Annotated in this window: 53 protein-coding genes and 4 pseudogenes (2 of these 57 only partly in view); 20 read left to right on the top strand and 37 right to left on the bottom strand. The window is 69.8% G+C overall.

The window, feature by feature from the left end; all coding sequences use genetic code 11:
* On the bottom strand, positions 1-342 hold the beginning of the coding sequence (locus ACIBW9_RS40405) for a methylmalonyl-CoA mutase (RefSeq protein ID WP_398963187.1). It extends 1,359 nt beyond the left edge of the window; only the first 342 of its 1,701 coding nucleotides appear in the window; the start codon lies at positions 340-342; its stop codon lies off the left edge, out of view.
* Between the two features lie 173 nt (positions 343-515).
* Between ACIBW9_RS40405 and ACIBW9_RS40400 the strand changes: the two genes are divergently transcribed.
* The gene (locus tag ACIBW9_RS40400; protein WP_398963184.1) at positions 516-650 is read left to right on the top strand and encodes a hypothetical protein; all 135 of its coding nucleotides are present in this window, start codon (positions 516-518) and stop codon (positions 648-650) included.
* 236 nt (positions 651-886) lie between these two features.
* Here ACIBW9_RS40400 and ACIBW9_RS40395 read toward each other — a convergent pair whose 3' ends face one another.
* Positions 887-1,225 carry a DUF3817 domain-containing protein gene (locus ACIBW9_RS40395; RefSeq protein ID WP_398963181.1) on the bottom strand — a complete coding sequence of 113 codons (339 nt, stop codon included), beginning with the start codon at positions 1,223-1,225 and terminating at the stop codon, positions 887-889.
* Between the two features lie 43 nt (positions 1,226-1,268).
* Positions 1,269-1,778 carry a MarR family winged helix-turn-helix transcriptional regulator gene (locus tag ACIBW9_RS40390; RefSeq protein WP_398963178.1) on the bottom strand — a complete coding sequence of 170 codons (510 nt, stop codon included), beginning with the start codon at positions 1,776-1,778 and terminating at the stop codon, positions 1,269-1,271.
* A 273-nt stretch (positions 1,779-2,051) separates the two neighbouring features.
* Between ACIBW9_RS40390 and ACIBW9_RS40385 the strand changes: the two genes are divergently transcribed.
* Complete coding sequence (locus ACIBW9_RS40385; RefSeq protein ID WP_398963175.1) at positions 2,052-3,050, top strand: glycoside hydrolase family 6 protein; 999 nt, start codon at positions 2,052-2,054, stop codon at positions 3,048-3,050.
* Positions 3,051-3,078: 28 nt separating this feature from the next.
* Here the strand turns inward: ACIBW9_RS40385 and ACIBW9_RS40380 are convergent, their stop codons facing one another.
* From ACIBW9_RS40380 to ACIBW9_RS40365, 4 genes are all read right to left on the bottom strand, one after another.
* Positions 3,079-4,986, bottom strand: a complete 1,908-nt coding sequence (locus ACIBW9_RS40380; protein WP_398963264.1) for a galactose oxidase-like domain-containing protein — start codon at positions 4,984-4,986, stop codon at positions 3,079-3,081.
* Between the two features lie 88 nt (positions 4,987-5,074).
* Entirely contained in the window at positions 5,075-6,871 is a 1,797-nt protein-coding gene (locus ACIBW9_RS40375) for a glycosyltransferase family 2 protein (RefSeq protein ID WP_398963173.1), read from the bottom strand.
* 176 nt (positions 6,872-7,047) lie between these two features.
* The gene (locus ACIBW9_RS40370; RefSeq protein ID WP_398963170.1) at positions 7,048-7,341 is read right to left on the bottom strand and encodes an MTH1187 family thiamine-binding protein; all 294 of its coding nucleotides are present in this window, start codon (positions 7,339-7,341) and stop codon (positions 7,048-7,050) included.
* Positions 7,338-7,682 (bottom strand): DUF3817 domain-containing protein, encoded by a 345-nt coding sequence (locus ACIBW9_RS40365; RefSeq protein ID WP_398963167.1) that lies wholly within the window; start codon positions 7,680-7,682, stop codon positions 7,338-7,340. Before ACIBW9_RS40365 ends, ACIBW9_RS40370 begins: the two co-directional genes overlap by 4 nt.
* Positions 7,683-7,840: 158 nt before the next feature.
* Here ACIBW9_RS40365 and ACIBW9_RS40360 point away from each other — a divergent pair, with 158 nt between their 5' ends.
* From ACIBW9_RS40360 to ACIBW9_RS40345, 4 genes are all read left to right on the top strand, one after another.
* Positions 7,841-8,473 (top strand): AIM24 family protein, encoded by a 633-nt coding sequence (locus ACIBW9_RS40360; RefSeq protein WP_344399167.1) that lies wholly within the window; start codon positions 7,841-7,843, stop codon positions 8,471-8,473.
* Position 8,474: 1 nt separating this feature from the next.
* Positions 8,475-9,125 carry an AIM24 family protein gene (locus ACIBW9_RS40355; protein ID WP_398963164.1) on the top strand — a complete coding sequence of 217 codons (651 nt, stop codon included), beginning with the start codon at positions 8,475-8,477 and terminating at the stop codon, positions 9,123-9,125.
* Positions 9,122-9,922 (top strand): AIM24 family protein, encoded by an 801-nt coding sequence (locus ACIBW9_RS40350; protein ID WP_398963162.1) that lies wholly within the window; start codon positions 9,122-9,124, stop codon positions 9,920-9,922. Before ACIBW9_RS40355 ends, ACIBW9_RS40350 begins: the two co-directional genes overlap by 4 nt.
* A 95-nt stretch (positions 9,923-10,017) precedes the next feature.
* The gene (locus ACIBW9_RS40345) at positions 10,018-10,494 is read left to right on the top strand and encodes a MarR family winged helix-turn-helix transcriptional regulator (RefSeq protein ID WP_398963159.1); all 477 of its coding nucleotides are present in this window, start codon (positions 10,018-10,020) and stop codon (positions 10,492-10,494) included.
* 87 nt (positions 10,495-10,581) lie between these two features.
* On the opposite strand, the gene ACIBW9_RS40340 is transcribed toward ACIBW9_RS40345, so the two are convergent.
* The 3 genes from ACIBW9_RS40340 to ACIBW9_RS40330 form a co-directional block, all read right to left on the bottom strand.
* Positions 10,582-12,156, bottom strand: coding sequence for an MFS transporter (locus ACIBW9_RS40340; RefSeq protein WP_398963155.1), 1,575 nt, complete (start codon positions 12,154-12,156; stop codon positions 10,582-10,584).
* 188 nt (positions 12,157-12,344) lie between these two features.
* Positions 12,345-13,301 (bottom strand): methylmalonyl Co-A mutase-associated GTPase MeaB, encoded by a 957-nt coding sequence (gene meaB / locus ACIBW9_RS40335; protein WP_365839539.1) that lies wholly within the window; start codon positions 13,299-13,301, stop codon positions 12,345-12,347.
* 37 nt (positions 13,302-13,338) lie between these two features.
* Positions 13,339-14,541: an acetyl-CoA C-acetyltransferase gene (locus tag ACIBW9_RS40330; protein WP_115905843.1), complete on the bottom strand. Its 1,203-nt coding sequence runs from the start codon at positions 14,539-14,541 to the stop codon at positions 13,339-13,341.
* Positions 14,542-14,688: 147 nt separating this feature from the next.
* Between ACIBW9_RS40330 and mce the strand changes: the two genes are divergently transcribed.
* The 7 genes from mce (at position 14,689) to ACIBW9_RS40295 (ending at position 24,501) form a co-directional block, all read left to right on the top strand.
* Entirely contained in the window at positions 14,689-15,129 is a 441-nt protein-coding gene (gene mce / locus ACIBW9_RS40325) for a methylmalonyl-CoA epimerase (RefSeq protein ID WP_099931336.1), read from the top strand.
* A 211-nt stretch (positions 15,130-15,340) separates the two neighbouring features.
* Positions 15,341-19,219: a polarized growth protein Scy gene (gene scy / locus ACIBW9_RS40320; RefSeq protein WP_398963150.1), complete on the top strand. Its 3,879-nt coding sequence runs from the start codon at positions 15,341-15,343 to the stop codon at positions 19,217-19,219.
* A 183-nt stretch (positions 19,220-19,402) separates the two neighbouring features.
* Positions 19,403-20,338: a cellulose-binding protein gene (locus ACIBW9_RS40315; protein ID WP_398963147.1), complete on the top strand. Its 936-nt coding sequence runs from the start codon at positions 19,403-19,405 to the stop codon at positions 20,336-20,338.
* 196 nt (positions 20,339-20,534) lie between these two features.
* Positions 20,535-21,524: an ABC transporter ATP-binding protein gene (locus ACIBW9_RS40310; protein ID WP_398963144.1), complete on the top strand. Its 990-nt coding sequence runs from the start codon at positions 20,535-20,537 to the stop codon at positions 21,522-21,524.
* A gap of 2 nt (positions 21,525-21,526) precedes the next feature.
* Positions 21,527-22,297 (top strand): ABC transporter permease, encoded by a 771-nt coding sequence (locus ACIBW9_RS40305; protein ID WP_398963142.1) that lies wholly within the window; start codon positions 21,527-21,529, stop codon positions 22,295-22,297.
* Positions 22,298-22,426: 129 nt separating this feature from the next.
* On the top strand, positions 22,427-23,632 hold the full coding sequence (locus ACIBW9_RS40300; protein ID WP_398963139.1) for an ABC transporter ATP-binding protein: 1,206 nt from the start codon (positions 22,427-22,429) through the stop codon (positions 23,630-23,632).
* Positions 23,629-24,501: an ABC transporter permease gene (locus tag ACIBW9_RS40295; protein ID WP_398963136.1), complete on the top strand. Its 873-nt coding sequence runs from the start codon at positions 23,629-23,631 to the stop codon at positions 24,499-24,501. Before ACIBW9_RS40300 ends, ACIBW9_RS40295 begins: the two co-directional genes overlap by 4 nt.
* A gap of 7 nt (positions 24,502-24,508) precedes the next feature.
* Here ACIBW9_RS40295 and ACIBW9_RS40290 read toward each other — a convergent pair whose 3' ends face one another.
* Positions 24,509-24,850 carry an ATP/GTP-binding protein gene (locus ACIBW9_RS40290; RefSeq protein ID WP_115905851.1) on the bottom strand — a complete coding sequence of 114 codons (342 nt, stop codon included), beginning with the start codon at positions 24,848-24,850 and terminating at the stop codon, positions 24,509-24,511.
* 220 nt (positions 24,851-25,070) lie between these two features.
* Here ACIBW9_RS40290 and ACIBW9_RS40285 point away from each other — a divergent pair, with 220 nt between their 5' ends.
* A complete protein-coding gene (locus ACIBW9_RS40285) occupies positions 25,071-26,099 on the top strand; it encodes an LLM class flavin-dependent oxidoreductase (protein ID WP_398963132.1) in 1,029 nt (342 codons plus the stop codon).
* A 77-nt stretch (positions 26,100-26,176) separates the two neighbouring features.
* Here ACIBW9_RS40285 and ACIBW9_RS40280 read toward each other — a convergent pair whose 3' ends face one another.
* A complete protein-coding gene (locus ACIBW9_RS40280) occupies positions 26,177-26,569 on the bottom strand; it encodes an SCO5389 family protein (RefSeq protein WP_030928593.1) in 393 nt (130 codons plus the stop codon).
* 311 nt (positions 26,570-26,880) lie between these two features.
* On the opposite strand from ACIBW9_RS40280, the gene nucS reads away from it, so the two are divergent.
* Positions 26,881-27,552 (top strand): endonuclease NucS, encoded by a 672-nt coding sequence (gene nucS / locus ACIBW9_RS40275; protein WP_398963128.1) that lies wholly within the window; start codon positions 26,881-26,883, stop codon positions 27,550-27,552.
* Between the two features lie 78 nt (positions 27,553-27,630).
* Here nucS and ACIBW9_RS40270 read toward each other — a convergent pair whose 3' ends face one another.
* The 4 genes and pseudogenes from ACIBW9_RS40270 to ACIBW9_RS40255 form a co-directional block, all read right to left on the bottom strand.
* Positions 27,631-30,150 (bottom strand): ATP-binding protein, encoded by a 2,520-nt coding sequence (locus ACIBW9_RS40270; RefSeq protein ID WP_398963126.1) that lies wholly within the window; start codon positions 30,148-30,150, stop codon positions 27,631-27,633.
* Positions 30,151-30,356: 206 nt separating this feature from the next.
* Positions 30,357-30,680 (bottom strand): STAS domain-containing protein, encoded by a 324-nt coding sequence (locus ACIBW9_RS40265; protein ID WP_030928603.1) that lies wholly within the window; start codon positions 30,678-30,680, stop codon positions 30,357-30,359.
* Between the two features lie 169 nt (positions 30,681-30,849).
* Entirely contained in the window at positions 30,850-31,698 is an 849-nt protein-coding gene (locus ACIBW9_RS40260; RefSeq protein ID WP_030928606.1) for a 3-hydroxyacyl-CoA dehydrogenase family protein, read from the bottom strand.
* 138 nt (positions 31,699-31,836) lie between these two features.
* A pseudogene (locus tag ACIBW9_RS40255) lies at positions 31,837-32,124 on the bottom strand (TetR/AcrR family transcriptional regulator); the annotation flags it as partial.
* A gap of 54 nt (positions 32,125-32,178) precedes the next feature.
* On the opposite strand from ACIBW9_RS40255, the pseudogene ACIBW9_RS40250 reads away from it, so the two are divergent.
* Positions 32,179-32,325 (top strand): annotated as a pseudogene (locus tag ACIBW9_RS40250) (ABC transporter permease); the annotation flags it as partial.
* A 13-nt stretch (positions 32,326-32,338) separates the two neighbouring features.
* Positions 32,339-32,911, top strand: coding sequence for a cob(I)yrinic acid a,c-diamide adenosyltransferase (locus ACIBW9_RS40245; RefSeq protein ID WP_242766322.1), 573 nt, complete (start codon positions 32,339-32,341; stop codon positions 32,909-32,911).
* A 106-nt stretch (positions 32,912-33,017) separates the two neighbouring features.
* On the opposite strand, the gene ACIBW9_RS40240 is transcribed toward ACIBW9_RS40245, so the two are convergent.
* Positions 33,018-33,281: a hypothetical protein gene (locus tag ACIBW9_RS40240; protein ID WP_398963269.1), complete on the bottom strand. Its 264-nt coding sequence runs from the start codon at positions 33,279-33,281 to the stop codon at positions 33,018-33,020.
* A 45-nt stretch (positions 33,282-33,326) separates the two neighbouring features.
* Between ACIBW9_RS40240 and ACIBW9_RS40235 the strand changes: the two are divergent.
* The 3 genes and pseudogenes from ACIBW9_RS40235 to ACIBW9_RS40225 all read left to right on the top strand — a co-directional run.
* Positions 33,327-33,713 (top strand): annotated as a pseudogene (locus ACIBW9_RS40235) (sensor histidine kinase); the annotation flags it as partial.
* Positions 33,693-34,150 (top strand): annotated as a pseudogene (locus ACIBW9_RS40230) (DNA-binding response regulator); the annotation flags it as partial. The pseudogenes ACIBW9_RS40235 and ACIBW9_RS40230, both read left to right, overlap by 21 nt.
* Before the next feature lie 122 nt (positions 34,151-34,272).
* Entirely contained in the window at positions 34,273-36,093 is a 1,821-nt protein-coding gene (locus ACIBW9_RS40225; RefSeq protein ID WP_398963120.1) for a glycosyl hydrolase family 18 protein, read from the top strand.
* Between the two features lie 72 nt (positions 36,094-36,165).
* Here ACIBW9_RS40225 and ACIBW9_RS40220 read toward each other — a convergent pair whose 3' ends face one another.
* From ACIBW9_RS40220 to rho, 20 genes are all read right to left on the bottom strand, one after another.
* Positions 36,166-36,612: a DUF2550 domain-containing protein gene (locus tag ACIBW9_RS40220; RefSeq protein WP_115905869.1), complete on the bottom strand. Its 447-nt coding sequence runs from the start codon at positions 36,610-36,612 to the stop codon at positions 36,166-36,168.
* A gap of 142 nt (positions 36,613-36,754) precedes the next feature.
* Positions 36,755-37,129: a F0F1 ATP synthase subunit epsilon gene (locus tag ACIBW9_RS40215; protein ID WP_115905870.1), complete on the bottom strand. Its 375-nt coding sequence runs from the start codon at positions 37,127-37,129 to the stop codon at positions 36,755-36,757.
* A gap of 133 nt (positions 37,130-37,262) precedes the next feature.
* Complete coding sequence (gene atpD / locus ACIBW9_RS40210; protein WP_115905871.1) at positions 37,263-38,699, bottom strand: F0F1 ATP synthase subunit beta; 1,437 nt, start codon at positions 38,697-38,699, stop codon at positions 37,263-37,265.
* A complete protein-coding gene (locus tag ACIBW9_RS40205; protein ID WP_398963115.1) occupies positions 38,699-39,616 on the bottom strand; it encodes a F0F1 ATP synthase subunit gamma in 918 nt (305 codons plus the stop codon). Before ACIBW9_RS40205 ends, atpD begins: the two co-directional genes overlap by 1 nt.
* Positions 39,617-39,637: 21 nt before the next feature.
* The gene (gene atpA / locus ACIBW9_RS40200) at positions 39,638-41,227 is read right to left on the bottom strand and encodes a F0F1 ATP synthase subunit alpha (protein WP_398963113.1); all 1,590 of its coding nucleotides are present in this window, start codon (positions 41,225-41,227) and stop codon (positions 39,638-39,640) included.
* 138 nt (positions 41,228-41,365) lie between these two features.
* Positions 41,366-42,181, bottom strand: coding sequence for a F0F1 ATP synthase subunit delta (locus ACIBW9_RS40195; protein WP_398963110.1), 816 nt, complete (start codon positions 42,179-42,181; stop codon positions 41,366-41,368).
* Complete coding sequence (locus ACIBW9_RS40190; RefSeq protein ID WP_344399118.1) at positions 42,178-42,726, bottom strand: F0F1 ATP synthase subunit B; 549 nt, start codon at positions 42,724-42,726, stop codon at positions 42,178-42,180. The genes ACIBW9_RS40195 and ACIBW9_RS40190 overlap by 4 nt, the downstream gene beginning before the upstream one ends.
* 39 nt (positions 42,727-42,765) lie before the next feature.
* Positions 42,766-43,011, bottom strand: a complete 246-nt coding sequence (locus tag ACIBW9_RS40185) for a F0F1 ATP synthase subunit C (protein WP_115905876.1) — start codon at positions 43,009-43,011, stop codon at positions 42,766-42,768.
* 81 nt (positions 43,012-43,092) lie between these two features.
* A complete protein-coding gene (gene atpB, locus ACIBW9_RS40180; protein WP_398963106.1) occupies positions 43,093-43,863 on the bottom strand; it encodes a F0F1 ATP synthase subunit A in 771 nt (256 codons plus the stop codon).
* 273 nt (positions 43,864-44,136) lie between these two features.
* Positions 44,137-44,574 (bottom strand): hypothetical protein, encoded by a 438-nt coding sequence (locus tag ACIBW9_RS40175; RefSeq protein ID WP_344399119.1) that lies wholly within the window; start codon positions 44,572-44,574, stop codon positions 44,137-44,139.
* Between the two features lie 310 nt (positions 44,575-44,884).
* On the bottom strand, positions 44,885-46,213 hold the full coding sequence (locus ACIBW9_RS40170) for an MraY family glycosyltransferase (RefSeq protein WP_398963103.1): 1,329 nt from the start codon (positions 46,211-46,213) through the stop codon (positions 44,885-44,887).
* Between the two features lie 150 nt (positions 46,214-46,363).
* On the bottom strand, positions 46,364-47,602 hold the full coding sequence (gene glyA, locus ACIBW9_RS40165; RefSeq protein ID WP_398963100.1) for a serine hydroxymethyltransferase: 1,239 nt from the start codon (positions 47,600-47,602) through the stop codon (positions 46,364-46,366).
* 122 nt (positions 47,603-47,724) lie between these two features.
* The gene (locus tag ACIBW9_RS40160) at positions 47,725-48,402 is read right to left on the bottom strand and encodes a protein-tyrosine-phosphatase (protein ID WP_398963097.1); all 678 of its coding nucleotides are present in this window, start codon (positions 48,400-48,402) and stop codon (positions 47,725-47,727) included.
* Entirely contained in the window at positions 48,399-49,046 is a 648-nt protein-coding gene (locus tag ACIBW9_RS40155) for an L-threonylcarbamoyladenylate synthase (RefSeq protein WP_398963094.1), read from the bottom strand. The genes ACIBW9_RS40160 and ACIBW9_RS40155 overlap by 4 nt, the downstream gene beginning before the upstream one ends.
* Before the next feature lie 52 nt (positions 49,047-49,098).
* Complete coding sequence (prmC, locus tag ACIBW9_RS40150) at positions 49,099-49,944, bottom strand: peptide chain release factor N(5)-glutamine methyltransferase (protein ID WP_030928668.1); 846 nt, start codon at positions 49,942-49,944, stop codon at positions 49,099-49,101.
* A 39-nt stretch (positions 49,945-49,983) separates the two neighbouring features.
* Positions 49,984-51,060, bottom strand: a complete 1,077-nt coding sequence (prfA, locus tag ACIBW9_RS40145; RefSeq protein ID WP_344399125.1) for a peptide chain release factor 1 — start codon at positions 51,058-51,060, stop codon at positions 49,984-49,986.
* A gap of 106 nt (positions 51,061-51,166) precedes the next feature.
* Complete coding sequence (rpmE, locus tag ACIBW9_RS40140) at positions 51,167-51,391, bottom strand: 50S ribosomal protein L31 (protein WP_019753312.1); 225 nt, start codon at positions 51,389-51,391, stop codon at positions 51,167-51,169.
* 161 nt (positions 51,392-51,552) lie between these two features.
* Complete coding sequence (locus ACIBW9_RS40135) at positions 51,553-52,692, bottom strand: LCP family protein (protein ID WP_398963090.1); 1,140 nt, start codon at positions 52,690-52,692, stop codon at positions 51,553-51,555.
* Positions 52,693-52,902: 210 nt separating this feature from the next.
* Positions 52,903-54,750: a trypsin-like serine protease gene (locus ACIBW9_RS40130; RefSeq protein ID WP_398963261.1), complete on the bottom strand. Its 1,848-nt coding sequence runs from the start codon at positions 54,748-54,750 to the stop codon at positions 52,903-52,905.
* Between the two features lie 130 nt (positions 54,751-54,880).
* Positions 54,881-56,649, bottom strand: the 3' portion of a protein-coding gene (rho, locus tag ACIBW9_RS40125) for a transcription termination factor Rho (protein WP_398963087.1). Its footprint extends 247 nt past the window's final position; the window shows 1,769 of its 2,016 coding nt (coding positions 248-2,016); its start codon lies beyond the right edge, outside the window; it ends in the stop codon at positions 54,881-54,883.

Here is a 56,649-nt window from a genome sequence, read left to right as displayed (position 1 = left end):
CATGAGGGTCGGCATGTCGAAGGCGACGGACAGACCGCCCCCGCCGTTGGCGAGGATCATCTTGTAGCGCTCGTTGGTCTGCTCGGCGTTCCCGAACCCGGCGAACTGCCGGATGGTCCACGTACGCCCTCGATAGCCGGTCGGATACAGCCCGCGCGTGAAGGGGTACTCGCCCGGCCACCCGATCCGCTCGAAGCCGGCGTAGGTGTCTCCCGGCCGGGGCCCGTACACGGGCTCCACGGGATCCCCGGAGAGCGTGGTGAAGTCGGCCTCACGCTTGCGCGAAGCGTCGTACCGGGCCTGCCAGCGACGGCGGCCCTCCTCGATGGCGTCAGCGTCCATGCTCTCGAATTTACTAGGACGTCCTAGTAAATGTCGAGGGGGAGCCAGAGGGCGGCGACCCACCCGGGGACCTTCTTGACGCCCTGCGCACCTGATCCCTGTCCGGCCCTCCGCACGTCGAGCGGGACCTGGCGGCGGCACAGCGACCGGCCCGGCACCTCGGACCGTCCCGGGTGGTCCGCTACCGGGACGAAGCCCTCGGCACGAAGTGGCTGTGCTGGGGCTGGGATCGCCTCCACTGGGAACGGGACGGCCACGGCACCCCGCTGCACCCGGTCGACATCACGGTCGAGGGCGGCTTCCGGTAGTGGCGGCCCGCTGCGCTCCGAGGGGGTCGCGACTTCCTGCCGGACGACGCCGCCGCCGCGCTGGAGCTGTCCGACGGCCTGGTCGCCGGTCTCTACCCATGGGCGCGGCCCATCGACGCCACAACCAACCTGGACCTGCCGGACCGGGAGGAGGGCGAGTACGACCCCGAGTGGGAGCGGGGAGACCTACAAGGGTCTGGCCCACGGCGGCCCGGCGGTCGGCACGTCGGCGGTCGTCAGACCTTCGCGACCGCGGGCGAGCCCTCGGCGAACCTCGTCTCCAGCTCGTGGCTGATCTTCCGCTCGACGAAGAAGGCGGCCGTCGGGATGGTCCCGGCGAGCAGCACCCACAGCTGCTTGCCGACCGGCCACTTCGCCTTGGAGCCCAGGTCGAAGGCGAAGATCAGGTAGACCACGTAGAGCCAGCCGTGCGCGATGGCGACGACGCGGGTGAAGTCCGCGGCGCCGCTGACGTCCAGGCCGTACTTGGCGATCATGCTCAGGCACAGCAGGACCAGCAGGACGCCGGTGACGTAGGCCATGACGCGGTAGCGGGTCAGCACGCTCTTCTTCATGGCGTCGAGCGTAACCGCCCGTTCCGGGAGATCTTGGGCCGGGTCAGTCCTCGGCGAAGTCGTTCGCCGCCACCCGCAGCGGGCGCAGCATCGCGAAGATCTCCGCGCACTCCTCGGCGTCGTACGCACCGAGGCCGAAGTCCATCGCCATCAGGTCTCGGGTGGCGGCCTCGACGACCTCGCGGCCCTTGTCGGTGATGGAGGCGAGGGTGCCGCGACCGTCGTTGGGGTTGGGGCGCTTGGCCACCAGGCCCGACCTCACCAGGCGGTCGACGGTGTTCGTCACCGAGGTGGGGTGCACCATGAGCCGCTCGCCGATCTTCGACATCGTCAGCTCGCCCTCCTTGGAGAAGGTGAGCAGCACCAGCGCCTCGTACCGCGCGAACGTCAGTCCGTACGGCTTGACCACCGCGTCGACCTCGGCGAGCAGGATCTGGTGGGCGCGCATGATCGAGGTGATGGCGGCCATGGACGGCACGCTCCCCCAGCGCTGCTTCCAGAGTTCGTCGGCGCGGGCGATCGGGTCGAAAGGGAGGCTGAGCGGCTTCGGCACGGAACCGACCTTACCGGCCGGTCACATCGTGGTCAGCCCCGTCTCGCCTTTCGGTCCGCCGCGCTTCCAGCGCGAGCCGTACGCAGCACACCGCGCCCAGCGCTCCGGCACCCGCCACGGTGGCCCCCACGTACGCCGACCCCGCCCCGAGAGGTGTCCTCGGACGTCTGACCCGTCCCACGGCTGCCATGTCGAACCCTGCAGCCTGAAATCCCTTGTGCAACGATTGCTGACGAATCATCAGTAAATGTCACCTTCGCCCCAGGGAGCTGCATGTCCCGGCTGATCCACATCTTCGCGGCTGTCGCGGTCCTCGGGCTTGCGGCGGGCTGCTCGTCCCCGTCCGGCATCGACACGGCCGCCGCGGCGGGCAGCGCCTCGAAGAAGGCGGCCCGCGCGGGCGCCCTGGACTTCTGGGTCGACCCGGACAGCCCGGCCGCCAAGCAGATCAAGGAGTGGCGGCGGGCCGGCCGCGCGCAGGACGCGCACCTGCTCAAACGCATCGCGGACGAACCGCAGGCGCTGTGGCCGGCGGGCGAGATCGACCCGGGCCCCATCGTGAAGGCGGCCATCGACTCCGCGGCCGTGGAGAACCGCACGGCGCTCTTCGTGGCGTACGACATCCCGCACCGCGACTGCGGCCAGCACTCCGCGGGTGGCGCGGCCGACGCGGACGCCTACCGGGAGTGGATCGGGAAGTTCGCGGACGCACTCGGGGACGGCAAGGCCCTGGTCGTCCTCGAACCGGACGCGGTCGCCCACATCGTGGACGGCTGCACACCGGCCGGCTACCACGACGAGCGCGAGCAGCTGCTGAACGAGGCGGTGGTCCGTCTGAAGCAGCAGCCGAACACCAAGGTGTACCTGGACGCGGGCAACCCGGCCTGGATCCGTGATCCGTGGAAGCTGGTCGACCCGCTGAAGCAGGCCGGCATCGAGAAGGCGGACGGCTTCTCCCTCAACGTCTCCAACTTCCAGACGGACGAGCTCACCAAGGCGTACGGCCTGGAGCTCTCCGCCGACCTCGGCGGCAAGCACTTCGTCGTCGACACCAGCCGCAACGGAAACGGCCCGCTGCCCGGCGCCTGGTGCAACCCGCCCGGCCGCGCGCTGGGCACCCCCCCGACGACCGACACGGGCGAACCCCTCCTCGACGCCTATCTGTGGATCAAGCGGCCCGGGGAGTCCGACGGGACCTGCGGGAGCGGACCGGCCGCGGGGAAGTGGTGGCCGGAGTACGCCCTGGAGCTGGCACGCAACTCCAGGCCGTAGCCGCCGGCCGGGGCACCGGGCCGGGCGGTCACTTCACCTGGATCCACCTGGCCTCGGAGGGCGTGCCCTGCGCGTCCGTCACGAACAGCATGTACCAGCCGGGCGGCACCAGGGCCGGGTCGTCCGGTACGACGACCGTCACCGAGTGCGCGTCCTTGGTCAGGCCGAGCTCGATGGAGCGCTGCTCGACGTCGGTGGTGTGGGTGACCGCGCTGGGCCGCATGAGCCGGGCCTTCACCACCCGTTCGGGGTGGTCAGTGCGGTAGGTCGCGCGGCGGTCCTTGCGGAGCTCCCGCGGGCCGCCCTCCAGCACGGGGCGGTTGTTGCCGTTCCGGTGCAGCGCGGGCGGGGTGAAGACCTCCATGCGCTGCTCGAAGTGGCCGAGCTTGGTGTTCTGCTGGTCGTCGAAGAGCGGGTCGGAGCCGAAGGTGGCGACCCGGCCGTCGGGCAGCAGCAGCGCCTCGGAGTGGTAGTTGCGGCCGACGGTGGGCGCGGCCGCCTCGCGGAAGGCGTTGCTCTTCGGGTCGTAGAACTGCGCCTTGAAGATGTTGCTGGCGCTGCGGCCGCGGTAGTCCTCGGAGCCGTTGGTGGTGAACACCGTGTCGTCCGGCATGATCACGCTGTTCAGGTACCGCGTGCCCTGGGGGAGGTCGGGTCCGTCCTTGAAGACCGGGTTGTCCTGCTTGAGATCGACGACGGCCGTGCGCGGGGTCGACCTCCTGGACTCGCCGACGCCGCCACCGCCCAGGATCATCACCTTCTGGTCCTGCGCCGGCGGCAGCAGCACGGAGGACGAGGTCTCCGTCTCGTCGGGGTCGCGCAGCCCGGGAACCTTCCGGAAGGTGTTGGTCTTCAGGTCCCACAGGCCCGGCTCCCGCCCCTGGTCGGCGGGCCCGTAGCCGGCGTTGGAGGACGTGTAGAAGAGCTTGCCGCCCTTGGTCAGGAAGAGCGCGGGGTACGTCGGGAAGTACCGCTTCGGGCCGGGCGACCACTTCTTGGTCCTCGGGTCGTAGATCTCGTTGTCCCCGGGGTCGATCATGCCGACGTCGTCCAGGCCCGAGACGGCGAGCACCCGCCCGTCGTCGAGCCCGACCAGCGTCGGGTACCAGCGGGCCTTCTGCATCGGGTCGACGGGCACATACCGCTCGGCCACGGGATCGAACTCGTAGGCGGCGCGGATGCCCTGGAAGTCCTGCTTGTCGAGGGTGATCTTCTCGCTCAGCCCGTAGGTGTTGGCCGCGTCCTTGCCGGTCAGTCCGACGATGTCGTACTGCGCCTGCTTCTCGGTGACGGACAGCGGACCGGCCTCTACGGCCTCGACGAAGACCCGGGCCTCGCCCGCCACCACCGGGGCGGGGGCCGGGGCCTGCCCGGGCCGTGCCGCGCCGGCCGCTTGGGCCGCGCCGACGGCGGGCTTGGCCTTCGGGACGGTGACGTCGAAGCTGCTGACGTACTCGACGCCCGAGGGCGAGCGGAAGCGGGTGCCCTTCTTCAGGAACACCGACTTGAGGGGGTTCTCGTTCTTGACCCGCATACCGCCGCCGGCCCGTTTGACCTCGCCGTCCAGCAGCTCGTAGCGGGCGGTGCCGCCGGCCACCAGGAGCCGCCCGTCCGGGAGCTGGGTGTGGCCGGAGCAGAAGAAGTCGGCGGGGGTGGGGATCTTCTTGAAGGTGTTGGCCTTCGGGTCCCACAGGACGGTGTCGAAGGACCCGGCGTTGAATTTCTTCTGTTCGTTGCCCGACCCGGCGACGATCAGCACCTTGCCGGTGTGCAGAAGCGCCGCATGGATGGCGTTGGTGCGGTACTTCGCGGGGATGTCGACCCGCTGCCAGGAGCCGTACTTCGCCTGGTACTCGGGCTGGGCGATCTTGTACTCGTGGTACTCCTCACCCGCGAACTCGACCGCGGCGGGGGCGTTGAGACCGGCCAGGACCATGATGCCCCCGACCCCGAGGACGGCCCTTCTGGTCGTCCTGCTCCCCGGGCTCTTCCGGTACTTGCTCTCAGCGTTGCGGGCCATGGTGCTAGCTGCCTCCTGTCGTGGTTCCGGAGACCGGGGAGCCCGCGCCGCTGGTGGCGAGGGCGGGCTCCGTGCCGTCGACGGCACGTGTGGTCCGGTGCGGTGCCTGCCGCTCCCGCCGCTCCCTGAGGAGCGTGGAGCACCACACCGCGACCGGTGCGAGGGCGATGACCATGGCCAGGACCGCCCAGGTGCGCATGGCCGCATGGGTGTGGTCCAGGACGACCGAGGCGGCCAGCGAGGCCGCGAGGAGGATCGCCCAGAAGAGGTGGATACGGAAGGTGAGCAGCCGGTCGGCACTGGCGTCCGCGCCCTTGGGGGTCACGACGAACCTGCTGGGCCGGCGGACGATCGCCTCACCGAAGGACTTGAGGTAGATCGGCGCGGCCAGGGCCGACATCGCCATGCCCGCGAGCCCGCCGGAGCCCTCCGGCTCATGGGGCGAGATGTTGTGCCGCCGGTTCCACAGATACAGCCCGATCTGCAGGGCGGCGGCATCGCTGTAGAGCATCAGCCACACCGAGGAGGCGACCTGCGTCCCGGAGGCCCCGAACCAGAGGAAGAGGACACAACTGAGGATGCCCAGCAGCCAGTTGACGGCCGTCATCGGGTAGTAGACGAGCATCAGGGTGTACGAGAACAGCCGCCCCGGAGGCATCTTCCGCAGTGCTCTTCCGTACTGCTTGAACAGCGTCTCGTAGGTCCCCCGCGACCAGCGCATCTGCTGCGTGAAGAAGTCGGTCCAGGAGGCGGGCCCCTCTCCGACGGCGAGTACGTCCGGTGTGTACACGGACCGCCAGTGATTGCCGGTGACGGGGTTGCGCCGCTGGTGTATCTCGAAGCCGGTGGCCATGTCCTCGGTGATCGAGTCGTACAGCCCGCCTATCTGCTTCACGGCGGCGATCCGCACCACGTTGTTCGTACCGACGAACATGGGCGAGCGATACCGGTTCCCGGCCCGCTGGATCAGCGCGTGGAAGAGGAACTGCTGGGACTCGGCGGCCTTGGTCACGGGATGGTCGGCATAGTTCCCGTACACCTGGGGCCCGACCACAAAGGCGACGTCGGGGTCCCGGAAGTACCCCATCATCCGCTCGAGGAAGTTGGGGCGCGGGACGTGGTCGGTGTCGACGGAGGCGAAGAAGTCGTACTCGTCGCCGTGCAGGGCGATCCAGGCGTTGTAGTTGCCGTGCTTGGTCAGGGCCTTGTGCGCGCCGTGGGCCTGGTTCCACTGCGGAACGCCACGCCGGGTGAAGTGCCGGACCCCGAGCTCCGCGCACAGGGCCTTCGCCTGCTCGTCGTCGCCCTCGTCGAGGAGCCAGACGTCGAGGACGCTGCCGGGCCCGGCGTGGGTGATCCGGACGGCTCCCTCGAGGGTGGCGCGGACCATCGAGAGGGGTTCCTTGCCGGGGACGTACGTGGTGAGGAAGGCGACGCGGGTACCGGCTTCGGGGACCACCGGGACGGGGTCACGGGCGACCAGCGTGGCATGGGCGACAGAGGCGACATTGACCACCATGAACAGCTCGATGAGCCCGATGGATATGAGCATCGTGACATCGAGCCCGACCAGCCAGCTCTCCCCGCCGTCGCGCTCCACCCAGTGCGTGGGCCAGACGAGGTAGACGAGCAGCATGCCGGTGAGCACCGGCGCGAGGGTCATCAGCAGGACGGCCTGTATTCGGCGCGGCTCACTGGCCAGCAGCGAGGTGTACTGCACCTGGTACGAGGCTTCGCTCGGCTCCGTGAGAGGTCCGGCCAGTCGGCTGTGGGTGTCGTATGCGTAGCCCTCCGACTGCACGGCGCCCTCCAGTGAGTGAGGTGTGATCGGCAGAGGTGTACCGATCACCCCCTACACAACTGGAGTTTCGGGGGCAGGGCGACCTGGAGACGTCCAGGCGGGTGGGGCGGCCGCATCTCCCGCCCCACCATGAGCAGTTCGCCCGCCGGGCCGACGTGCTGGAAGCCCCGGGGGCCCTACTCGGCGAGGTAGCGCTCCACCGTCTCCACCTTGGCGGTGAGACCGTCGGTCACTCCGGGGCGGATGTCCGCCTTGAGGACCAGGGACACGCGCGGCGCCCGCGCCTCGACGGCGGCGACGGCGCGCTTGATCACGTCCATCACCTGGTCCCACTCGCCCTCGATGCTCGTGAACATCGCGTCGGTGCGGTTGGGCAGGCCGGACTCGCGGACGACACGGACGGCGTCCGCGACGTACTCCCCCACGTCGTCGCCGACGCCGAGCGGTGTCACGGAGAAGGCGACGATCATGCGTTCACGATTCCTTCCTGGCGTGCCCGGGAGGCGATGACGGCGTCCTCGGCGGCGCGCTTGAGCTTGCGCTCGGCGAAGAAGCCGCCGGTGGGCAGGACGGAGAGGAGGAAGTAGAGCCCGGCGGTCTTCTTGTCCCACTTCGTACGGTTCCAGGCGTCGGCCCAGAAGATCACGTACAGGATGAACAGAACGCCGTGCGTCAGGCCCATCGGGAACACCGCGTCGAAGCTCGTGGTCCGCTTGAGCACGGAGCAGGTCAAAAGGAGCAGGAACGACACCGCCTCGGGAGCCGAGACGAGGCGCAGGCGGCGGAGGGCGGTGGCGGTCTTGATGTCCACGGATCACCTTCGGTGGGAGACGGATCGCTCTTTGTGAACGGAAGCACAAGCGTCCCCCATTGTGACAAACGGTTCCCCTAGGGGTGCGCTCAGGGTGCGTCTCCACCCACGGGCCCTGTGCGCCGCACCCGGCGGGCGGCTACCTTCGCAGCGTGGCGATGTTCCGACTTCAAGGCAGCAAGGTGCTCGCCGTCGACATGACCGGGGACGCCGTGAAGGCGAAGAACGGCTCGATGGTCGCGTACGACGGGCAGATGGCCTTCAAGAAGATGACCGGCGGCGGTGAGGGCATCCGGGGCATGGTGACCCGGCGGCTCACCGGTGAGCAGATGACGGTGATGGAGGTGAAGGGGCACGGGACGTGCTGGTTCGCGGACCGGGCCTCCGAGATCAACCTCGTGAGTCTTCAGGGGGACAAGCTGTATGTGGAGTCGAGCAATCTGCTCGCGACCGACGCCGGCCTCAGGACCGGCACGACCTTCACCGGCCTGCGCGGCGCCTCCCAGGGAAACGGGCTGTTCACGACGACCGTCGAGGGCCACGGCCAGGCGGCGATCATGTCCGACGGCCCGGCGGTGGTGCTGAGGGTGAGCGCGCAGTACCCGCTGACGGTCGACCCCGGTGCCTACATCGCGCACCAGGGGAATCTGCGGCAGTCCTTCCAGTCCGGTGTGACGTTCCGCACGTTCTTCGGGGAGGGCGGCGGTGAGGCCTTCCAGATCCGGTTCGAGGGGGACGGACTGGTGTACGTACAGCCGAGCGAGCGGAACACGATCGCGGGGGATGTGTGACATGCCCTTCCGCGAGATCAACTCCAAGATGGTCGAGGCGACGGTGCTGCCCGGCCAGCGGCTGTTCAGTCAGCGCGGCGCGATGCTCGCCTACAAGGGCGAGGTGTCCTTCACGCCTAACATCCAGGGCGGCCAGGGCGGGATCATGTCGATGATCGGTCGCCGGGTCGCGAACGAGGCCACGCCCCTGATGAGCGTCGAGGGCAACGGCACGGTGATGTTCGGGCACGGCGGTCACCACGTCCACGTGATCAACCTCACCGGCGGCACCCTCTATGTGGAGGCGGACCGGCTGCTCGCCTTCGAGGGCACGCTCCAGCAGGGCACGATGTTCATGGGCTCGCAGGGCGGGGTCATGGGCATGGTCCGCGGCCAGGTCACCGGCCAGGGGCTGTTCACGACCACCCTCAAGGGGCACGGCTCGGTGGCCGTGATGGCCCACGGCGGGGTCTTCGAGATCCCGATCACCCCACAGCGGCCCGTGCACGTCGACCCGCAGGCGTACGTCGCGCACCACGGGGACGTCCGCAACAAGCTCTCCGCGGCGCTGGGCTGGCGCGACATGGTGGGACGCGGCTCCGGCGAGGCCTTCCAGTTGGAGCTCAGCGGCAACGGCGCGGTGTACGTCCAGGCCTCGGAGGAGAAACTGTGAGCACGTACGGGACTCCGGGCGGCCCGACGGTCTTCGACCCGATGACGCTGCCGGTGGACGACAACGTCAACAAGTACACCTTCTGCGTGGAGCTCAAGGGGAGCCAGTGGTTCCTGCAGAAGGGGAAGATGATCGCCTACTACGGCTCGATGGAGTTCAACGGCATCGGGCACGGCCGGCTCGACCGCCTTGTCCGTACGTCCTTTCATTCGCCACTGCATGCCAGCGACTGGGTCGTGGCGGAGGGCTCGGGCAAGATGCTCCTCGCCGACCGGGCCTTCGATGTGAACTCGTACGACCTGGACGACGGCAACCTGACCATTCGCTCCGGCAATCTGCTCGCTTTTCAGCCAAGTCTCGCGCTCAAGCAATCGATCGTGCCGGGTTTTCTGACACTCATCGGAACCGGAAAGTTCGTGGCAGCATCTAACGGTCCGGTGGTGTTCATGGAACCGCCGATCCGGGTGGACCCGCAGGCGCTCGTCGGCTGGGCCGACTGCCCGTCGCCGTGTCATCACTACGACCACGGTTACCTGACGGGCGTAATGGGCGGTCTACGTGCGATGACGGGCCTCGGCGGGGCCTCCGGGGAGGAGCACCAGTTCGAGTTCGTAGGGGCCGGCACCGTCCTGCTCCAGTCCTCGGAAACCCTCATGGCCGAGCAGGCCACGGGGGCGGTTCCACCGGAGCCCGGCGTGCCCGGTGGCGGCGGGGCACACATGGGCCCTTCACAGCAAGCCGGCACACCGCGCCTTCCCGGACAGCTGGGAGACCTCCAGCGTCGCTTCGGGCTGTGAGCGGTAGTCTGCGGAGTGTGACGTCGAACGTGTGCGCGCCGACACCACACCACCCTCACTAGTTCGCCTTTCAACATTTTAGGTAGACTTCATTCATGGAGACCGAGACGGCCACGCGCTGGCTGACCGATGCGGAGCAGTGCGCCTGGCGCACCCACCTGGAGGTCAACAGGCTGTTGACGTACCAGCTCGAGAGGGACCTGCAGCCGTTCGGACTGACGATGAACGACTACGAGATCCTGGTGAACCTCTCCGAGTCGGAGGACGTACGGATGCGGATGAGCGACCTCGCGGCCGCCACCCTCCAGTCCAAGAGCCGCCTCTCCCACCAGATCACCCGGATGGAGAACGCGAACCTGGTCCGCCGTGAGAACTGCGAGTCCGACCGCCGCGGGCTCTATGCGGTCCTCACAGAGCACGGCATGGAGACGATGAAGAAGGTCGCCCCGCACCATGTGGCGTCCGTGCGCAGGCACTTCATCGACCTGCTGTCCCCCGAGGCCATGGCGGAACTCGACAAGGCCCTGAAGCCCGTCGCGGAGCACCTGCGCGGTCAGCGGGGACGTCCCTAGCGGCGCTACGGCGCGAACGGCAGGCGGAGTCCGAAGTGACCCCGCCTGCCGGTGCGTCCCGATGGGCACACTCGCCCCGGCTGCCCGTCAGGCGGCGGGGACGCTCTCCGCCTCGCCCCGCTCCGGCACCGCCCCAGGGGTGCTCCTCGCCCGGCTGCGCCGCACCGTCGCGAGGGCCGTCAGCAGGGCCGCCGTGCCGGCCGCCGCGAAGCACAGCGCGGTCGGCATCCCGCCCACCAGGGGCCCCGCCACGGCCGCACCTGCCGTACTGCCCGCGTTCACAACCGTGTTGACCCAGGCCCCGACCCGGACCCGCGCCGCCGGCGCCGCCGCGTCATCGGCGATCAGATAGGCGGTGGTCAGCGCCGGCGACACGAAGAACCCCGCGGCCGCCAGCGCCACGGCGAGCGTGCCGAGCCCGGGTGCGAACCCGGCGCCGAACAACGCCACCCCCAGGCCCGCCGCCACCAGGGGCAGCCGCACCGGGGCCGGGACCCGCCAGTGGACAGCCCCGTTGACCAGACCGCCGACGGCACTCCCGGCCGACAACGCAGCCAGCGTCCAGGCCACGGTCCCGTCGCCGTAGTGCCGCTGCTCGGCAAAGGCCACCACCACCAGATCAACCACCCCCAGTGTCAGGCCGACCCCGCCGGCAGCGACAACGGGCTGCAGAACCCCCCGCAGCACACCCCGCCCGGCCTGGCGCCGCAGCCGAACCCGGCGCAGCCTGCTCCGCCCGTCAGTCCACGACCCCAAGAGCACCCCACGCCGTACCCCCGCCGGGCCACCAACCCGCCCGGCATGACCTCGCCGCAGCGCACCCCGGCCTGCGATGCCCCGCCCGGAGACGAGCCCGCGCAACGCTTCCTGCGTGGCCACACCCCTCCCCGGACGGCGTTCACCCGGCGCACTCCCCCCAACAGCACCCGGCTCGGAGAGCACCTTCGGCCGCGGCACGACCCCGCCCCGCCCGAAGACGAGCCCGCGCAGCCGTGCGCCCGCGCCCCGGTCTGCCCCCGGCCGTCCCGTACCCACGTCGGCGGGCCTCGCCGCGCCGACCGCCGGCGACATGACGAACCCGGCAGTCCCCGCCACGATCAGCGCGGTTCCGAAGGCGATGCCGGCCGTCGGCGGGGCGAAGCCGGTGAGGATGCCGACCAGGACGGGGCCCGAGACGAGGAGGAGTTCCTCGGCGACGCCGTCGAGGCTGTACGCGCGCTGCAGCAGGGCGCGGTCCGGGGCGAGCCTGCTCCATACGGCACGCATCGCGGGGCCCAGTGGAGGTGTGCAGGCGCCCGCCGCGGCGGCCACGGCGGCCGGCACGAGCGGCGAGACGGCTCCGGGGCGCCGGACGAGCAGCGTGAGCAGCCCGAGCAGGGCCGCGTACGCCGTGACCATCGGGACGAGCGTGCGGCGCGGCCCGTACCGGTCGATCAGGGCCGCCCGGGCGGGCGACAGGAAGACGCTGGTGGCGCCGAACAGCGCCATGACGGTGCCCGCCACCGTGTACGACCCCGAGGCGCGGTTCACGGCGAGCACCACGGACAGGGGGACGATGCCGTACGACAGCCTGCCGAGCAGGGCGGCGGCGAAGGTGCGGCGGGCATGCGGGATGCGGAGGACGGCGGCATACGACGGCCGTCCCACGGGCGTGGAAGACACGGGAGTTCCTCGGCTCGAGGCGGAAAGGGGGACGCCTGATCGCCGCGTCGGCCGGGCGGTCGGTCAGTCGGTTCGTCGGCCGACTGCCGCTCGCCGTACGCGGGCTTGGGCGGGCCCTATGCCAAGAGGAGGTACATGCGAATCAACGTAACAGCGCGGGCCGGGAGTTGGCCACGCGACCGTCCGCCTCAGCCCTGCGTCAGCCCCGCCACCAGTTCGTCCGCCGCACGGTAGGGGTCCAGGTCCCCGGCCACGATCCGCTCCGCCAGTGCGCTCAGCCGGCGGTCGCCGTGCAGGTCGCCGATGCGTTCGCGCAGGGCCGTCACGGCGATGGTCTCCACCTCGCGGGAGGCGCGGGCCAGGCGGCGTTCCGCCAGCACCCCCCGCTCCTCCATCCACGCACGGTGCTTCTCCAGGGCCTCGACGACCTCGTCGACGCCCTCGGCGCGCGCGGCGACCGTCTTGACGATCGGCGGGCGCCAGTCGCCCGGGCTGCGGGACTCGCCCAGGCCCAGCATGTGGTTGAGCTCTCGGGCCGTGGCGTCCGCACCGTCCCGGTCGGCCTTGTTGACGACGTAGACGTCACCGATCTCGAGGATGCCCGCCTTCGCCGCCTGGATGCCGTCGCCCATCCCCGGGGCCAGCAGGACGACGCTGGTGTCCGCCTGGGAGGCGATCTCGACCTCCGACTGGCCGACGCCCACCGTCTCGACCAGGATCACGTCGCAGCCCGCCGCGTCCAGCACCCGGATCGCCTGCGGGGCGGCCCACGCCAGGCCGCCCAGGTGGCCGCGGGTCGCCATCGAGCGGATGTACACCCCCGGGTCGGAGGCGTGCTCCGACATCCGCACCCGGTCGCCGAGCAGGGCGCCGCCGGAGAAGGGGGACGACGGGTCGACGGCAAGGACGCCGACCCGTCTGCCCTGCTTGCGGTACGCCGTGACGAGCGCGGAGGTGGAGGTCGACTTGCCGACGCCCGGCGAGCCGGTCAGACCCACCACATACGCATTGCCCGTCAGCGGAGCAAGCGCCTCCATGACCTCCCTGAGCTGCGGGGACGCCCCCTCCACCAGGGAGATCAGCCGGGCCACGGCCCGCGGCCGGCCTTCCCTCGCCTGGGCGACGAGTGTGGAGACGTCCTGCATCACAGCTCCGTTCAGAGATCGACGTACGAAGAAGAACTCAGGCCTTGGGTACCCGCACGATCAGTGCGTCACCCTGACCGCCGCCACCGCACAGCGCGGCCGCACCCACACCGCCGCCCCGGCGCTTGAGCTCCAGCGCCAGATGCAGGACGAGCCGGGCGCCGGACATGCCGATGGGGTGGCCCAGGGCAATCGCGCCGCCGTTGACATTCACCTTTTCCGTTGAAACTCCGAGGTCCTTCATTGACTGCACCGCCACCGCGGCGAAGGCCTCGTTGATCTCGATGAGGTCGAGGTCCTCGACCCCCAGGCCCTCCTTCTTCAGGGCGTGCAGGATCGCGTTGGACGGCTGCGACTGCAGCGAGTTGTCCGGGCCCGCCACATTGCCGTGGGCGCCGATCTCGGCGATCCAGTCCAGGCCCAGCTCCTGCGCCTTGGCCTTGCTCATCACGACCACGGCCGCCGCACCGTCCGAGATCTGCGAGGAGGAGCCGGCCGTGATCGTGCCGTCCCGGGTGAAGGCCGGGCGCAGCTTGCCCAGGGACTCCGCCGTCGTGTCGCCGCGGATGCCCTCGTCCTTGCTGAAGAGGACCGGCTCACCCTTGCGCTGCGGGATCTCCACCGGGGTGATCTCGGCCTCGAAGATGCCGTTCTTCTGCGCGGCCGCCGCCCGCTGGTGGGACAGGGCGGCGATCTCGTCCTGCTCGGGGCGCTGGATGCCCAGGCGGGTGTTGTGCTTCTCCGTGGACTCGCCCATGGCGATGTTCTCGAAGGCGTCGGTCAGGCCGTCGTACGCCATGGCGTCGAGCATCTCGATCGCGCCGTACTTGAAGCCCTCGCGGGACTTCGGCAGCAGGTGGGGCGCGTTGGTCATGGACTCCTGGCCGCCCGCGACGATCACGTCGAACTCCCCGGCGCGGATCAGCTGGTCGGCGAGCGCGATGGCGTCGAGGCCGGACAGACACACCTTGTTGACGGTCAGTGCCGGGACGTTCATCGGGATGCCCGCCTTGACGGCGGCCTGACGTGCCGGGATCTGCCCCGCCCCGGCCTGCAGCACCTGGCCCATGATCACGTACTGCACCTGGTCGCCACCGATCCCCGCACGGTCGAGGGCGGCCTTGATCGCGAAGCCGCCGAGGTCGGCTCCGGAGAAGGACTTGAGGGAGCCCAGCAGCCGTCCCATGGGCGTACGCGCCCCCGCGACGATCACCGAGGTCGTGCTGTTCGATCCAGACATGAGCTGCGATCCCCTTCCGGCTGCACTGCCGAGGAGTGAACGAGGGTTTACTTCGAATGTACTGAGTGGCACTCCGTGCCGTCACCCGGCAGCCGGTGTGATCGCTGGCACGTTGCGTAACCATTCCAGGAGCGCTGCACTAACACCATGCTGACGCGAATCGACCACATCGGAATCGCCTGTTTCGATCTCGACAAGACCGTCGAGTTCTACCGGGCCACATACGGCTTCGAGGTGTTCCACTCCGAGGTCAACGAGGAGCAGGGCGTCCGCGAGGCCATGCTCAAGATCAACGACACCTCCGACGGCGGAGCCTCCTACCTGCAGCTTCTGGAACCGACGCGACCGGACTCGACCGTCGCCAAGTGGCTCGACAAGAACGGCGAGGGCGTGCACCACATCGCTTTCGGTACGGCGGATGTGGACGCCGACGCGGCCGACATCAAGGAAAAGGGCGTACGTGTTCTGTACGAAGAGCCCCGGCGCGGCTCCATGGGGTCACGAATCACGTTCCTGCACCCGAAGGACTGCCACGGCGTTCTGACAGAACTGGTCACTTCCGCGCCTGTTGAGTCACCTGAGCACTGACCCCCGTACATATGGGCCGGTAGGGTTGGGGGCGGTCGCCGTCTCTGTGGGGGGTGACCGCACGCCGGGGACCGTGTTTCGGGGGTCGAGCGTCGGGGCAGCAGCCCATGCTCCGCCGTTGATCTGACACCATTCCCCGGGGGCCCCGTTCGGCGGATGGACGGAGCTCGTTTGGCCAGACTTGCGACCAGGGGACGGATGGGACCGCGCAGTGCGGGGCTACGAACGCCAGGAGCGAGAGCCGGCGGCTGACGTCGACCACCTCTCTCGGTTCGAGGCCGAGATGGAGCGGCTGAAGACCGAGCGGGAAAAGGCGATCCAGCACGCCGAGGACCTCGGCTACCAGGTCGAGGTGCTGCGCGCCAAGCTGCACGAGGCGCGCCGCACCATCATGTCCCGGCCCTCCTTCGACGGCGGTGACATCGGCTACCAGGCCGAGCAGCTGCTGCGGAACGCCCAGATCCAGGCCGACCAGCTGCGGCTGGACGCCGAGCGCGAGCTCAGCCAGGCCCGTGCCCAGACCCAGCGCATCCTCCAGGAGCACGCGGAGCAGGCCGCCCGGCTGCAGGCCGAGCTGCACCAGGAGGCGGTCACCCGCCGCCAGCAGCTGGACCAGGAGCTGGCCGAGCGCCGGCAGACCGTCGAGTCGCACGTCAACGAGAACGTGGCCTGGGCGGAGCAGCTGCGCGCCCGTACCGAGTCCCAGGCACGCCGGCTGCTCGACGAGTCCCGTGCCGAGGCCGAGCAGGCCCTGGCCGCCGCCCGCGCGGAGGCCGAGCGGGTCGCGAGCGAGGCCAGGCAGCGGCTGCAGAGCGAGGCCGAGGAGGCCCGCGCGGAGGCCGAGCAGCTGCTGCGCCGGGCGCGTGCCGACGCCGAGCGGCTGCTGAACGCCGCGTCCACCCAGGCCCAGGAGGCCACCGACCACGCCGAGCAGCTGCGCAACTCCACCGCCACCGAGTCGGACTCCGCCCGCCGCCAGGCGCAGGAGCTGAGCCGGGCCGCCGAGCAGCGCATGGCGCAGGCCGAGGAGGCGCTGCGCAAGGCGCAGGCCGAGGCCGACAAGCTGGTCACCGAGGCCACGGCGGCGGCCGAGAAGGCCCTCGCCAGCGCCGAGTCGACGAACGAGCAGCGCACCCGTACGGCGAAGGAGCAGGTCGCCCGGCTGGTCGAGGAGGCCACCAAGGAGGCCGAGGCCACCAAGTCGGAGGCCGAGCAGGTCGTGGCGGACGCCCGTTCGGAGGCCGAGCGGATCGTCGCCGAGGCCTCCGAGAAGGCCCGCACGATCACGGCCGAGGAGAGCGCGACCCAGCTGTCCAAGGCGGCCAAGACCGCCGAGGACGTCCTCAACAGGGCGCAGGAGGACGCGAAGAACACCACCAAGGCCGCCGCCGAGGAGGCCGAGCGGATCCGCTCGGAGGCCGAGGCCGAGGCGGACCGGCTGCGCGCCGAGGCGCACGACCTGGCCGAGCAGCTCAAGGGCGCGGCCAAGGACGACACCAAGGAGTACCGCGCCAAGACGGTCGAGCTGCAGGAGGAGGCGCGCCGGCTGCGCGGCGAGGCCGAGCAGCTGCGTGCCGACGCGGTCGCCGAGGGCGAGAAGATCCGCGCGGAGGCCCGCAAGGAGGCCGTCCAGCAGATCGAGGAGGCGGCCAAGACCGCCGAGGAGCTGCTCGCGAAGTCCCGGCAGGACGCGGACGAGCTGCGCCAGAAGGCCACCGCGGACAGCGAGAAGGTCCGCACCGAGGCCATCGAGCGGGCGACCACGCTGCGCCGGCAGGCAGAGGAGACCCTCCAGCGCACCCGTCAGGAGGCGGAGCGGCACCGAGAGGAGGTCGTCGAGCAGGCCGAGGGCATCAAGGCCGAGGCCGAGCGGGCCGCGCGGGAGCTGCAGGAGGAGACCGAGCGGGCCATGGAGGCCCGCCGCGCCGAGGCGGCCGAGGAGCTGACGCGGCTGCACACGGAGGCCGAGGAGCGCCTCGCCGCCGCCGAGCAGGCTCTGGCCGAGGCCCGCGAGGAGGCTTCGCGGATCCGCCGCGAGGCCGCCGAGGAGAGCGAGCGGCTGCGCGCGGAGGCCGCCGAGCGGATCCGCACCCTGCAGGCGCAGGCCGAGACGGAGGCCGACCGGCTGCGCAACGAGGCCGCGTCGGACGCGTCCGCGTCCCGGGCCGAGGGCGAGGCCATCGCCGTACGTCTGCGGTCCGAGGCGGCCGCGGAGGCGGAGCGGCTGAAGTCGGAGGCGCAGGAGAACGCCGACCGGGTGCGGGCGGAGGCGCTGGCCGCCGCCGAGCGGCTCGGCACCGAGGCCTCCGAGACGCTGGCCGCAGCGCAGGAGGAAGCCAACCGGCGCCGTCGCGAGGCCGAGGAGACGCTCGGCGCCGCGCGCACCGAGGCCGACCAGGAGCGCGAGCGGGCGCGCGAGCAGAGCGAGGAGCTGCTCGCCTCGGCGCGCAACCGCGTGGAGGAGGCGCAGGCCGAGGCCGTGCGGCTGGTCGAGGAGGCGGACCGGCGCGCGACCGAGATGGTCTCGGGCGCCGAGCAACACGCCCAGCAGGTACGGGACTCGGTGGCCGGGCTGCACGAGCAGGCCCAGGAGGAGATCACCGGGCTGCGCAGCGCCGCCGAGCACGCGGCGGACCGTACCCGGCGCGAGGCGCAGGAGGAGGCGGACCGGGTCCGCTCCGACGCCTACGCCGAGCGGGAGCGCGCCAGCGAGGACGCGAGCCGCATCCGGCGCGAGGCGAACGAGGAGACCGACGCCGCCAAGGCGCTCGCCGAGCGCACGGTCGCGGAGGCGATCGCTGAGTCGGAGCGGCTGCGTTCTGACGCGGCCGAGTACGCGCAGCGGGTGCGTACGGAGGCCTCGGACGCGATCGCCGAGGCCGACCAGGCGGCGGCGCGCACCCGGGCGGACGCCCGCGAGGACGCCAACCGCATCCGTTCGGACGCGGCGGCGCAGGCGGACGCCCTCATCACCGAGGCGCGCGCCGAGGCCGAGCGGCTCACCACGGAGACGGTCCGGGACACCGACCAACTGCGCACCGAGACGGTCGCGGAGGCCGAGCGGGTGCGGGTCGAGGCGGTCGCCAAGGCGGAGAAGCTCATCGCGGACGCCACCGGGGACGCGGAGCGGCTGCGCGCCGAGGCCGCCGACACGGTCGGGGCGGCGCAGCAGCACGCCGAGCGGATCCGCAGCGAGTCGGAGCGGGTCAAGGCGGAGGCGGCGGCGGAGGCCGAGCGGCTGGTCAACGCCGCGCGCGAGGAGGCCGAGCGCACTCTCGACGAGGCCCGCAAGGACGCCAACAAGCGGCGCCAGGACGTGGCCGAGCAGGTCGACACGCTCATCACGGAGACCACCGCCGAGGCCGACAAGCTGCTCTCCGAGGCGCAGCAGCAGGCCCACAAGACCACCGCCGACGCCGAGGCGCAGGCCGACACCATGGTGGGCGCTGCCCGCAAGGAGGCCGATCGCCTGGTCTCGGAGGCGACGGTCGAGGGCAACGCGCGGGTGGAGAAGGCCCGTGCCGACGCGGACGAACTGCTCGTCGGTGCCCGCCGGGACGCCACCTCCATCCGTGAGCGCGCGGAGGAGCTGCGCGAGCGCATCACCGCTGAGATCGAGGCGCTGCACGAGCGGGCCCGCCGCGAGGCCGCCGAGACGATGAAGTCCACCGGCGACCGCTGCGACGCGCTCATCAAGGCCGCCGAGGAGCAGCTGGCCAAGGCGCAGGCGAAGGCCAAGGAGCTGGTCTCGGAGGCCAACTCCGAGGCGGGCAAGGTCCGTATCGCCGCCGTGAAGAAGGCCGAGGGGCTCCTGAAGGAGGCCGAGCAGAAGAAGGCGGCACTCGTGAAGGAGGCCGAGGAGCTCAAGGCCGAGGCGATCCGCGAGGCCAAGCGCACGGTCGAGGAAGGAAAGCGCGAGCTGGAGATCCTGGTGCGCCGGCGCGAGGACATCAACGCCGAGATCTCCCGTGTCCAGGACGTCCTGGAGGCGTTGGAGTCTTTCGAGGCCCCGGCTGCGGGCAAGGACGGTGGCGTCAAGGCGGGGGCCACGGTCGGCGCCCCCCGTTCGGGTAAGCCGTCGGACAGCTGATCGACAGGGTCATATGCGGCGCCGTCTGGGGCCTTTGACCAATTTTTTGGCAAGTGGTCCGAGGGTTAGCCACCCAAAAGGGGTCTCATTCTCCAGATCAAACACGTATCCGCTCGATGACACACCGCTTCGGCCCCTAGGATTCCCCCTATCACCTCACCGGTCTCATTTGACAGGAACCCCATGAGCGACACTTCCCCCTACGGCTTCGAGCTTGTGCGGCGTGGGTACGACCGCGCTCAGGTGGACGAACGAATCTCCAAGCTCGTCTCCGACCGTGACAGCGCTCTCGCCCGCATCACCGCTCTGGAAAAGCGCATCGAGGAGCTCCACCTCGAGACGCAGAACGCCCAGGCCCAGGTAACCGACGCAGAGCCGTCGTACGCCGGTCTCGGCGCGCGCGTCGAGAAGATCCTCCGCCTCGCCGAGGAAGAGGCCAAGGATCTGCGCGAGGAGGCCCGTCGCGCGGCCGAGCAGCACCGCGAGCTTGCGGAGTCGGCGGCCCAGCAGGTCCGCAACGACGCAGAATCGTTCGCTGCGGAGCGCAAGGCCAAGGCTGAGGACGAGGGCGTCCGGATCGTCGAGAAGGCCAAGAGTGACGCCGCGCAGCTGCGTTCCGAGGCGCAGAAGGACGCGCAGTCGAAGCGCGAGGAGGCGGACGCCCTCTTCGAGGAGACCCGCGCCAAGGCCGCGCAGGCCGCCGCGGACTTCGAGACGAACCTCGCCAAGCGCCGCGAGCAGTCGGAGCGCGACCTGGCGTCCCGTCAGGCCAAGGCCGAGAAGCGCCTCGCGGAGATCGAGCACCGCGCGGAGCAGCTCCGCCTGGAGGCCGAGAAGCTGCGCACCGACGCCGAGCGCCGCGCCCGCCAGACGGTGGAGACGGCTCAGCGCCAGGCCGAGGACATCGTGGCCGACGCGAACGCCAAGGCAGACCGGATCCGTTCGGAATCCGAGCGCGAGCTGGCCGCCCTCACCAACCGCCGCGACAGCATCAACGCCCAGCTGACGAACGTCCGCGAGATGCTCGCGACGCTCACGGGTGCCGCGGTGGCCGCCGCCGGTTCGCCGGCCGAGGACGAGCCGATCTCCCGTGGGGTTCCGGCGCAGCAGACCCGGTAACACCGCCTGACGGCAGCAGAGGCCCGCACCATCTCCCCCGAGGGTGCGGGCCTTTGGCGTGTTTCCTACGACACCAAGGGCGGGCACTGCCGACGGCGGGGACACTGCCGTTCGCGTCGGCGTCCGAGCACGTCCCGCTCGCCGGCACGGGCACGCTCGAGTGGCAGCCCCCGGACCCCGGTCTTAGCGTGACTTCATGATCGAGCTCGAGGGCCTGACCAAGCGGTACGGCGAGAAACTGGCGGTCAACAACCTCACCTTCACCGTCAGACCCGGCATGGTGACGGGGTTCCTCGGGCCGAACGGGGCCGGCAAGTCGACGACGATGCGGATGATGCTGGGGCTCGACCGGCCCACCGCGGGGGCGGTCCGGATCGACGGCAGGCGCTACGACCACCTCAAGGACCCGCTGCGGTACATCGGCGCCCTGCTGGACGCCAAGGCCGTGCACGGCGGCCGCAGCGCCTTCAACCATCTGCTGTGCCTCGCGCAGAGCAACGGCATCCCGAGCCGGCGGGTGGCCGAGGTCCTCGACACGGTGGGCCTCACGGCGGTCGCGAGGAAGAAGGCCAAGGGGTTCTCGCTGGGCATGGGGCAGCGGCTCGGGATCGCGGGTGCGCTGCTCGGCGACCCACAGATCCTGATGTTCGACGAGCCGGTCAACGGCCTCGACCCCGAAGGCATCCACTGGATCCGCAATCTGATGAAGTCCCTGGCCGCCCAGGGGCGCACGGTCTTCGTCTCCTCCCACCTGATGAGCGAGATGGCGCTGACCGCCGACCACCTCGTCGTCATCGGACAGGGGCGACTGCTCGCCGACACCTCCATGGCCGACTTCATCGAGCGGAACTCCCGCTCGTACATCCGGATCCGCTCCCCGCAGCGCGAACGGCTGCTCGACGTGCTGCACGAGGAGGGCGTCACCGTCATCGAGTCCGGCAGCGGGGCGCTGGAGGTGGACGGCGGCAAGGCGGAGCAGATCGGCGAGCTGGCCGCGCAGCACCAGATCGTGCTGCACGAGCTCAGCCCCCAGCAGGCCTCCCTGGAGGAGGCGTTCATGCAGCTGACCGCGGGGGCGGTGGAGTACCACGCGCACGCCGACCCACCCCTGGAGCGGCGCTTCGAGACGCCCCCCGAGGCATACCCGCAGCGGCAGCACTGGGGCGAGGACTGGAAGAGGAGATGAGCATGGCGGCGATGCAGGTCGTACGGTCCGAGTGGACCAAGATCCGGTCGGTGGCGTCCACGGTGTGGACACTGTCCCTCGCCGTGGTCGTCACCATCGCCCTCGGCATGCTGATCTCGGCGCTGTCCAGCCACGAGTTCGACAGGATGAGCCGGCAGGACCGGCTGGCCTTCGACCCGACCTACATCAGTTTCGCGGGCATGAGCCTCGGTCAGCTCGCGATGATCGTGTTCGGGGTGCTGGTCGTCTCGAACGAGTACAGCACCGGCATGATCCGCACCTCGCTGGCCGCCGTACCGCAGCGCGGCACCTTCCTGTTCAGCAAGATCGCCGTGGCGACCGGCCTCGCGCTCGTCGTCGCCCTGGCGACCAGCTTCGTCGCCTTCTTCCTCGGGCAGGCCGTGCTCGGCACGCACCGCGCCTCGATCCAGGACCCGCACGTGCTGCGCGCCGTGATCGGCGGCGGCATCTACATGACCCTCATCGCGGTGTTCTCGATGGGTGTCGCCGCGATGCTCCGCTCACCGATGCTGTCGCTGGGCATCCTGATGCCGTTCTTCTTCCTGATCTCCAACATCCTGGGCAATGTCGACGCGACGAAGAAGATCGGCCGGTTCCTGCCGGACCAGGCCGGCAGCAAGATCATGCAGGTGGTCCCGCGGATCGACGAGGACACCTCGTACGGGCCCTGGGGCGGTCTCGGCATCATGGTGCTGTGGGTGCTCGCGGCCCTCGCAGGCGGCTGTGTGCTGCTGAGGAGGCGGGACGCGTAGCGCTCCGCCGGGAAGCGGAGTCACATCGCTTTACTTTCATTTGAGCGGAACCGTCAGCTCCTCGATATCCTCCTAACCCTTACGGGGGCGTGTGCCCCGCTGTCCTGAACCTTTCGATGGGTGCGGAGCATGATCGAGGCTGTAGGCCTGACCAAGCGCTACGGCGACAAGACCGCCGTGTACAACCTTTCCTTCCAGGTGCGGCCGGGTGCCGTCACCGGCTTCCTGGGCCCGAACGGCTCCGGCAAGTCGACGACGATGCGCATGATCCTCGGCCTGGACAACCCCACCGCGGGGCAGGTGACCATCGGCGGCTACCCGTACCCGAAGCTGCCCAACGCCCCCCGCCAGGTGGGTGCCCTGCTCGACGCCAAGGCCGTGCACGGCGGCCGGTCGGCCCGCAGCCATCTGCTGTGCCTGGCCCAGCTGTCCGGGATCCCGGCCCGCCGGGTCGACGAGGTGCTGGGCGTGGTCGGCCTCCAGGAGGTGGCCAGGAAGCGCTCCAAGGGCTTCTCCCTCGGCATGGGGCAGCGGCTCGGCATCGCCGCCGCGCTGCTCGGCGACCCCCAGGTGCTGCTGTTCGACGAGCCGGTCAACGGCCTCGACCCCGAGGGCATCCTGTGGGTGCGCAACCTCATGAAGGCGCTCGCGGCGGAGGGCCGTACGGTCTTCGTCTCCTCCCATCTGATGAGCGAGATGGCACTGACCGCCGATCACCTGATCGTGATCGGACGCGGACAGCTGCTGGCCGACATGAGCGTCAAGGACTTCATCTCGGCGAACTCCGCCGACTTCGCGCGTGTGCGTACGCCGGACACGGAGCCGCAGCTGCGCGAGAAGCTGACCTCCGCGCTCACCGAGGCGGGTGGGCACGTGCTGCCCGAGCAGGACGGCGCCCTGCGGGTCACCGGGCTGGCGCTCCCCCGCATCAGCGACATCGCGCACGACGCCGACGTACGCCTGTGGGAGCTGTCGCCGCACCAGGCCTCGCTGGAGGAGGCGTACATGCGGATGACGCAGGGAGCCGTGGACTACCGCTCGACCATCGACCAGAAGGCGGGGCTGCAGCAGCCGCTGCCGCCCGGTGTGCAGCCGCCGATGCCGGTGCCCGGGCAGGGCCAGCCCGACTGGTACGCCCCGCCGCCGCCCCAGGAGGGCGGGCAGCCGTTCGCGATGCCGCAGGGACAGCCGGGCCCGTACGGCGCTCCCGCCGCCCCCGGCGCGGGCCTGCCCAACCCGTACGCCCAGCCGGTGCCCCCGGCGCCCCAGACGCCGGCCGCGCCGCCCCAGCCGCCCGCCTCCGCCGACCTGACCAAGCCCGAGGACGCCCGATGAGCACCCCGCAGCCCCCGATGCCGCAGGCCGCCGCACCCGACTGGCAGGCGGCGCCCGGTTCGCCATACCCGAGCTACACCTCGCCGATCCCCGTGGTGCGCACCCACCTCGGGCACGCGATCTCCTCGGAGTGGACGAAGATCAGATCGGTGCGCTCCACGATGTGGACGCTCGGCGTGTTCCTGCTGCTCGTCGTCGGCATCGGAATGCTGGTCGCCGTGCTGGTCGCCGCCAACCAGGGCGAGGAGAGCCTCAAGGGCCAGAACCCGTTGTCCTTCGGCGTGTTCGGGCTGCTCCTCGGCAGCATGTGCATCATCACGCTCGGCGTGCTGACCACGGCCTCGGAGTACGGCACCGGCATGATCCGCACCACGATGACCGCGTGCCCGTCACGCGCGCGCGTGCTGGCGGCGAAGGCCATCGTGTTCTTCGCGGTGGCGTTCACCGTCACCTTCACCTCGGTGCTCCTGGTCGCCGTCGTGGACGTCGCCACACTGAAGGGCGCCAAGGACCCGTCCGGCGGCGAGTGGCTGAAGGGCACCTTCGGCATCTCGCTCTACATTGCGCTGCTCGGACTGCTCTCGCTCCTCGTCGGCTCGATCATCCGGCACTCGGCGGGCGCCATCACCATCATGATCGCCCTGGTGCTGGCGCCGCTGGTGATCGCGCTGTTCATGTTCTCGTCGGCCCTGGAGAAGGTGCGCCAGGCCCTGTTCGACTACTCGATCCCGAACCAGCTCAGCGCCTTCTACACCAACACCCTGAGCGACACCGGCCCGACCGGCTGGGATCCGGTGTGGATCGCCCTCGGCGTGACGGCCGCCGTGTTCGCCGGTGCGGTCGCTCTGCTGCAGAAGCGCGACGTGTAACCGGGCTTCAGAACTTCGGCGCGTTACGGGACCGCTGCACCCGCGTGGTGCGGCGGTCCTTCGCGTTCCAGCACGCCTTGTGCCAGTGGCGGCGCTCGTCGACTCCCGAGTGCTCGGGCCAGGCCACCACGTGCGGGACGCCGGAGGGGATCATCTGGTCGCAGCCGGGGCAGCGGTACGTCTTGCCCTGCGCGCTCGCGCCCGCCACGTGCCGCACGCTCCACTCCTCCCCCTGCCAGCTCTCGGTGGACTGCCAGCCGCCGTAACGGCCGGGACGGTCGTCCTCGCCGCTCCGGCCGGACGAGCCCGACGGATCGGCACCCTTGGGTCGGTTGCGACGCGGAGACACGGGACACCTCACGGGGCTATACAGGAAGCACGGGCCGTGTCCAGCCTACGGGGCGCGGACCGGGGTACGCGTAGTCCACCGGCCGGCCCCCGCCCCCGCCGCGGTCCCCCATTCTGCAGACAATCCGCAAATCTCTTCGCCAGGCCGTGTCCTCGGCACGTGTCAGACGGTTATGCGGGTGGGGGAGCTCCGCGTCGGAGCCAAGGAAGCAGGAAAAGCAATGCGCGTTGGAAGTTTCGTGTTGGCGGCCCAGTTCCCGGGGCAGGGCCAGGGGGAGGCGCTGCACCGCGCGGTCCGCTCGGCCGAGGTCGCCGAGGAAGCGGGCCTCGACTCGGTCTGGCTGGCCGAGCACCACTTCGTGCCGTACGGGACCTGCCCGTCGGCGATCACACTGGCGGCCTTACTCCTCGGCCGGACCCGCAGGATCCGGGTCGGCACGGCGGTCACCGTCCTGCCCACCGCCCACCCGGTGGCGGTGGGCGAGCAGGCCGCGCTGCTGCACCTCACCTCCGGCGGGCGTTTCTCGCTGGGCGTGGGGCGCGGCGGACCGTGGGTCGACCTGGAGGTGTTCGGCTCCGGCATCAAGGCGTACGAGGAGGGCTTCCCCGAATCACTCGATCTGCTGCTGCGCTGGCTGCGCGAGCCGTCGGTCGGGGCCACGGGCGAGCGCTTCGGCTTCCGTGAAGTGCCCGTCGTACCAAGGCCGTCGGAGTCCCTGTCGGAGGTGGCGGGCCCCGAGGTCGTCGTCGCGTGCACCTCGCCGTCGAGTGTGCGGCAGGCCGCCGAGCGGGGACTGCCGATGCTGCTGGGCATGCATGTGGGTGACGAGGAGAAGGCCGAGATGGTCGCCCTGTGGCGGCAACTCGCGCGCGCCGCCGGACACTCCGCGGAGACGGTCCTGGGCGCGGCCCATGTCTCGGCCGGCGTCTGCCAGATCGCGGACCGGCGTACGGACGCCGTGGAGGCGCTGACGAAGGCGATGCCGGGCTGGCTGAAGCAGGGCCTGGAGGCCCATGTCACGGTGGACGGCCGCACCCGGCAGATGCGCGACCCGCTGGCGTACACCGAACTGCTCTGCGGACTGCACCCGGTGGGCACCCCGCGCCTGTGCGCCGACCGGCTCGCGGCGACCAGCGAGCGGACCGGCATCTCCCGCTTCGCCCTGCTCGTGGAGGGCTCGGGAGACCTGGCGGCCACCGAGGAGAACGTACGGCGGCTGGGCGCGGAGGTGCTTCCGCACCTCGGTTGAACGGGCCTGCAGGAGCTTGCCGCCCCAGTACTGAATGCACCTCCCGCGTACGGAGCGGCAAGCAAGCGGCATGCTCCTCAGCAGTCCCGGAACTCCGGGGACTGGTTGAGTACCTGACTGCGGACCGAGGTGAAGCGGGCCAGCGTCTCGTCGACCGAGGCGTCCAACGGGAACACCGCCACCCGGTGGCAGTTCTGGAAGGCCAGCCGGACACCGAAATGCCTCTGCAGCGCGCCGCGTATCGCGTCACTCGCGAGCGCACGCAGCAGCTGTCCGCGTGCCTGCTCGTCCGGCGGGGGCGTCTGGTTGTCGGCGAAATTGCCGCCGTCGACCTTCAGCTGAGCCACCAGGGAGCTGATCATCTCCCATGCGTAAGGCAGGGAGGTCCGGACGCAGTCGACGAATTCTGCTTCGTCGACCTCGCCTCGCTCGGCCTTCTCGAGTAGGGCCGGTGAGACGTCGAGCGACATGGGTTCTCCTCTCGCACCCCCGTGGTCGACAGGGGTTGCCGGACAGATAAGGGAGTTCGCGATATCGAACACGCTGAGTACTCGTCTCGCGACCTCCCGTTTACTACGGTAAGCAACGGGCGGTGACGGCACCAGGAAAATGCGTACATGGGGCGCTCTCTTTAGGCACACAATCAGCCACGAATGAACACGGGTTGTCTCGGGTCTTCCAGGACAACAAGGGCGGCCCGCAGGGCCTCGTTCGAGGGTGGTGGTGGGAGACGGGAGGGCGAATCGCGTGGACCCACGCCCGTCGAGTAGCGTTGCCGACCATGCGTCTCGTCATTGCCCGATGCTCCGTGGACTACGCGGGCCGGCTCACCGCCCATCTCCCCTCGGCGCCCCGCCTGATCCTGGTGAAGGCCGACGGCAGCGTCTCCATCCACGCGGACGACCGCGCCTACAAGCCGCTGAACTGGATGTCCCCGCCCTGCACCCTGAAGGAGGGCGCGGGTGACGAGGAGGGCGTCTGGACCGTCGTCAACAAGGCGGGCGAGAAGCTCATCATCACGATGGAGGAGATCCTCCACGACTCCTCGCACGAACTGGGCGTGGATCCCGGCCTGATCAAGGACGGCGTGGAAGCACACCTTCAGGAGCTGCTCGCCGACCGCATCGAGACGCTCGGCGACGGCTACACGCTCATCCGCCGCGAGTACATGACGGCCATCGGCCCGGTCGACATCCTGTGCCGGGACGCCGAGGGGCAGACCGTCGCGGTCGAGATCAAGCGGCGCGGCGAGATCGACGGCGTGGAGCAGCTCACCCGCTACCTCGAGCTGCTGAACCGCGACCCCCATCTGGCCCCGGTCCGCGGCATCTTCGCGGCCCAGGAGATCAAGCCGCAGGCCCGGGTCCTCGCCACGGACCGCGGAATCGGCTGCGCGGTGCTGGACTACGACGCGCTCAGGGGCATCGAGGACGACAAGTTGCGGTTGTTCTGACCTCCGTTGCCACGGCTGCTACATACAAGAGGGCCGGGTCCGTCGGACGGACCCGGCCCTCTTTGTGTCTACGGGCCCTCACATCACCGAGGTGGAGCTGGGGCTCGCCGGACTGGTCGCCGAAGCCGGGGCGCTGGAGGTGGCAGGGGCGCTGGACGCCGGGCCGCTGGCCGAGGTGGACGTGGTCGGGGACGACGGCGGCTCCGACGACGGCGGGGGCGTGGACGGCGGCGGTGTGGACGCCGGAGGCGTCGTGGGCGGCTTGCTGGTGGGAGGCGTCGTCGGCGGCTTGCTCGTGGGAGGCGTCGACGGCGGCTTGGTGGGCGAGCTCGATGAACCGCCCCCGGACCCCTTCGTGCCGCTCGGGTTGTCCGACGGCTGCCCCGAGCTCGACGGCGGCTTCGGGTCGTCCGAGGTGCCGTACGTACCGTCGGGGCCCGGGTTCGTCGGGCGGCTGGTCGCGGTGCCCGTGTCGCCGTTGCCGGAGTCGTTCTTCGGTGTGTCCGCGCCCAGGCTGCCGTCGTCGGCGCCCTGGCTCGCGGACGGGTTGACGCCGACCTTGTCGGACGGGTTGTTGGCGTCGTTGTTCGACGTGGCCCCGAGCGTCACGACCGTGCCGAGCACGGCGGCGAGCAGTGCGCCCGCGCCGGCCGCGACGAGGTTGCGCCGGGCGAGGCCGCGGATGCCGCCGCGGTGGCTCTTGGACGGGGGACCGGACACGGCCCGGTTGACGACGATGGTGGAGGTGTCGCCGGACGACGGCGGCGGGCTCGCCGAGAACGCGGCCGGCACTCCGCCGGGCGGCGACTGGGACTCCTCGTAGCGCGCGTCCGGGACCTCCTCGCCGGCCGTCGAGCCGAGGCCCTGCGTGGTGCCGGAGCGGTCGGAGACCAGGGCGAGGGCGCGGCGGCCCGCGACCGTGCCGCGTTTGTCGGCGAGGGCGCCGCGCAGCCCGATGGAGGACTCCAGCTCGGCGCGGGCCCGGTCGAGCTGTCCGCCGCAGAGTGCGAGGATGCCCAACTCGTGGTGGAAGTAGGCCTGTTCGGACACCTCGCCGGCAAGGCGGGCGGCCTCGGAACCGGACCGCAGCGCTCGCTCCCAGGCGCTCCAGTGCAGGCCGGCGGCGAACGCGGGGGCCGCCGTGCGGGCCAGCTGGACGGTGACGCTCTCCTCGCCCTCGGCCGGGGCGGTCGTGCCCGGCACCAGGGCGCCGAGCGCGGCGAGCAGGGCGTCGGCCTCGGCGCACACCCGCTCCGGGGTGACCGAGGGGTGCCCCGCCCACCAGGTGTAGTGCTGGGCGGCGGTCAGGGCCTGTGCCTCGATGTCGTCGCCGTATCCGGCGGCCTCGAGCTGGGCGAGGACCCCGGCGGCGAGCCGGTAGCGGGAGCCGACCGCGGAGACCAGTCCGCAGGCGGCCAGTTCGCCGAGGGCGGCGTCCGCATGGGTGTCGCCGACCAGCGCCGGCAGATGCGCCTGGTGCGGCACCTCGCCGCCGAGCGCGACGGCGAACCGCAGGGTGGCACGCGCCGAGGCGCTGAGCCGCGAGGCCAGCAGCGGTGCGGGCGCGGCGGCCTCGCCGAGCGACGGCAGGGGTACGGCGTCGCCGTCCTCGGCGTCGAGCGAGGCGTCGAGCGAGGCGTCCTCAGGGATCGCGTCCTCGAACACACCGAACGCCTCGACGGCGCTGGTCCCGGCGCGCTGCTGGTCGCGCTGGCGCAGCAGGGCGCCGGCCTGGACGAACCGCAGCGGCAGGCCCTCGGACTCGAACCAGAGGTCGCCGGCCCAGTTGGCCTCCTCCTCCGTCAGCACCCGGCCGACGGCGCGCTCGATGAGCTCCACGCCGCCCGCACGGTCCAGGCCGCCGAGGAAGACCTCTTCGAGGGCGGAGGCGGCGGAGGGCGCGGGCACCTCGGGCGTCGCGCCGATCACGAAGGCGCACTCGGGCGTCGCGTCCAGCAGCTCGTCGAGACCCGCGCCGCCGAACTCGACGTCGTCGAGGACGACGACCGCACCGATCTCCCGGACCAGTTCGAGCAGTTCGTCCCGTTCCGGGCGGTGCAAGGGCGCGTTGTAGACGGCGTAGAAGAGGTCGTACAGCAGGTCGCTCGGCGTGCGGTGGAAACCGTTGAGACGGACCACGCCGTCGGGGGCCAGGTCCGCGCAGTCCTCGGCGACCAGGTCGAGGAGGGCGGTGCGGCCGGAGCCCGCGGGGCCGGTGAGACGCACGGAACGACCGCGGGCCAGCAGCCGGACCAGACGCTCGCGCTCGTCCTGGCGTTCCAGGAGGTGCAGCGAGGGCCGCGCCGGTCCCGGCGGGACGGGCGGCTTGGCCGCGCGGTTCACCTCGGCACGCTCGGCCGCCGTGAACTTCTCGGGCCGGCCCGGGCGCTCGCCCGGCGGGCAGGCCTCTATCTCGCTGCCGTCGACGGGATTGACGGTGAGCAGGTAGTCGCCCGTGACGAGCTGCACCGTGCGCGCGAGTGCGGGCGAGTGCTGACCGAAGTCGGGTGTGAGGGGGTCCCTGGGCGGGCGCTGGCGCGGCGCGCTGCCGTCGCCGTCATGGCCGTACTCCTCGGGTCCCTGTGTGTTCGGGTCCATAGGTTCAAGCCCCCCAAAAGCGTCGTGTGTGCCTCGAGCCCCTCCCGGCCTTGCTGCACACCGCGCTGTCGCTTCTGGTCCGGACCCGCTTGCAGGGATGTCAGGCAGCGGGCGACCGAACCCTAAACCTTCGCTCAGTATCTACGACAGTCCGGAGTACCGCGCCGTGCGAGACGTCACAGTCTCATGAGGATCACTCTGGAGGGTCACACGCGGGGCAGTGACTCCACCCCGATGCCGCCCTCGATCGCCAGGATCCGGTGCAGCCGGGTGGCCACCAGCAGGCGCTGCATCTGCGGCGGAACGTCGCGCAGCACCAGGCGCCGGCCGCAGCGGCCGGCCCGCCGGTGGACGCCCATGATCACCCCGAGTCCGGTGGCGTCCCAGGAGTCCAGTTCGGACAGGTCCAGCACCAGGTCGCCGACTCCGTCGTCGACGGCCGAGTGCAGGACCGTACGGGCGTCCGCCGCGCTGCGGACGTCGAGGCGGCCCCCGACGACCAGCTCGGCGTGGTCGCCCCTGATGTACATATGCGCTCCCCGAGAGTGCGGTGACGTACTCCGTGACGGTGGCTGTGCAACGTCTGACTGCTTCAGCGACAACGAGGTTGCCGTCTGTAAGCGAACCGATACCGAATTCACCCCCGCGGGTGATACCCGCGGGGCCTGTGCGGTTTCAGTGGCTGTACGTACTGATGTGTCAGTACGTGTAGAAGCCCTGCCCGCTCTTGCGCCCGATGTCACCGGCGTCAACCATCCGGCGCATCAGCTCCGGCGGTGCGAACTTCTCGTCCTGCGACTCGGTGTAGATGTTGCTGGTGGCGTGCAGCAGGATGTCGACGCCGGTCAGGTCCGCCGTGGCGAGCGGTCCCATCGCGTGGCCGAAGCCCAGCTTGCAGGCGAGGTCGATGTCCTCGGCGCTCGCCACGCCCGACTCGTAGAGCTTGGTCGCCTCGACGACGAGGGCGGAGATGAGACGGGTCGTCACGAAGCCGGCGACGTCCCGGTTGACGACGATGCAGGTCTTGCCGACGGACTCGGCGAACTCCCGCGCGGTGGCGAGGGCTTCGTCGCTCGTCTTGTAGCCGCGGACGAGTTCGACGAGCTGCATCATCGGCACCGGCGAGAAGAAGTGGACGCCGACGACCCGCTCGGGGTGCTCGGTGGCCGCCGCGATCTTGGTGATCGGGATCGCGGAGGTGTTGGAGGCGAGCACGGTGTCCGGGCGGACGATCTTGTCGAGCGCCCGGAAGATCTCGTGCTTGACTTCCAGCTTCTCGAAGACGGCCTCGACGACGACGTCCGCGTCGGCGGCGGCGTCCAGGTCGGTGGTCGCGGTGATGCGGCCGAGGGCGGCGTCGGCGTCGTGCGCCTCCAGCTTGCCCTTGCTGACGAACTTGTCGTACGAGGCCTTGATGCCGTCGGTGCCGCGCTTCAGCGCTTCGTCGGTGACGTCGCGAAGAACCACGTCCCAGCCCGCCTGGGCCGAGACCTGGGCGATGCCGGAACCCATCAAGCCGGCGCCGATGACGGCGAGCTTCCGTGCCACGTTTGCGACTCCCCTTTGAAACGCCTTACACACCGTTTATGTCTGCCTCTTCGGCGGACCTTAGCGCTCGTGAGGTGCTGTGTGACCGGTAAGTAATGCGCGTCACGTCTCATCTGACGGACATCACACCGGGGCGCGTCATTCCATGCCTCGGACGGCGTAGTTGAGCACCTCCCGACCCAACAGCTCCTCGATGTCGTCGAGGAGGACCAGCACCTCTCGTGACACTTCGTCCGGGTTGCGCCCCTTGACCATCTCACGGCCGATGACACCCCTCACAGAGCTGTGCACCCAGCCGAGCTGACCCGCGATCAGACATGGCACCGGGTCCTCGTCGGCCGCGCCGGTGGCCTCACGCAGGGCGCCGTCGAGATTGGCCTGAACGTCCTGCCCGATCGCCCACAGCCGGGAGCGCAGGGCGGGAGCGTTCTCGCTCCCTCAGGACCGCGGCCGGTGAGGTGCTCTCGCACTTCGGTGTCGTTCCGCTGTCCGGTGGACGCGGTGCGGGACGCATACGTCGGCTCGTACGCGACGGATCACACGCTGTACGGCGCCCTGGTCGCCCTCGGTCTCGCGGCGCTCGCCGTGACAGTGGGCACACGCGTGTTCCGGACGGCCGGAGCGTAACTACGCTGGTCGCATGGTCAATCTGACGCGCATCTACACCAGGACCGGCGACCAGGGCACGACCGCCCTCGGCGACATGAGCCGGGTCGCCAAGACCGATCTGCGGATCTCCGCGTACGCGGACGCCAACGAGGCGAACGCGGTGATCGGCACGGCGATCGCGCTGGGCGGGCTGGACGAGGAGATCGTCAAGGTCCTCACCCGTGTCCAGAACGACCTGTTCGACGTGGGTGCGGACCTGTCCACGCCGGTCGTCGAGAACCCCGAGTTCCCGCCCCTCCGTGTCGAACAGTTCTACGTCGACAAGCTGGAGGCGGACTGCGACCGCTTCAACGAGCGGCTGGAGAAGCTGCGCTCCTTCATCCTCCCGGGCGGCACCCCGGGCGCGGCCCTGCTGCACCAGGCCTGCACGGTCGTACGGCGGGCGGAGCGCTCCACGTGGGCGGCGCTGGAGGTGCACGGTGAGGTGATGAACCCGCTGACGGCGACCTACCTGAACCGGCTGTCCGACCTCCTCTTCATCCTGGCGCGGACCGCGAACAAGGACGTCGGGGACGTGCTGTGGGTGCCGGGCGGGGAGCGCTGAGCGCGCTCCCCGCTGTAGGCGTCGCGACATGCCGTCGGCTGTCCGCGGCGCCGTCGTGGCCGGTCGCGCAGTTCCCCGCGCCCCTTTGGGGCGCCGGTCGGACACCTCAGCCGGCGCCCTCGTGGTTGTCCTTGCACCAGGTCCGGACGTCGTTCAGGTCCTTCTGCCGTTGCTGGAGCGTGGTCACCAGGGACTTGCGGAAGGTCAGGCGGTCCTGGAGGTACGTGGCGATCTCGCTGTGACCCGCTGCCTTCACCTTGTCCACCCGCTGCTGCAGCCTGGCGATCGAACCGCGCTGGTCGGCTCCCGCGTTCAGCCGGTTCAGGGCGCGGTCGATGCGTCGGTCGATCTTCGGTGTCCGCTTGCACAAGGCCTTGGCCCCGTCCCCGGCCGGGGCTGCCGTGGACGCGGGGCCGGCCCAGCCGAGATGCGCCGGCTCATCGGCATCCTGCGTGACGCCGGCGCCGGAACCGAACCGGCCGCCGCGCCCACCCTGGGCGGCCTCACCGCCCTCGTCGACGCCCTCGTCGACGCCCTCGGCATCACCCTCGTCACCGACCACGGCACGGTCCCCGCACCGGTCGAACTCGCCGCCTACCGCTTCGTCCAGTAATCCCTGACCAACGCCCTCAAGCACGCCTGCCCCGGCCGCGCCACCGTCTCCCTCGTCCAGCAGGACGGCGTCCTGGACATCCGTGTGACCAGCCCGTACGGCCACCGGGACGGCCCGCGCGCACCGGGCTCCGGCGCCGGCCTGGTCGGCATGCGGGAGCGGGCGGCGCTGCGGGGCGGCGTCGCCGAGGACCAGTCCGCCGTCCGCGCCGGACTCGTTCTCGTCCTGGGCAGCGACATCGAGGTGATCGGGGAGGCCGCGGACGGCGAGCAGGGGGTGGCGCCGGCACGGGAGTCGCGGCCGGCTTCCTGCTCAAGAACACCGAGGCGAAGGACCTGCTGGAGGCGGTACGGACCGTGGCGCGCGGGGAGGGTCTGATCGCGCCCGGGTGACCCGCCGTCTGATCGTCGAGTTCGCCGCCACCTCCGTACGCGAGCCGACTGCCGATCCCGCCGTCCTCGACAGCCTCACCCGCCGTGAAACGCGAGGGCCTGTCCGACGCCGAGCTCGCGGACCGTCCCGACATGGTGGAGGCGACGGCGAAGACGCACGTCAGCCGCTTCCTCGGGACGCTGAAGCTGCGCGGCAGGGTCCAAGCGGCCGTACTGGCCCTGGAGTTGGGGATCCAGCCCAGGCCGCGCCAGAGTGGTCCAGACCTATTGACCGATGGTCCAGACCTTTCTATTCTCGCGGCACTGTGGGCGTGAAGGCTCAGTCATGCCCCCCAACTCCCCATAGGAGGCGCACCATGCGCTTCGGACACAGAGCCGCGGCAGGCTTCGCGACCCTGTTGCTGCCGCTGGCCGGCCTCGTCGGTCTCGCGGGCCCCGCCCAGGCCGCGACCACCGCGACGGCGACCTACGCCAAGACCCAGGACTGGGGCACCGGCTTCGAGGGCAAGTGGACGGTGAAGAACACCGGCACCACGGCCATCAGCTCCTGGACGGTCGAGTGGGACTTCCCCTCCGGTACGTCCGTCACCTCGGCCTGGGACGCGGACGTCACGTCCTCCGGCACCCACTGGACCGCCAAGAACAAGTCCTACAACGGCTCCATAGCCCCGGGCGCCTCCGTCTCCTTCGGCTTCAACGGGGCCGGCTCCGGCTCGCCCTCCAACTGCAAGCTGAACGGCGACAGTTGCGACGGCACCACGGTCCCCGGCGACGCGGCGCCCTCCGCACCGGGCACCCCGACCGCCTCCTCCATCACCGACACCTCGGTGAAGCTGTCCTGGTCGGCGGCCACCGACGACAAGGGCATCAAGAACTACGACGTCCTGCGCGACGGCAAGGTCGTCTCCACCGTCACCACCACCTCGTACACGGACACCGGCCTGACCGCCGGCTCCGACTACTCGTACACCGTCCAGGCCCGTGACACCGCCGGCCAGACCGGCCCGGTCAGCGGCTCGGTCGCCGTGCGCACCACGGGCGGCACGACCACTCCCCCGACCTCCGGCTCCACGGTCAAGCTCGGCTACTTCACCGAGTGGGGCATCTACGGCCGCAACTACAACGTCAAGAACCTGGTGACGTCGGGATCCGCGTCGAAGATCACGCACATCAACTACGCCTTCGGCAACGTGACGAACGGCCAGTGCGCGATCGGCGACTCCTACGCCGACTACGACAAGGCGTTCACCGCCGACCAGTCGGTGAGCGGTGTGGCCGACACCTGGGACCAGCCGCTGCGCGGCAACTTCAACCAACTGCGTGAGCTGAAGGCCAAGTACCCGAACATCAAGGTGCTGTGGTCCTTCGGCGGCTGGACCTGGTCCGGCGGCTTCGGGCAGGCGGCGGCCAACCCGACGGCCTTCGCGAACTCCTGCTACAACCTGGTCAAGGACCCGCGGTGGGCGGACGTCTTCGACGGCATCGACATCGACTGGGAGTACCCGAACGCCTGCGGCCTGTCCTGCGACACCAGCGGCGCGGCGGCCTTCAAGAACGTGATGTCGGCGCTGCGGGCGAAGTTCGGCTCGTCCGCCCTGGTCACGGCCGCGGTCACCGCGGACGGCTCCTCCGGCGGCAAGATCGAGGCCGCCGACTACGCGGGCGCCGCCCAGTACGTCAACTGGTACAACGTGATGACGTACGACTTCTTCGGCGCCTGGGACGCCCAGGGCCCGACCGCCCCGCACTCCCCGCTCACCTCGTACTCCGGCATCCCGAAGGCGGGGTTCACCACCGCCGACGCGATCGCCAAGTACAAGGCGATCGGGGTCCCCGCGAGCAAGCTGCTGATCGGCATCGGCTTCTACGGACGCGGCTGGACCGGCGTGACCCAGGACGCCCCCGGCGGCACCGCGACCGGCCCGGCCGCGGGCACCTACGAGCAGGGCATCGAGGACTACAAGGTGCTCAAGACGTCCTGCCCGGCCACCGGCACCGTCGCCGGCACGGCGTATGCGCACTGTGGCAGCAACTGGTGGTCGTACGACACCCCGTCGACCATCGCCGGGAAGATGAGCTGGGCCAAGTCCCAGGGCCTCGGCGGCGCCTTCTTCTGGGAGTTCAGCGGCGACACCAGCAACGGCGAGCTGGTGAGCGCCATCAGCAACAACCTGTAGTCACTACCTAGGCGACATTGACGCTCCCCCAGACTTCGTCCGGGGGGACCCCCACCCAGCGAGTGAATGTGGCTACGCCACATTCACTCGCTGTCCGGGCGGGGCTGCCTCAAGCCACGCGAGGAAACCGGTCAGCGCGTCTTCGCTCATCGCGAGTTCGAGACGCGTGCCCCGGTGCAGACACGTGAGGATCACCGCGTCGGACAGCAGCGCCAACTCCTCCTCGCCCTCGGGGAGGCGACGCCCTGCGACCTCGATCGCGGCGCGTTCCAGGACGCGGCGCGGGCGGTAGGCGTAGGAGAAGACGCGGTACCACTCGATGCGGTCGCCGTTGTAGCGGGCGACTCCGTAGCTCCAGCCTTTTCCGCTCGTGTCCGTCTTCTCGGGGACGTCCCAGCGCAGCGAACAGTCGAAGGTGCCGCCGGAGCGCTGGATGAGTCTGCGGCGCAGCCCGAAGACGAACAGCCCCAGCACCACCAGGGCGACCACGACTCCGCACACAGTCAGAGCGAGGACCATCGACACCGACCTCCTCGTCTCCTAGGTACCGAAAATAGGTAACGGAACGGAAAAAACACCTATATCTGCCTCAGCCGCGGTCGGCTCCGGATTGCTCCGGTGCCGACCGCGGCTGAGTGAATTCATACAGCTCCGCGCGGGCTCAGCTCGTCGCCGCCGCGCGCAGTCGTACATCGGCGCGACGCTCGGCGGCGGCATCGCCCTCCGCCTTCGCGCGCTCCAGCTCTCGCTCCACGCGCTGGACATCGATCTCGTCCGACAGCTCGGCGATCTCGGCCAGCAGCGACAGCTTGTTGTCCGCGAACGAGATGAAACCGCCGTGCACCGCGGCGACGACCGTTCCACCATCACTCGTACGGATGGTCACCGGGCCCGACTCCAGCACACCGAGCAGCGGCTGGTGACCGGGCATGACGCCGATGTCGCCGGACGTGGTGCGCGCGACGACCAGGGTGGCCTCGCCGGACCAGACCTCTCGGTCGGCCGCGACCAGCGCGACGTGCAGCTCAGCAGCCAAGGTGGCTCCTCGGGTCACCACCCGGCGGTTCGGCCGGGTGTTGGTTACAAGTCTAATGGGCGTGAAAGAGGGGGCGGGACGTACCCCGCCCCCTCACACATGAGCCGTAGGGCTCAATTCGAACTCAGGGAGTTCAGGAGACGCCCAGCTCCTTGGCGTTGGCCTTCAGGTCCTCGATGCCACCGCACATGAAGAACGCCTGCTCCGGGAAGTGGTCGTACTCGCCGTCGCAGATCGCGTTGAAGGCCGCGATCGACTCGTCCAGCGGGACGTCCGACCCGTCGACGCCGGTGAACTGCTTGGCGACGTGGGTGTTCTGGGACAGGAAGCGCTCCACGCGACGGGCACGGTGGACGACGAGCTTGTCCTCCTCGCCGAGCTCGTCGATACCGAGGATCGCGATGATGTCCTGGAGGTCCTTGTACTTCTGCAGGATCGTCTTGACGCGCATGGCGGCGTCGTAGTGATCCTGCGCGATGTAGCGCGGGTCCAGGATGCGGGACGTGGAGTCCAGCGGGTCCACGGCCGGGTAGATGCCCTTCTCGGAGATCGGACGGGAGAGAACCGTCGTCGCGTCGAGGTGGGCGAAGGTGGTGGCCGGGGCCGGGTCGGTCAGGTCGTCCGCGGGGACGTAGATCGCCTGCATCGAGGTGATCGAGTGACCACGGGTCGAGGTGATGCGCTCCTGGAGGAGACCCATCTCGTCGGCCAGGTTCGGCTGGTAGCCCACCGCGGAGGGCATACGGCCGAGCAGGGTCGAGACCTCGGAACCGGCCTGCGTGAAGCGGAAGATGTTGTCGATGAAGAACAGCACGTCCTGCTTCTGCACATCGCGGAAGTACTCCGCCATGGTCAGACCCGCGAGGGCCACGCGCAGACGGGTGCCCGGGGGCTCGTCCATCTGGCCGAAGACCAGCGCGGTCTTGTCGATGACGCCCGAGTCGGACATCTCCTCGATGAGGTCGTTGCCCTCACGGGTGCGCTCGCCGACACCGGCGAACACGGAGACACCGTCGTGGTTGTTGGCGACGCGGTAGATCATCTCCTGGATGAGCACCGTCTTGCCGACGCCGGCACCGCCGAACAGACCGATCTTGCCGCCCTTGACGTACGGGGTCAGCAGGTCGATGACCTTGACGCCGGTCTCGAACATCTCGGTCTTCGACTCGAGCTCGTCGAAGTTCGGGGCCTTGCGGTGGATGCCCCAGCGCTCGCCCTCGTACTTCTCGTCGACGTTCAGCACCTCACCGAGGGTGTTGAACACCTTGCCCTTGGTGAAGTCGCCGACCGGAACGGTGATGGAGTTGCCGGTGTCGGTCACCGCGGCCTGGCGGACCAGACCGTCGGTGGGCTGCATGGAGATGGTGCGGACCAGGCCGTCACCCAGGTGCTGGGCGACCTCCAGGGTCAGCGTCTTCTTCTCGCCGGCGTTGGCCGGGTCGGCCACCTCGACGTGCAGCGCGTTGTAGATGTCCGGCATCGCGTCGACGGGGAACTCCACGTCGACGACCGGGCCGATGACCCGGGCGACGCGGCCCGTGGCCGTCGCGGTCTCAACAGTGGTGGTCATTAGCGGTCACTCCCCGCGGTCGCGTCGGCCAGGGCTGCGGAGCCACCGACGATCTCGCTGATTTCCTGGGTGATTTCGGCCTGGCGGGCCGCGTTGGCAAGTCGGGAGAGCGTGGTGATGAGCTCTCCCGCGTTGTCGGTCGCCGACTTCATCGCGCGCCGCGTGGCGGCGTGCTTCGAAGCGGCCGACTGGAGGAGCGCGTTGTAGATGCGGCTCTCCACATAGCGCGGCAGCAGGGCGTCGAGGACGTCCTCCGCCGAGGGCTCGAAGTCGTACAGCGGAAGGATCTCGCCCTGGGGCGTGGCGTCCTTCGCGACCTCTTCGAGGCTGAGCGGCAGCAGACGGTCGTCGAGCGCCGTCTGCGTCATCATCGACACGAACTCGGTGAAGACGATGTGGAGTTCGTCCACGCCGCCCTCGGCCGTCTCGGTCTCGATGGCCTCGATCAGCGGCGCCGCGACCTTCTTGGCGTCCGCGTACGTCGGCTCGTCGGTGAAGCCGGTCCACGACTCCGTGACCTTGCGCTCACGGAAGTTGTAGTGGGCGAGGCCACGGCGGCCGACGATGTAGATGTCGACCTCCTTGCCCTCTCCCTCCAGCCGCGCGGTCAGCTGCTCCGCCGCCTTGATGGCGTTGGAGTTGAAGGCACCGGCAAGACCACGGTCGCTCGTGAGGAGCAGCACCGCGGACCGCGTGACCGTCTCGGCCTGCGTGGTCAGCGGGTGCTTGGTGTTCGAGCCGGTACCGACCGCCGTGACCGCACGCGTCAGTTCCTGCGCGTACGGCGTGGAGGCCGCCACCTTGCGCTGCGCCTTGACGACGCGCGAGGCGGCGATCATCTCCATCGCCTTGGTGATCTTCTTGGTCGCGGTGACGGATCGGATGCGACGCTTGTAGACCCGGAGCTGGGCTCCCATGAGTCAGGTCCCTTCCTTACGTCACTTGGCGGCGGCCGGGGCGTCCTCGCCGAGAAGCTTGCCGTCCGAGGTCTCGAACTGCTTCTTGAACTCGGCGATCGCGTCGGCGACGGCGGTGAGGGTGTCGTCCGACATCTTGCCGCCCTCGCGGATGGAGGTCATGAGGCCCTGCTCCTTGCGGTGCAGATAGTCAAGGAGCTCCTTCTCGAAGCGGCGGATGTCGGCGACCGGGACGTCGTCCATCTTGCCGGTGGTGCCGGCCCAGACGGAGACGACCTGGTCCTCGGTGGACATCGGCTCGTACTGCGCCTGCTTCAGCAGCTCGACCATGCGCTGACCGCGCTCCAGCTGAGCCTTCGACGCGGCGTCCAGGTCGGAACCGAAGGCGGCGAAGGCCTCCAGCTCACGGAACTGGGCGAGGTCCACACGGAGGCGGCCCGCGACCTGCTTCATCGCCTTGTGCTGCGCGGAACCACCGACTCGGGAGACGGAGATACCGACGTTCAGCGCGGGGCGCTGACCGGCGTTGAACAGGTCCGACTCCAGGAAGCACTGGCCGTCGGTGATGGAGATGACGTTGGTCGGGATGAACGCCGAGACGTCGTTGGCCTTGGTCTCGACGATCGGCAGACCCGTCATCGAGCCGGCGCCCATGTCGTCGGAGAGCTTCGCGCAGCGCTCCAGCAGACGGGAGTGCAGGTAGAAGACGTCACCCGGGTAGGCCTCACGGCCCGGCGGGCGGCGCAGCAGCAGCGACACGGCGCGGTAGGCGTCGGCCTGCTTCGAGAGGTCGTCGAAGATGATGAGGACGTGCTTGCCCTCGTACATCCACTGCTGACCGATGGCCGAACCGGTGTACGGCGCAAGGTACTTGAAGCCGGCCGGGTCGGACGCGGGGGCGGCGACGATGGTCGTGTACTCCAGCGCGCCGTTCTCCTCCAGCGCGCGGCGGACCGACGCGATGGTGGAGCCCTTCTGGCCGATGGCGACGTAGATGCAGCGGACCTGCTTCTTCGGGTCGCCCGAGCGCCAGTTGTCGCGCTGGTTGATGATCGTGTCGACGGCCAGGGCGGTCTTGCCGGTCTGGCGGTCACCGATGATCAGCTGACGCTGACCACGGCCGACGGGGGTCATCGCGTCGACGGCCTTGTAGCCGGTCTCCATCGGCTCGTGCACCGACTTGCGCTGCATGACCGTGGGGGCCTGCAGCTCGAGGGCGCGGCGACCGGTGGTCTCGATCTCGCCGAGGCCGTCGATCGGGTTGCCGAGCGGGTCGACGACGCGGCCGAGGTAGCCCTCGCCGACTGCCACGGAGAGCACCTCACCGGTGCGCTGCACCGGCTGACCCTCCTCGATGCCGCTGAACTCACCGAGGACGATGGCACCGATCTCGCGCTCCTCGAGGTTGAGGGCGAGGCCGAGGGTGCCGTCCTCGAACTTCAGCAGTTCGTTGGCCATGGCCGAGGGCAGACCCTCGACCTTCGCGATGCCGTCGCCGGCAAGGGTGACCGTACCGACCTCCTCGCGCGAGGCCGCGTCCGGCTTGTACGACTGGACGAAGTTCTCCAGCGCGTCCCGGATCTCCTCCGGCCGGATCGTGAGCTCCGCCATCTGGGTTCCCTGCTCTCCTTGTTGGGCCCGAAGTTTCAACTTGGGGGTCTGGGGGCGACCCCCAGGAATCCTCTGCACGACCCAACCGGGCCGTAGGTACGTACTGCTGTACTGCTGTTCTGCTTATGAAGTTGCTGCTCAACCCGCCAGGCGGCGGCCGGCGTCCTCGATGCGGTCCGCGATCGAGCCGTTGATGACCTCGTCGCCGACCTGCACCCGGATCCCGCCGAGGACCTCGGGGTCCACGTCGATGTTGAGGTGCATCGTGTGGCCGTAGAGCTTCGCGAGAGCGGCGCCCAGGCGCTGCTTCTGCGCGTCGCTCAGCGGCACCGCCGAGGTCACGACGGCGACCAGCCGGTCCCGGCGCTCGGCGGCGAGCTTGGACAGGGACTCCAGTCCCGCCTCCAGGCTACGTCCCCGCGGCGCGGTCACAAGGCGCGTCACAAGACGCTCGGTCGACGGGACGGCCCGGCCACCGAGCAGCCGGTGCAGCAGCTCGATCTTGGCCGCGGTGCTCGCGGCGCGGTCGGTGAGCGCGGCACGCAGCCCGGTGTTCGAGGAGACGATCCGCCCGAAGCGGAACAGCTCGTCCTCCACGTCGTCGAGCGCGCCCCTCTTCTGCGCGGCGGTGAGCTCGGCGGTGTCCGCCAGCTCCTCCAGCGCGTCCACCAGGTCACGGGACTGCGACCAGCGGGAGCGCACCATGCCGGACACCAGATCGGCAGTCGCCCCGCCGACCTGGGAGCCGAGCAGACGCTGGGCCAGCTCGGCCTTCGCCTCACCGGCCTGCGCCGGGTCGGTCAGGACCCGACGCAGCGACACCTCGCGGTCGAGCAGCGCGGTGACGGCGGCCAGCTCGTCGGCGAGCTTCGTCGCGTCGGCGGACGTGGAGTCCGTCAGCGCGTCGAGACGCTCGCGTGCGGCTGCCAGGGCCTCGCGGCTCGCTCCGTTCATCGGGTGGCCTCGGCCTTCTCCTCGAGCTCGTCGAGGAAGCGGTCGATGACGCGGCTCTGCCGGGCGTGGTCCTCGAGGGACTCACCGACCAGCTTGCCGGCCAGCTCGGTCGCGAGGTGACCGACGTCCTGCCGCAGCGCGGACGCGGCGGCCTTGCGGTCGGCCTCGATCTGCGCGTGACCGGCGGCGACGATCTCCTCGCGCTGCCGCTGGCCCTCGGCGCGCATCTCGGCGATGAGCGCGGCACCCTGCTCCTGCGCCTCCTGGCGCAGACGCGCGGCCTCGTGCCGGGCCTCGGCGAGCTGGGCCTTGTACTGCTCGAGAACGCTCTGCGCCTCGACCTGAGCGGCCTCGGCCTTCTCGATGCCACCTTCGATCGCCTCGCGGCGCTCCTCCAGAACCTTGTTGATGTTCGGGAGCAGCTTCTTCCAGAAGAAGAAGAACACGATGGCGAAGGCGATGGCGCCGACGAGCAGCTCGGGACCGGCCGGGACGAGCGGGTTCTGCTCTTCCTCGGCCGCCAGCTGTACCAGGTTGGCGATCACATCAGTGCCTTTCGTCGATGCGTGTCAGGTAAGGGGTGATTACTTACCGAACACGAACGGCATAACGATGCCGATGAGGGCGAGCGCCTCACAGAACGCGAAGCCGAGGATCTGGTTGGCGCGGATCAGGCCGGCAGCCTCGGGCTGACGGGCGAGAGCCTGGGTGCCGTTACCGAAGATGATGCCGACGCCGACGCCGGGGCCGATGGCCGCGAGGCCGTAGCCGATGGAGCCGACGGAGCCGTGGACACCGGTGGTGGCAGCGAGGGTCTCAAGAGCGGACATGCCGGTTCTTCCTTCTCTTTCATGGACCGGTGGGGGTTGGCCACCGGACGTCTCGGGGGTTGCGGGCGGGTGTTGCTCGGCTCAGTGGTGCTCGGCGAGAGCGCCCTGAATGTAGGAGCAGGCAAGGAGCACGAACACGTACGCCTGGACGGCCTGCACGAAAAGCTCGAAGAGGATCATGACCATGGTCATGATGAAGGAGACGCCGGCCGCCGGGACCATCCAACTGTTCATCAGGTACCAGGAGGCGACGGTGAACATCACCAGCATCAGGTGGCCGGCGAACATGTTGGCGAAGAGTCGCACCGCGTGCGTGAACGGGCGGACCAGCAGGTTCGAGAAGAACTCGATGACCATGACGAGCGGCAGCACGGCACCGAGCGACTTGTCGTACCCGGTGACGTTCTTGAAGAAGCCGACGAAGCCGTGCTTCTTGAAGGTCAGCGAGACCCAAGTGATGTAGACGACCGCAGCCAGCACCGCCGGGAAGGCGATCAACGACGACACCGGGAACTGGGCCAGCGGGATCACCGACCAGATGTTCATGATCCAGATGAAGAAGAACAGCGAGACCATGAGCGGGACGTACTTCTCGCCCTCGCGCTTGCCGAGCGTCTCGTAGACGATGCCGCGGCGCACGAAGTCGTATCCGGCCTCGCCGACCATCTGCAGCTTGCCCGGGACCACCTTGGCCTTACCGAAGGCCAGCGTGAAGAAGGTGATGACGAGCAGCGTGGTGATGAGGGCGAGCAGCATCACCTTGTTGAACTCGAACCCACCGACCGTGACGATCGGCTTGAAGAGAAACGACTGCAGGCCCGGGGCCGGGAAGCCACACCCATTGTCGGACATGATCCGACAACTCCAGTCAAAGGCGAGCTGGGTCTGGTCAGCACTCACCGCGGGCTCCTTCGGCGTGACGCATGGGTACGGCAACCTCGTTGTGTCGGCGCGGCACGCAGCCGCGGGTCGGCACTGGACTGGTGTTACGGATGTGAGGGCGGCTGGGGGGCATCAAGCCTCGCGATCGATCAGGCGTCAGCTCAGATGCCCGCGCCCGCGATGCCGCAGTTGGCACCGGACGATAGCAGGAGATCTCACAAGCCTTTGTCCCGCCCCTGTCCCTCACGACGACGACCCTGTCTTCTCGGACTTTCCACTCTTCTCGGAGTCGGGGTCGATGTAGAAGAGCTTGGCTTTCATGTGCGCACGAGCCTGCGCAGCCATCCACACGACCGTTGCGACGACGAGCGAGACGGCGAACGTCTTCGCGTTGAAGAGGGTGGTGTCCTTGAAGACGGCCACGAAGATCAGGAGCAGCAGGAGCTGAGCGACGTACAGCATCAGCCCCATGGCCTGGAACAACTGCGGGAGCGTTTTTGCCGTCCACTGCAGGACGTACAGACCGATTCCCATGAACAGGATCGCGAGCAGTGTGCCGACCGCCGCACCGAGCGCACCCTTGCCACCGGCGACCGCAGCGCTGACGGCGACGGCAATCGCGCCGACAGCCGCTGTGGGCACAGCGGTCTGCAAGAGGTTCCGGGCGTCATTGGACGGCATGGCGGCAACTCCGCTTTCACAGGGGGGCAGGTGTCGTCATGGACGAGCGTAGTCCCGGATCGAGAGGGGAACTCACTGCCAATGGACCGTCGCACTACGGTCCTTCAGCTCTCTCCGGGGTTCTCGTGAACCGTATCACAAACTATTTGATGCGGTCTTTACCTAGTCGGTGTGCTTGCTGTCACACATGAGAGTGACAGTGCGCGTCTGTGCAGAAACCGAACCGGCTTGTCTGGTATTGGGGGGCTTTGCTCCCCCACGAGTTGGCAATGCTCTAGTCAGATTCTTACCTTGCCGGTCAACGCGAGCGTCAGCGCGAGGAACCGGCCTTGCGGCGGTCCAGGAAGCGCGGACGGGCGCCCAGAGCGGTCGCACCGTTCACTCCGGCCACACCGGCGACGACCGGAGGGCGCTGCTCCTCTTCGATCGCGGTCGCGTGCGCGGGGGTCGACGCGGACTCGGCGACGGCCCGGCGGCGGCGGTAGCGCGGCGGCACGAAGTGCTCGGCCCAGCGCGGGGCGCGCGGGGTGAAGCGCGGCAGCAGCAGGAGCAGCAGGCCGATGGCGCAGAGGAACACGATGCCCAGCACGATCCACATGGAGGCCGAGTTGACCGAGTAGGCGAGGGCACCGAAGGCGATCAGCGCCGACCAGAAGTACATGATCAGGACGGCCCTGCTGTGCGAGTGCCCGATCTCCAGCAGCCGGTGGTGCAGATGCCCGCGGTCCGCGGCGAACGGCGACTGGCCGCGCCAGGTGCGGCGCACGATGGCCAGCACCAGGTCGGCGGCGGGGATCGCGATGATCGTCAGCGGCAGCAGCAGCGGGATGTAGACCGGCACCGTCTGGTGCACGGCCGCCTTCTCGGAGTGGACGTACAGCTGCAGCGCATCGGGGTCGACCTGTCCCGTGATGGAGATCGCACCCGCGGCCAGCACCAGGCCGATCAGCATCGAGCCGGAGTCACCCATGAAGATCCGCGCCGGATGCATGTTGTGCGGCAGGAAGCCGATGCACATGCCAATGAGGATCGCCGAGAAGAGCGTGGCCGGGGCCGCGGCCTCGATGCCGTACGAGTACCAGATCCGGTACGCGTAGAGGAAGAACGCCGCGGCGGCGATGCACACCATGCCGGCGGCGAGACCGTCGAGGCCGTCGACGAAGTTCACCGCGTTGATGGTGATGACGACCAGCGCCACCGTCAGCAGAGTGCCCTGCCACTGGGTCAGCGCCACGTTCCCGACGCCGGGGACCGGCAGCCACAGGATGGTCAGACCCTGCATGACCATGACGCCGGCGGCGATCATCTGGCCGCCCAGCTTGATCAGGGCGTCGATCTCGAACTTGTCGTCCAGGACGCCGATGAGCCAGATGAGCGCCGCTCCGGAGAGCAGCGCCCGCGGTTCGTTGGACTTCTCGAAGACCTCGTTGAGGTTGGTGAGATGGTCCGCGACCAGCAGGCCCGCGCACAGGCCGAAGAACATGGCGATCCCGCCGAGGCGCGGAGTGGGTTCCCGGTGCACGTCACGGGCCCTGATCTCCGGCATGGCTCCGGCCACGATCGCGAACTTCCGTACCGGCCCTGTCAGCAGATACGTCACCGCGGCCGTGATGCAGAGCGTCAGCAGGTATTCACGCACAGGCTTCCCCACAGGTCTCGCTGGCCATCTCAGCCCCACACCCTAGCGACGCACGCATATGAATGGGGACTGCCGGGTAGCGACGATGGTTGCACGCGTGCCTGTGCACGCAGGCTGCACCCAGTGGTACGCAGGTGCGTCTACCCCCGCTCAGCCGGTGTACGGCTGAAATCTACCGGTGAGCTCGCGCACCTGATCACGCGCCTTCTGGCTCTCGGTCCCGCCCCGCAGCACATCCGCCATCAGGGCGGCGATCGAAACCATTTCCTCCTCTCCCATCCCCTGTGTGGTCACGGCCGCCGTGCCGAGCCTGAGGCCACGGGCGTCCCCGTGCGGCAGCGCACAGCAGTCCAGGACCATTCCGGCCGCGGTGAGACGTCCGCGCGCGGTGCGTCCGTCGACTCCGAGGGGCGCCGGGTCGGTGGTGATCAGATGGGTGTCCGTACCGCCGGTGGTGACCACCAGGCCCTCGGCGGCCAGCCGAGCCGCCAGCGCCCGGGCGTTGGCGACCACCTGATGGGCGTACGACCTGAACGCCGGGGTTGCCGCCTCGCCGAAGGCGACGGCCTTGGCGGCGATGGTGTGCATCTGCGCGCCGCCCTGGGTGAAGGGGAAGACGGCCCGGTCGACCCGTTCCGCCAGCTCGCTCCCGCACAGGATCATCCCGCCGCGCGGCCCGCGCAGCACCTTGTGGGTGGTCGCGCAGACCACATCGGCGTACGGCACGGGGCTGGGCGCCGCGCCCCCGGCGACAAGCCCGATGGGATGGGCGGCGTCGGCGATGAGATACGCCCCGACCTCGTCGGCGACCTCGCGGAAGGCGGCGTAGTCGATGTGCCGGGGGTAGGCGATGGAGCCGCACACGATCGCCTTGGGGCGGTGCGTACGGGCGAGGGTGCGCACCTGGTCGTAGTCGATGAGTCCGGTCTCCGCGTCGACGCCGTAGCCGACGAAGTCGAACCAGCGGCCGGAGAAGTTGGCGGGCGAGCCGTGGGTGAGGTGGCCTCCGTACGGGAGGCCGAGGGCGAGGACGGTGTCGCCGGGCCGCAGCAGGGCCGCGTACGCGGCGAGGACGGCCGAAGAGCCGGAGTGGGACTGCACGTTGGCGTGCTCGGCGCCGAAGAGGGCCTTTGCGCGGTCCACGGCGAGGCGCTCGGCGACGTCGACGATCTCGCAGCCGCCGTGGTGGCGGGCGCCCGGGTACCCCTCGGCGTACTTGTTGGCCAACGGCGAGCCGAGCGCGGCCAGCACCGCGGGCGAGGAGAAGTTCTCGGCGGCGATGAGCTGCAGCGTCGTCGACTGCCGGTCACGCTCCCCGAGCAGGATCTCGGCCAGCTCGGGGTCCTGCCGGCGCAGGACATCGGCCTCGAGGGTATGAGTGACCGGCATGATGGGCTCCGGGAGCGTCGACGGTGACGTACGACCAATGTAGGCCCGGTACCGGTGAGCTGCTCGACTGTTACGCCTTCGCGGGGTACCCCGGTGAGCGCTGTGACGCGACGCGTCCGGCGTCAAGCCCGTGCGGGCACCCCCGTCAGCGCCGTCACCACCGGATCCAGCGCCTGGTGTATCTCCTCACCGATGGACCGGAAGAAGGTCAGCGGCGCGCCGTACGGGTCGTACACCTCGTCCGCCTCCGCGGTCGGGGCCAGGAGCCACCCGCGTAGAGCCGCCGCAGCCCGCACCAGCGCACGCGCGCGTGCCACCACGCCGTCCTCCAGGGGCGGCAGCGTCGCGGGGTCTATCGCCCGCACCAGGCGGGTGAACTCCTTCAGGGTGAAGGTGCGCAGGCCCGCCGAGTGGCCCATGGAGATGACCTGGGCGCGGTGGTCGCGGGTCGCCGTCAGGACGAGGTCGGCCATGATGACGTGCTCGTCGAGGAGTTCGCGGCCCGTGAAGCCGGAGGCGTCCGCGCCGAAGTCCGCGAGGACCGCCTCGGCGTTGGCCTCCATGGGCGCACCCTCGTGGCCCCAGGTGCCCGCGCTCTCCACGATCAGCCCGCCCCACAGGGGGTCGCCGAGCCGGTCCGCCAGGGCATGGCGGGTCAGCCGCTCGGTGATCGGCGAGCGGCACACATTGCCGGTGCTGACGTGGAGGATGCGGAAGGTGGTCATGGGGACGCCCTGTTCGAACAGGTTCCCCGTCTCTTCCCCGTTGCCTATGCCACGCCCCGCGTCAGGGGCCGTCAATTCGCCACCTCGAGGTCGGGTACGACCTTCCGCAGCTCGTCCGGCGAGATCGCGCCCTCGCGCAGCAGCACCGGCACCGAGCCGGTGACGTCCACGATGGAGGACGGGACGTTGGCGGGGGTGGGGCCGCCGTCGAGGTACACGGAGACCGAGTCGCCGAGCATCTCCTGCGCGGCGTCGCAGTCCTCGGGGGCGGGGTGCCCGGTCAGGTTCGCCGAGGACACGGCCATGGGGCCGACCTCGGTCAGCAGCTCGATGGCGACCGGGTGCAGCGGCATCCGGATGGCGACCGTGCCCCGGGTGTCCCCCAGGTCCCACTGCAGGGACGGCTGGTGCTTGGCGACCAGGGTGAGCGCGCCGGGCCAGAAGGCGTCGACGAGCTCCCAGGCCGACTCGGAGAAGTCGGTGACGAGACCGTGGAGCGTGTTCGGGGACCCGATGAGCACGGGGGTGGGCATGTTGCGGCCCCGGCCCTTGGCCTCCAGCAGGTCGGCGACCGCCTCCGAGGAGAACGCGTCGGCGCCGATGCCGTACACCGTGTCGGTCGGGAGGACCACGAGCTCGCCACGGCGGACGGCGGACGCGGCTTCGCGCAGACCGGTCGTGCGGTCCGTCGCGTCGTTGGTGTCGTATCGCCGAGCCATGTCTAGCGGGCCTCCTCGTACACGTGATGCGGGATCGATGTCGGGGCGGTGCTCACGGCAGCGCCTTGCGGGCCGTCGCGAACCGGGGGCGGTTGTTGAGGTCCGGGTGGTCGGCCGCGTCGGCCCAGCCCCGCTCCTCCGTGAAGATCCACGGCACCTGGCCGCCCTGGGTGTCGGCGTGCTCGATGACGACGACACCGCCCGGGCGCAGCAGCCGGTGTGCGGTCCGTTCCAGACCGCGGATGAGATCGAGGCCGTCCTCCCCCGAGAACAGGGCGAGTTCGGGATCGTAGTCCCGCGCCTCGGGAGCGACGTACTCCCATTCGGTCAGCGGGATGTACGGCGGGTTGGAGATGACCAGGTCGACCTGGCCGTCGAGGTCCGGGAAGGCGTCGAGGGCGTTGCCCTGGCGCAGGTCGACGCGTGAGCCCTCGACGTTCTTGCGGGTCCACTGGAGCGCTTCCTCGGACAGCTCCACGGCGTGCACCCGCGAGCGCGGCACCTCCTGGGCGAGCGCGAGCGCGATGGCGCCGGAGCCGGTGCACAGGTCGACGATGCAGGGCTCCACGACATCCATGGCACGTACGGCGTCTATGGCCCACCCGACCACGGACTCGGTCTCGGGCCGCGGCACGAACACGCCCGGCCCCACCTGGAGTTCGAGGTAGCGGAAGTAGGCACGCCCGGTGATGTGCTGCAGCGGCTCGCGCTGTTCGCGCCGGGCGATGACCTCCCAGTAGCGGGCGTCGAAGTCCGAGTCCTTCACGGAGTGCAGTTGGCTGCGCTTCACGCCGTGCACGAACGCGGCGAGCTCCTCCGCGTCGGTGCGCGGCGAGGGCACGCCGGCGTCGGCCAGCCGCTGGGTGGCCTGTGCCACCTCTGCGAGCAGCAGGTTCACGCATTCCTCCGTGTCGTACTGGGTCGTGCGCAGGTGCGTTTAGGCGGCCGCCAGCTTGGCCGCCGAGTCCGCGTCGACGCAGGCCTGGATCACCGCGTCGAGGTCGCCGTCCAGGACCTGGTCCAGGTTGTAGGCCTTGAAGCCGACGCGGTGGTCCGAGATGCGATTCTCCGGGAAGTTGTACGTGCGGATCTTCTCGGAGCGGTCGACGGTGCGGACCTGGCTGCGGCGGGCGTCGGCGGCTTCCCTCTCCGCCTCCTCCTGCGCCGCTGCGAGCAGCCTGGAGCGCAGGATACGCATCGCCTGCTCCTTGTTCTGCAGCTGGCTCTTCTCGTTCTGGCAGGAGGCGACGACTCCGGTGGGAATGTGCGTGATGCGCACCGCGGAGTCGGTGGTGTTGACCGACTGGCCGCCGGGTCCGGAGGAGCGGTAGACGTCGATGCGGAGGTCGTTCGGGTTGATCTCGACGTCGACCTCCTCCGCCTCGGGCGTGACGAGCACACCGGCCGCGGAGGTGTGGATACGGCCCTGGGACTCGGTGGCCGGCACGCGCTGCACGCGGTGCACGCCGCCCTCGTACTTCAGCCGGGCCCAGACGCCCTGGCCGGGCTCGGTGGCGCCCTGGCCGCCCTTGGTCTTCACGGCGACCTGGACGTCCTTGTAGCCGCCCAGCTCGGACTCGGTGGCGTCGATGATCTCGGTCTTCCAGCCGACGCGCTCGGCGTACCGGAGGTACATGCGCAGCAGGTCACCGGCGAAGAGCGCGGACTCGTCGCCGCCGGCGCCGGCCTTGATCTCGAGGATCACGTCCTTGTCGTCGGACGGGTCCCGGGGCACGAGCAGCAGGCGCAGCTTCTCGGTCAGTTCCTCGCGCTGCTTCTCCAGCTCCTTGACCTCGGCCGCGAAGTCGGGGTCGTCGGCGGCGAATTCCTTCGCCGTCTCGATGTCGTCGCCGGTCTGCTTCCAGGAGCGGTACGTGGCGACGATCGGGGTGAGCTCGGCGTAGCGCTTGTTCAGCTTGCGCGCGTTGGCCTGGTCGGCGTGGACCGACGGGTCGGCGAGCTTCTTCTCCAGGTCGGCGTGCTCACCGACGAGTTCCTCGACGGCCTCGAACATCTTGGGCTCCTGTACTGCGTGGAAAAAGGGGAAGGCGGGCGACCAAAAACGCCGGTCCCGGCACGCCTGTGAAGGGCGCGGCCGTGGACCGGCGGATGGGAGCCAGCTACTTCTTGGAGCCGGCAGCAGCCTTGCCGAAGCGGGCCTCGAAGCGGGCCACACGGCCACCGGTGTCGAGGATCTTCTGCTTGCCCGTGTAGAACGGGTGGCACTCGGAGCAGACCTCGGCGCGGATGGTGCCGCTGGAGATCGTGCTGCGGGTGGTGAACGACGCGCCACAGGTGCAGCTGACCTGCGTCTCGACGTACTCGGGGTGGATGTCGCGCTTCAAGGTGTCTCCTAGTTTCGGGAGGGCACCGGGTCGCTTCCGCGGGATGCGGGCGCGTGAACCGGGGCCGACGTACCAGTCTGCCAGGACTGGGGCCATCCCCCCAAACCGGGGGTTCGGGTGATCTATTCCCTGCGGGCCGGTGGGGGTTGCTCGCACCCCCTTCAGCCGGCGGTGACCACGCCCTTGGCTTCGCCCGTGGCCGTACCTTGCGTGGCCGACTTCGGGATCTGCTGGTCGTTCTTGAGAGCCGTCCAGACCTGCTCGGCTTTCGCCTTCTCCACTATCACGCGGTTCGGGTCCGACGGGTCGTACTGGACCGGCATCGTGATCATGTGCATGTTGCTGGAGCTGATGCTCTTCAGGCCGTTGGCGAAGCCCATGAGGGAGTTGACCGAACCCAGGTCGGAGTCGGTCGTCACGGCCTTGGTGGCGGTGTCGGCGAGGTCGTAGAGCTTCTTCGGGCTGGTGAAGACGCCGACGTGCTTGACCTGCTCGACCAGGGCCTTGATGAAGGCCTGCTGGAGCTGGATGCGGCCGAGGTCGGAGCCGTCGCCGACGCCGTGCCGGGTGCGGACCAGGCCGAGGGCCTGCTCGCCGTCGAGCGTGTGCGTGCCGGCCTTGAGGTCGAGATGGCTCTGCGCGTCCTTGATGTTCTTGGTGGTGGTGACCGGGACGCCGCCGAGCTCGTCGATGAGCTTCTCGAAGCCGCTGAAGTCGACCTCGAGGTAGTGGTCCATGCGCAGCCCGGTGATCGACTCCACGGTCTTCACGGCGCAGGCGGCGCCCCCGGTGGAGTACGCGGTGTTGAACATGACGCCGTTCTCGGCGGGATGTGTCTTGCCGTTCGTGTCGGTGCACTCGGGGCGGTCGATGAGGGTGTCGCGGGGCATGGAGACCACGCCGGCCTTCTTGTGGCCCTTGTAGACGTGCACGATCATCGCCGTGTCGGAGCGGGCGCTGCCGTCGTCGGTGCCGCCGCCGAGCTTCTTGTTGCTGCCCGAGCGGCTGTCCGAGCCGAGGACCAGGATGTTCTCGGAACCGTTGTCGACCTTCGTCGGCCGGTGCGTGCCCAGGGCCGAGTCGATGTCGACGCTCTTGATGTTGCCGTTGAGCTTGAAGTAGAGGTAACCGGCTCCGGTGCCGCCCAGCACGACGATGCCCGCGGCGGTCCACACCGCGATCAGCAGGCCTCTGCGGCGCGTGCTGCGGGGCTTGCGGCGACGGCCCTTGGCTCGGCCGCGCGTGCCGTTGATGCCGGACTCTCCCGGTATGCCGGGTTCCGGCGTGCTCTCGGCGGACATGTGCTCCTCGTTCTCGTCCGGTCGGTTACCCCCTGCTTTCAGGGACAGGCCCGTCGGTCACGGATACGCGTCGTACCGCACCATCGTCACTCCGTCGGGTCAGACGGAGGAACTCGGGAAAGGGTTGCACAACGCTCTGTGCCCGACCCGTGGAAGGCCGGACACAGAGCGTCACGGGGAGGTTCGGGCGTAACCCGCTCACCTGCGGTTTCAGCCGAGGATGTCGTACTGCTGGAAACCGGTACCGAGCGAGATCCTTGTGGCAAAGATCCCACTCGACGCCTGGCCGGTGCCCGGGTAGAGGTACAGCGTGCCGCCGGGCGTGCGGGCCAGGAAGTCGGCCTTGCCGTCCCCGGTCACATCCCCCACGGCGTCGAGGGTGTTGTACGTGGTGGTGCTCCAGGTGCGGACGTTGATCCGGCTGGAGAACGCCCCGGAACCGGCCGTACCGGTGCCGCGGTACAGGTAGATGTAGCCGGTGCTCTTCTGACGCGCGATCAGGTCGGCCTTGCCGTCGCCGTTGAAGTCGCCGTGGCCGAGCAGGGCGGTGTACTGGTTCCAGCCGGTGCCGACCTTCACCGGCGTACCGAAGGTGCCGTCGCCCTTGCCCGGGTAGATCCACAGGGTGCCGCCGGAGTCGACGGAGAGCAGGTCGGGCTTGTAGTCGCCGGTGACGTCACCGGGGGCGACGACACGGGTGCGGGTGGACCAGTTGCTGAAGATCTGCGTCCTGGTCCAGGAGCTGCTGGCGGGCACGTAGTGCTCCCAGTAGACCGCGCCGGTGGAGCTGCGCAGGACGAAGTCCTGGTAGCCGTCCCGGTTGAGGTCGGTCTGCAGGATCACGTTGTAGCCGCTGAAGGAGCCCCAGGAGATCCGGGAGGCCAGCGAGGTGCCCTTGGAGTCCAGCTCGTAACCGGTCTTGGTGGAGGAGTTGCGCAGGAACAGGTCGGCCTTGGAGTCGCCGTTCAGGTTGGTGTCGTCGATGCGCGGGTAGGCGGCGCCGACGTAGCTGCGGACCTTGGTGAAGACGCTGTAGTCGCCCTTCGCCACGCAGTTCTCGACACCCCAGGAGACGACGCCCACGATCCGGTTGTTGACGATCAGGGGGCCACCGGAGTCACCGTTGCAGGACGCCTTGGTGCCGCTGTCGCTGCCGCTCTGCGTGCCGGCGCACACCATGTGGCCCGCGACGTAGTCCGAGCCGTAGGCGGTGGTGCAGGTGCTGTCGGCGTGGATGGTCAGCTGCGCCGACTGCAGGGTCTGCGCGATGTCGTTGCTGGTGGAGCTGGTACGGCCCCAGCCGTAGAGCGTGGCGACGGTGCCGCCCGCGTACGAGGCGGTGTCGGTGGACGTCGTCATGCGGACCGGCGTCGCCTTGACGGGGTTCGGCAGCGTGAGCACGGCGATGTCGTCGTCGGGGGCGCCGTTGGTCGTCGCGGCGTACGACGGGTGGTTCCACTGCCGCCAGACGCCGGCGACCGTGCCGCCGTGCAGGTCGGTGCTGCCGTCGCTGTTGGTGGTCGGCAACTGGTTCGTGCCGGTGACGACCGCGCCGTACGCGTGCCAGTTGAAGCCCTTGACGCAGTGCGCGGCGGTGAGGATCTTCGTCGGCGAGACGACGGTACCGCCGCAGAAGAAGCTGACGTCGTCGCTCGTGTCGGTGGTGCCCTTGTCGTCGTCGTACCAGAGCTGCGCCATGAACGGCGCCGAGGTGATGGCGGTGTCCGTGCCGCCGATGACCATCGGGCTGATGGTGGAGCCGCCGGTGCCGGTGCTCGTGCTGCCGCCGGTGGCGCCGCTGGTGGTCTTCGACGACTTCGTCGTCTTCCTGCCCATGGCGGCGTCGGTGGCGAGGGCCCCGGAGACGCGCCGCTCCAGCTCGGACTGCGACGGCGAGGTCATGGCCGGCTTCACATGAGGTGTCGCGGACGGCGCGGCGTTCGCGGACGAGGTCAGCAGCGCGGCGGCGACGGCCGCGACGAGGCCGGTCGCGGCGACCGGCAGGGCAAGGCGTATCCGGCGTCTGTGACGGCCACTGCCGGACAGGGATGTGGACAACAAGTCCCCCAGTGAGACAAGTGATGGATGGGGCGCCTGGTGCGCCCCATCCCATTCAGCGCCAAAAGGCCGTTCATCGTCACTGATGTGACGATGAACGGCCTTTTGCAAGGTGCCGGAGGGCGGTGTCTCAGTCGCCGTTGCCGGGGGTGGGCGTCGTCTTCTGAATCTGCATCAGGAACTCGACGTTCGACTTCGTCTGCTTCATCTTGTCGAGCAGCAGCTCGATCGCCTGCTGCTGGTCGAGCGCGTGCAGCACGCGACGCAGCTTCCAGACGACCGCCAGCTCCTCGTTGCCGAGCAGGATCTCTTCCTTACGGGTACCGGACGCGTCGACGTCCACCGCCGGGAAGATCCGCTTGTCCGCGAGCTTCCGGTCGAGCTTCAGCTCCATGTTGCCGGTGCCCTTGAACTCCTCGAAGATCACCTCGTCCATACGGGACCCGGTGTCGACGAGAGCGGTCGCCAGGATGGTGAGCGAGCCACCGTCCTCGATGTTGCGCGCCGCACCGAAGAAGCGCTTCGGCGGGTACAGCGCGGTCGAGTCGACACCACCGGACAGGATGCGGCCGGAGGCGGGCGCGGCCAGGTTGTACGCACGGCCCAGACGGGTGATCGAGTCGAGCAGCACGACCACGTCGTGGCCCAGCTCCACCAGGCGCTTGGCGCGCTCGATGGCGAGCTCGGCGACCGTGGTGTGGTCCTCGGCCGGACGGTCGAAGGTCGAGGAGATGACCTCGCCCTTGACCGACCGCTGCATGTCGGTGACCTCTTCCGGACGCTCGTCGACCAGGACGACCATCAGGTGGCACTCGGGGTTGTTGTGCGTGATCGCATTGGCGATCGCCTGCATGATCATGGTCTTGCCGGTCTTCGGCGGGGCCACGATCAGACCGCGCTGGCCCTTACCGATCGGCGACACGAGGTCGATGATCCGGGTGGTGAGCACGCCCGGGTCCGTCTCCAGGCGGAGGCGGTCCTGCGGGTAGAGCGGGGTGAGCTTGTTGAACTCCGGGCGGCCGCGGCCGTGTTCGGGCGCCATGCCGTTGACGGAGTCCAGACGCACCAGCGCGTTGAACTTCTCGCGCCGCTCGCCTTCCTTGGGCTGCCGGACCGCGCCGGTGACGTGGTCACCCTTGCGCAGGCCGTTCTTGCGGACCTGGGCGAGGGAGACGTACACGTCGTTGGGGCCCGGCAGGTAGCCCGACGTACGGATGAAGGCGTAGTTGTCCAGGATGTCGAGGATGCCCGCGACCGGGATCAGGACGTCGTCCTCGCCGATCTGCGGCTCGCTGCCCATCTCGTCACGGCCACGGCGGCCACGGCGGTCCCGGTAACGGCCCCGACGGCCGCGACGGCCGCCCTCGAAGTCGTCCCCGTCCTCATCGGCCCGCGGGCCGTTGTCGCGCTGCTGGCGGTCCTGGCGGGCACCGCCCTGCTGGCGGTCCCCCCGGTCCTGGCGGTCCTGGCGCTGCTGGCCGCCGCCCTGGCCGCCCTGCTGCTCGTCGCCCTTGTTGCCGCGGCCACCGCGGTCACGGCCGCCGCGGTCGCGGTCCCGGCGGTCACGCCGGCCCTGGCGGCCCTCGCCGTCACCGGCGTCGCCCTGCGCCTGCGGGGCGGGCGTCTCGGCCTTCGGCTCGCTCTTCGCCTCGGCGGCGACCGTCTCGGGGCTGCCCGCCTCGGCGGTGGCGCGACGACGACGGCGCTCGGCGGGGGCGTCCTCGCTGGCCGGCTGGCCGGGGATCTCGATCTGCTGCTGGGCCACGGCCTTCTCGGCCGGGGCGGCCGCCTTCTTCTCGGCGGCGGGAGCGGCGTCCTCGCCCGTACGAGCCTTGGAGGTGGCGCGGCGCTTGGGCTTGGTCTCGGCGGCGTCCGCGGCGGAAGACGCAGCCTTCGCCG

The organism is Streptomyces sp. NPDC049541, assembly GCF_044465725.1.
In the GTDB taxonomy this organism is placed as follows: domain Bacteria; phylum Actinomycetota; class Actinomycetes; order Streptomycetales; family Streptomycetaceae; genus Streptomyces.
The sequence above is the reverse complement of the archived record's forward strand: the minus strand, read 5'-3'. Positions and strand labels throughout refer to the sequence as shown.

Bases quoted from the DNA above. Each gene is read 5' to 3' on its own strand.
- ACIBW9_RS40395 (WP_398963181.1), bottom strand. From the start codon at position 1,225: ATGAAGAAGAGCGTGCTGACCCGCTACCGCGTCATGGCCTACGTCACC.
- ACIBW9_RS40385 (WP_398963175.1), top strand. From the start codon at position 2,052: ATGTCCCGGCTGATCCACATCTTCGCGGCTGTCGCGGTCCTCGGGCTT.
- ACIBW9_RS40380 (WP_398963264.1), bottom strand. From the start codon at position 4,986: ATGGTCCTGGCCGGTCTCAACGCCCCCGCCGCGGTCGAGTTCGCGGGT.
- ACIBW9_RS40370 (WP_398963170.1), bottom strand. From the start codon at position 7,341: ATGATCGTCGCCTTCTCCGTGACACCGCTCGGCGTCGGCGACGACGTG.
- ACIBW9_RS40360 (WP_344399167.1), top strand. From the start codon at position 7,841: ATGTTCCGACTTCAAGGCAGCAAGGTGCTCGCCGTCGACATGACCGGG.
- ACIBW9_RS40355 (WP_398963164.1), top strand. From the start codon at position 8,475: ATGCCCTTCCGCGAGATCAACTCCAAGATGGTCGAGGCGACGGTGCTG.
- ACIBW9_RS40345 (WP_398963159.1), top strand. From the start codon at position 10,018: ATGGAGACCGAGACGGCCACGCGCTGGCTGACCGATGCGGAGCAGTGC.
- meaB (WP_365839539.1), bottom strand. From the start codon at position 13,301: ATGCAGGACGTCTCCACACTCGTCGCCCAGGCGAGGGAAGGCCGGCCG.
- ACIBW9_RS40330 (WP_115905843.1), bottom strand. From the start codon at position 14,541: ATGTCTGGATCGAACAGCACGACCTCGGTGATCGTCGCGGGGGCGCGT.
- mce (WP_099931336.1), top strand. From the start codon at position 14,689: ATGCTGACGCGAATCGACCACATCGGAATCGCCTGTTTCGATCTCGAC.
- ACIBW9_RS40315 (WP_398963147.1), top strand. From the start codon at position 19,403: ATGAGCGACACTTCCCCCTACGGCTTCGAGCTTGTGCGGCGTGGGTAC.
- ACIBW9_RS40310 (WP_398963144.1), top strand. From the start codon at position 20,535: ATGATCGAGCTCGAGGGCCTGACCAAGCGGTACGGCGAGAAACTGGCG.
- ACIBW9_RS40305 (WP_398963142.1), top strand. From the start codon at position 21,527: ATGGCGGCGATGCAGGTCGTACGGTCCGAGTGGACCAAGATCCGGTCG.
- ACIBW9_RS40300 (WP_398963139.1), top strand. From the start codon at position 22,427: ATGATCGAGGCTGTAGGCCTGACCAAGCGCTACGGCGACAAGACCGCC.
- ACIBW9_RS40295 (WP_398963136.1), top strand. From the start codon at position 23,629: ATGAGCACCCCGCAGCCCCCGATGCCGCAGGCCGCCGCACCCGACTGG.
- ACIBW9_RS40285 (WP_398963132.1), top strand. From the start codon at position 25,071: ATGCGCGTTGGAAGTTTCGTGTTGGCGGCCCAGTTCCCGGGGCAGGGC.
- ACIBW9_RS40280 (WP_030928593.1), bottom strand. From the start codon at position 26,569: ATGTCGCTCGACGTCTCACCGGCCCTACTCGAGAAGGCCGAGCGAGGC.
- nucS (WP_398963128.1), top strand. From the start codon at position 26,881: ATGCGTCTCGTCATTGCCCGATGCTCCGTGGACTACGCGGGCCGGCTC.
- ACIBW9_RS40270 (WP_398963126.1), bottom strand. From the start codon at position 30,150: ATGGACCCGAACACACAGGGACCCGAGGAGTACGGCCATGACGGCGAC.
- ACIBW9_RS40265 (WP_030928603.1), bottom strand. From the start codon at position 30,680: ATGTACATCAGGGGCGACCACGCCGAGCTGGTCGTCGGGGGCCGCCTC.
- ACIBW9_RS40245 (WP_242766322.1), top strand. From the start codon at position 32,339: ATGGTCAATCTGACGCGCATCTACACCAGGACCGGCGACCAGGGCACG.
- ACIBW9_RS40225 (WP_398963120.1), top strand. From the start codon at position 34,273: ATGCGCTTCGGACACAGAGCCGCGGCAGGCTTCGCGACCCTGTTGCTG.
- ACIBW9_RS40220 (WP_115905869.1), bottom strand. From the start codon at position 36,612: ATGGTCCTCGCTCTGACTGTGTGCGGAGTCGTGGTCGCCCTGGTGGTG.
- atpD (WP_115905871.1), bottom strand. From the start codon at position 38,699: ATGACCACCACTGTTGAGACCGCGACGGCCACGGGCCGCGTCGCCCGG.
- ACIBW9_RS40205 (WP_398963115.1), bottom strand. From the start codon at position 39,616: ATGGGAGCCCAGCTCCGGGTCTACAAGCGTCGCATCCGATCCGTCACC.
- atpA (WP_398963113.1), bottom strand. From the start codon at position 41,227: ATGGCGGAGCTCACGATCCGGCCGGAGGAGATCCGGGACGCGCTGGAG.
- ACIBW9_RS40195 (WP_398963110.1), bottom strand. From the start codon at position 42,181: ATGAACGGAGCGAGCCGCGAGGCCCTGGCAGCCGCACGCGAGCGTCTC.
- ACIBW9_RS40185 (WP_115905876.1), bottom strand. From the start codon at position 43,011: ATGTCCGCTCTTGAGACCCTCGCTGCCACCACCGGTGTCCACGGCTCC.
- atpB (WP_398963106.1), bottom strand. From the start codon at position 43,863: ATGTCCGACAATGGGTGTGGCTTCCCGGCCCCGGGCCTGCAGTCGTTT.
- ACIBW9_RS40175 (WP_344399119.1), bottom strand. From the start codon at position 44,574: ATGCCGTCCAATGACGCCCGGAACCTCTTGCAGACCGCTGTGCCCACA.
- glyA (WP_398963100.1), bottom strand. From the start codon at position 47,602: ATGCCGGTCACTCATACCCTCGAGGCCGATGTCCTGCGCCGGCAGGAC.
- ACIBW9_RS40155 (WP_398963094.1), bottom strand. From the start codon at position 49,046: ATGGCTCGGCGATACGACACCAACGACGCGACGGACCGCACGACCGGT.
- prfA (WP_344399125.1), bottom strand. From the start codon at position 51,060: ATGTTCGAGGCCGTCGAGGAACTCGTCGGTGAGCACGCCGACCTGGAG.
- ACIBW9_RS40135 (WP_398963090.1), bottom strand. From the start codon at position 52,692: ATGTCCGCCGAGAGCACGCCGGAACCCGGCATACCGGGAGAGTCCGGC.